33 protein-coding genes are annotated in these 40,443 nt (G+C 73.8%); 15 read left to right on the forward strand and 18 right to left on the reverse strand.

From position 1 onward, the window contains the following. Nucleotides 1-143: 143 nt before the first annotated feature. From AC07FJ_RS32625 to yczE, 4 genes are all read right to left on the reverse strand, one after another. Nucleotides 144-518 carry an RNA polymerase-binding protein RbpA gene (locus tag AC07FJ_RS32625; protein WP_026278069.1) on the reverse strand — a complete coding sequence of 125 codons (375 nt, stop codon included), beginning with the start codon at nt 516-518 and terminating at the stop codon, nt 144-146. Nucleotides 519-772: 254 nt separating this feature from the next. Continuing rightward, nucleotides 773-2,110, reverse strand: coding sequence for an MFS transporter (locus AC07FJ_RS32630; RefSeq protein ID WP_479052803.1), 1,338 nt, complete (start codon nt 2,108-2,110; stop codon nt 773-775). A gap of 43 nt (nt 2,111-2,153) precedes the next feature. Beyond that, nucleotides 2,154-2,912, reverse strand: a complete 759-nt coding sequence (locus AC07FJ_RS32635) for a glycerophosphodiester phosphodiesterase family protein (protein WP_479052804.1) — start codon at nt 2,910-2,912, stop codon at nt 2,154-2,156. Beyond that, entirely contained in the window at nt 2,909-3,580 is a 672-nt protein-coding gene (gene yczE / locus AC07FJ_RS32640; RefSeq protein ID WP_479052805.1) for a membrane protein YczE, read from the reverse strand. Before yczE ends, AC07FJ_RS32635 begins: the two co-directional genes overlap by 4 nt. A 101-nt stretch (nt 3,581-3,681) precedes the next feature. Between yczE and AC07FJ_RS32645 the strand changes: the two genes are divergently transcribed. Further along, the gene (locus AC07FJ_RS32645) at nt 3,682-5,187 is read left to right on the forward strand and encodes an SCO1417 family PLP biosynthesis transcription factor (RefSeq protein WP_479052806.1); all 1,506 of its coding nucleotides are present in this window, start codon (nt 3,682-3,684) and stop codon (nt 5,185-5,187) included. Between the two features lie 93 nt (nt 5,188-5,280). On the opposite strand, the gene AC07FJ_RS32650 is transcribed toward AC07FJ_RS32645, so the two are convergent. After that, nucleotides 5,281-6,894: a hypothetical protein gene (locus AC07FJ_RS32650; RefSeq protein WP_479052807.1), complete on the reverse strand. Its 1,614-nt coding sequence runs from the start codon at nt 6,892-6,894 to the stop codon at nt 5,281-5,283. A gap of 50 nt (nt 6,895-6,944) precedes the next feature. Then, nucleotides 6,945-7,139, reverse strand: coding sequence for a hypothetical protein (locus AC07FJ_RS32655; RefSeq protein ID WP_017949565.1), 195 nt, complete (start codon nt 7,137-7,139; stop codon nt 6,945-6,947). Between the two features lie 316 nt (nt 7,140-7,455). Between AC07FJ_RS32655 and AC07FJ_RS32660 the strand changes: the two genes are divergently transcribed. Both AC07FJ_RS32660 and AC07FJ_RS32665 read left to right on the forward strand, forming a co-directional pair. Next, nucleotides 7,456-7,848 carry an ankyrin repeat domain-containing protein gene (locus AC07FJ_RS32660; RefSeq protein WP_361429733.1) on the forward strand — a complete coding sequence of 131 codons (393 nt, stop codon included), beginning with the start codon at nt 7,456-7,458 and terminating at the stop codon, nt 7,846-7,848. 232 nt (nt 7,849-8,080) lie between these two features. Beyond that, complete coding sequence (locus tag AC07FJ_RS32665) at nt 8,081-9,499, forward strand: HEAT repeat domain-containing protein (protein WP_479052808.1); 1,419 nt, start codon at nt 8,081-8,083, stop codon at nt 9,497-9,499. Between the two features lie 319 nt (nt 9,500-9,818). On the opposite strand, the gene AC07FJ_RS32670 is transcribed toward AC07FJ_RS32665, so the two are convergent. Genes AC07FJ_RS32670 through AC07FJ_RS32685 form a run of 4 tightly spaced genes read right to left on the reverse strand, consistent with a single transcriptional unit; the run spans nt 9,819 to nt 13,439 of the window. Next, on the reverse strand, nt 9,819-10,697 hold the full coding sequence (locus tag AC07FJ_RS32670) for a 5-oxoprolinase subunit C family protein (RefSeq protein WP_479052809.1): 879 nt from the start codon (nt 10,695-10,697) through the stop codon (nt 9,819-9,821). Further along, nucleotides 10,694-11,359 (reverse strand): 5-oxoprolinase subunit PxpB, encoded by a 666-nt coding sequence (gene pxpB / locus AC07FJ_RS32675; RefSeq protein ID WP_479052810.1) that lies wholly within the window; start codon nt 11,357-11,359, stop codon nt 10,694-10,696. Before pxpB ends, AC07FJ_RS32670 begins: the two co-directional genes overlap by 4 nt. Before the next feature lie 11 nt (nt 11,360-11,370). Beyond that, a complete protein-coding gene (locus AC07FJ_RS32680; protein WP_479052811.1) occupies nt 11,371-12,135 on the reverse strand; it encodes a LamB/YcsF family protein in 765 nt (254 codons plus the stop codon). Nucleotides 12,136-12,158: 23 nt separating this feature from the next. After that, nucleotides 12,159-13,439 (reverse strand): MFS transporter, encoded by a 1,281-nt coding sequence (locus tag AC07FJ_RS32685; RefSeq protein ID WP_479052812.1) that lies wholly within the window; start codon nt 13,437-13,439, stop codon nt 12,159-12,161. A gap of 168 nt (nt 13,440-13,607) precedes the next feature. Here AC07FJ_RS32685 and AC07FJ_RS32690 point away from each other — a divergent pair, with 168 nt between their 5' ends. The 4 genes from AC07FJ_RS32690 (at nt 13,608) to AC07FJ_RS32705 (ending at nt 22,125) form a co-directional block, all read left to right on the forward strand. Then, complete coding sequence (locus AC07FJ_RS32690) at nt 13,608-14,327, forward strand: GntR family transcriptional regulator (RefSeq protein WP_479052832.1); 720 nt, start codon at nt 13,608-13,610, stop codon at nt 14,325-14,327. 131 nt (nt 14,328-14,458) lie between these two features. Beyond that, a complete protein-coding gene (locus tag AC07FJ_RS32695; RefSeq protein ID WP_479052813.1) occupies nt 14,459-15,985 on the forward strand; it encodes a hypothetical protein in 1,527 nt (508 codons plus the stop codon). 499 nt (nt 15,986-16,484) lie between these two features. After that, complete coding sequence (locus AC07FJ_RS32700; RefSeq protein ID WP_361429719.1) at nt 16,485-17,387, forward strand: hypothetical protein; 903 nt, start codon at nt 16,485-16,487, stop codon at nt 17,385-17,387. A 28-nt stretch (nt 17,388-17,415) separates the two neighbouring features. Continuing rightward, nucleotides 17,416-22,125, forward strand: coding sequence for a hypothetical protein (locus AC07FJ_RS32705; protein WP_479052814.1), 4,710 nt, complete (start codon nt 17,416-17,418; stop codon nt 22,123-22,125). 261 nt (nt 22,126-22,386) lie between these two features. Here AC07FJ_RS32705 and AC07FJ_RS32710 read toward each other — a convergent pair whose 3' ends face one another. Continuing rightward, nucleotides 22,387-22,863, reverse strand: coding sequence for a hypothetical protein (locus tag AC07FJ_RS32710; protein ID WP_479052815.1), 477 nt, complete (start codon nt 22,861-22,863; stop codon nt 22,387-22,389). A gap of 383 nt (nt 22,864-23,246) precedes the next feature. Between AC07FJ_RS32710 and AC07FJ_RS32715 the strand changes: the two genes are divergently transcribed. Genes AC07FJ_RS32715 through AC07FJ_RS32730 form a run of 4 tightly spaced genes read left to right on the forward strand, consistent with a single transcriptional unit; the run spans nt 23,247 to nt 27,613 of the window. Next, on the forward strand, nt 23,247-26,126 hold the full coding sequence (locus tag AC07FJ_RS32715; protein ID WP_479052816.1) for a sensor histidine kinase: 2,880 nt from the start codon (nt 23,247-23,249) through the stop codon (nt 26,124-26,126). Next, a complete protein-coding gene (locus tag AC07FJ_RS32720) occupies nt 26,123-26,578 on the forward strand; it encodes a roadblock/LC7 domain-containing protein (protein ID WP_361429711.1) in 456 nt (151 codons plus the stop codon). Before AC07FJ_RS32715 ends, AC07FJ_RS32720 begins: the two co-directional genes overlap by 4 nt. Nucleotides 26,579-26,589: 11 nt before the next feature. Next, nucleotides 26,590-27,018, forward strand: coding sequence for a DUF742 domain-containing protein (locus AC07FJ_RS32725; RefSeq protein WP_361429709.1), 429 nt, complete (start codon nt 26,590-26,592; stop codon nt 27,016-27,018). Beyond that, nucleotides 26,999-27,613: a GTP-binding protein gene (locus AC07FJ_RS32730; protein ID WP_479052817.1), complete on the forward strand. Its 615-nt coding sequence runs from the start codon at nt 26,999-27,001 to the stop codon at nt 27,611-27,613. Before AC07FJ_RS32725 ends, AC07FJ_RS32730 begins: the two co-directional genes overlap by 20 nt. Before the next feature lie 47 nt (nt 27,614-27,660). Here AC07FJ_RS32730 and AC07FJ_RS32735 read toward each other — a convergent pair whose 3' ends face one another. Beyond that, nucleotides 27,661-28,464 (reverse strand): M15 family metallopeptidase, encoded by an 804-nt coding sequence (locus tag AC07FJ_RS32735; protein WP_479052818.1) that lies wholly within the window; start codon nt 28,462-28,464, stop codon nt 27,661-27,663. A gap of 167 nt (nt 28,465-28,631) precedes the next feature. Here AC07FJ_RS32735 and AC07FJ_RS32740 point away from each other — a divergent pair, with 167 nt between their 5' ends. Then, nucleotides 28,632-29,150, forward strand: a complete 519-nt coding sequence (locus tag AC07FJ_RS32740; RefSeq protein ID WP_479052819.1) for an NUDIX domain-containing protein — start codon at nt 28,632-28,634, stop codon at nt 29,148-29,150. 24 nt (nt 29,151-29,174) lie between these two features. Here the strand turns inward: AC07FJ_RS32740 and AC07FJ_RS32745 are convergent, their stop codons facing one another. After that, entirely contained in the window at nt 29,175-29,384 is a 210-nt protein-coding gene (locus tag AC07FJ_RS32745) for a hypothetical protein (protein ID WP_479052820.1), read from the reverse strand. 100 nt (nt 29,385-29,484) lie between these two features. Further along, nucleotides 29,485-31,932 (reverse strand): glycoside hydrolase family 31 protein, encoded by a 2,448-nt coding sequence (locus AC07FJ_RS32750; protein ID WP_479052821.1) that lies wholly within the window; start codon nt 31,930-31,932, stop codon nt 29,485-29,487. A 223-nt stretch (nt 31,933-32,155) separates the two neighbouring features. Here AC07FJ_RS32750 and AC07FJ_RS32755 point away from each other — a divergent pair, with 223 nt between their 5' ends. Continuing rightward, nucleotides 32,156-34,150 carry an acetoacetate--CoA ligase gene (locus AC07FJ_RS32755; protein ID WP_479052822.1) on the forward strand — a complete coding sequence of 665 codons (1,995 nt, stop codon included), beginning with the start codon at nt 32,156-32,158 and terminating at the stop codon, nt 34,148-34,150. 1 nt (nt 34,151) lies between these two features. Here the strand turns inward: AC07FJ_RS32755 and AC07FJ_RS32760 are convergent, their stop codons facing one another. Then, entirely contained in the window at nt 34,152-35,474 is a 1,323-nt protein-coding gene (locus tag AC07FJ_RS32760; protein ID WP_479052823.1) for an aminotransferase class I/II-fold pyridoxal phosphate-dependent enzyme, read from the reverse strand. Between the two features lie 47 nt (nt 35,475-35,521). Between AC07FJ_RS32760 and AC07FJ_RS32765 the strand changes: the two genes are divergently transcribed. Further along, nucleotides 35,522-36,826, forward strand: coding sequence for an MFS transporter (locus AC07FJ_RS32765; protein WP_479052824.1), 1,305 nt, complete (start codon nt 35,522-35,524; stop codon nt 36,824-36,826). 13 nt (nt 36,827-36,839) lie between these two features. Next, nucleotides 36,840-37,736, forward strand: coding sequence for a hypothetical protein (locus AC07FJ_RS32770; protein WP_479052825.1), 897 nt, complete (start codon nt 36,840-36,842; stop codon nt 37,734-37,736). Nucleotides 37,737-37,796: 60 nt separating this feature from the next. Here AC07FJ_RS32770 and ptsP read toward each other — a convergent pair whose 3' ends face one another. The 3 genes from ptsP to AC07FJ_RS32785 all read right to left on the reverse strand — a co-directional run. Continuing rightward, on the reverse strand, nt 37,797-39,467 hold the full coding sequence (gene ptsP / locus AC07FJ_RS32775) for a phosphoenolpyruvate--protein phosphotransferase (protein WP_479052826.1): 1,671 nt from the start codon (nt 39,465-39,467) through the stop codon (nt 37,797-37,799). Nucleotides 39,468-39,551: 84 nt separating this feature from the next. After that, on the reverse strand, nt 39,552-40,001 hold the full coding sequence (locus AC07FJ_RS32780) for a PTS sugar transporter subunit IIA (protein ID WP_479052827.1): 450 nt from the start codon (nt 39,999-40,001) through the stop codon (nt 39,552-39,554). 262 nt (nt 40,002-40,263) lie between these two features. Then, the coding region (locus tag AC07FJ_RS32785) for a hypothetical protein (protein WP_479052828.1) at nt 40,264-40,443 on the reverse strand (180 nt) is incomplete at its 5' end.

Consider the following 40,443-nt stretch of genomic DNA (forward strand, 5'->3'; position numbering starts at 1 on the left):
CCTCCCCCCCCCCCCCCCCCCCCCCCCCCCCCCCCCCCCCCCCCCCCCCCCCCCCCCTCCCCCCCCCCCCCCCCCCCCCCCCCCCCCCCCCCCGCGGCTCTTGCTTGCTTCCGTGCCGGCGCGGTGCCGGCCCGGTCACGCGATCAGGCGGACTTCCGGCTGTCGCGCGGGTGCACGGCGATGTTCATGGCGCCGGACCGCAGGACCGCCAGCCTCTCGGCCAGCACTTCCTCCAGCTCCTCGCGAGTGCGCCGCTCCATGAGCATGTCCCAGTGCGTACGCGCCGGCTTGCCCTTCTTCTCCTCGGGGCCGTCCCCGTCCACCAGAAGTGCCTGGCTTCCGCAGACCTTGCACTCCCACTCCGGCGGAATCTCCGCCTCGACCGAGAACGGCATCTCGAAACGATGCCCCTTCTCGCATGCGTACTCCACCGCCTGGCGCGGGGCCAGATCGATGCCGCGGTCGGTCTCGTAGCTGGTCACCACGAGGCGCGTGCCGCGAAGAGCTCGCTCACTCATGAATCGTGCCTCCCGGGCTTGTCGCCCACAGGACAGGTGTCGCTGTCGTCGTCATCCGGTCAACGTCCGGTCGGCGGTAAAGATTCCCGTTGCGGGTCATGCGTCGCCCAACGTGCCGCCCCTTTTTGTACCCACCAGTGCCCGGTTTGTCACATCTGGCAGAAGATGTCACCCAGCGTCTTCACTTCTTCGGCGCGCAGTAACGGTCCGCCTGGCAGGCCAAAGGCGTACACTACCGGACTTCTGTTCTGTGGCTAAATCCGATCCGGTACGGGGTTTCCCACGGCCGCCACCGCACGCCGCACGGGTACCCGCGCGAGCAGGGCGAAACCCAGCCCGAAGAAGACCACGAGCGAGATGATCGCATCCCGATAACTGCCGGTGACCTGGTACGCGAGGCCGAAGACGAGCGGCCCCAGCCAGCTCAGCCCCCGGTCGCTCATCTCGTACGCCGAGAAGTACTCGGCCTCCTTGCCGCGCGGCACCAGGTGCGAGAAGAGCGAGCGCGACAGCGCCTGGCTGCCGCCCAGCACCAGACCGATCGCCGCCGCAAGGGCGTAGAACCAGACAGGCGCGCCGGCCGGCAGGAAGTACGCGGCCGCCAGGATCAGCGTCCACACGGCGAGTGACCCGAGGATCGTCCGCTTGGCCCCGTACACGCGTGCCAGGCGGCCCATGCCGAGGGCGCCGGCCACCGCCAGGACCTGCACCAGCAGCACCGCCGTGATCAGCGTCGTCTGGTCCAGGCCCAGCTCCTCGGAGCCGTAGATGGAGGCCTGTGATATCACCGTCTGCACGCCGTCGTTGTAGACGAGGTATGCCAGCAGGAAGGACAGCGTGAGCGGATGGCGCCGCATGTCGCGCAGGGTCGCCATCAGCTGCCGCCACCCCGACCCGACGGCGCCCTCCCCGCCGGCCGCCGCCACCTGCCGGTCGCGCAGCCGGCGCAGCGGTATCAGCGTGAACGCTCCCCACCACAGACCGGCCGACGCCAGGCAGATGCGTACCGCCTCGGACTCCGACACCCCGAAGGAGTCGTGGCCCGTGTACAGCACGAGATCGATCACGAGGACGAGCGCGCCCGACGTGTACCCGAACGCCCATCCGCGCGAGGAGACCGCGTCCCGCTCCTCCGGCTCCGCGATCTGCGGCAGGTAGGCGTTGTACAGCACCATCGAGACGGCGAGCGAGGCGTTCGCCACGATCAGCAGGAACGCGCCGAGCAGATAGCGCTCCCCGTCCAGGAAGAACAGCCCCGTCGTCGCCGTCGCCCCCAGGTACGCGGACGCCGCCAGCAGCGGCTTCTTGCGGCCCGTCCGGTCGGCCACCGCCCCGGCCAGCGGCATCACCAGCACCGCCAGGACGACCGAGACGGAGACCGCGTACGCGAAGACCGAACCCGCGCGGACCGGGATTCCCAGGGGGTGGACGAAACCGTCCGCGTCCGCGGCCGCCTTGGCGACCGACGTCAGATACGGGCCGACGAACACCGTCAGCACGCTCGTCGAATAGACGGAGCACGCGAAGTCGTAGAAGTACCAACCCCGTTGCTCGCGTATCCGGTCAGCTCGGTCGGCGGTTCCGACGGTCACGGCCGCCCCCCTCGTTCGTCCCCGTGGTGAGACGGCCCGGGCCTCAGACCCACACTCCCCGGTCGGTCAGCACCGTGCGCAGCGTCTCCAGATGATCGGTCATGATGCCATCCACGCCCAGATCGAGCAGGGCGGCCATCCGTTCCGGATCGTTCACCGTCCAGACGTGCACCTGGAGACCCCGTTCGTGCGCCGCCTTGACGAACCGCCGGTCCACCACCCGCACTCCGCCCTGGCTCTCCGGCACCTGCGCCGCCACCGCGCCCCCGCGCAGCGCCGCCGGGATCCCGTACGAGCGCAGCCGCAGCCCCAGCACCCCCCGCACCCCGTACGAGGTCGCCAGGCGTGGTCCCGCGAGGCGCACGGCCCTGGCCACCCGGCCCTCGTCGAAGGAGCCGACGCACACCCGGTCCCAGGCGTCCGTCCTCCGGATCAGCTCCAGCAGGGGCAAGAGGGCGGCCTCCGCCTTGACGTCCACGTTCCAGCGGGCGTCCGGGAACTCCTCCAGCAGCTCCTCGAAGAGCGGCAGCGGTTCCCTGCCCGCCACTCGGGCCCGGCCGACCACGCTCCAGGGCAGTCGGTCTATCCGGCCCCGGGCGTCCGTCACGCGGTCCAGCGTCGCGTCGTGGAAGGCGACGAGCCGGCCGTCGGCGGTGGTGTGCACGTCGGTCTCGAAGTAGCGGTAACCGGCCACGGCGGCTCGCCGGAAGGCGGCCACCGTGTTCTCCAGCCCGTCCGCGGCCCCGCCGCGATGGGCGAACGGTATGGGCGACGGGTGGTCGAGGTAAGGATGGCGAGTCACCGCCGCAGTATGGCCCGCCGCGGTGTCCGCCGGGCGACCACCGTGCTGACGCCCGTGTCCGGGACGGCGAAGACCCGCAGGAACAGCTGGGCGAGCGGCCCGATCGCCAGGGCGTACGCCACCGTGCCCACCCCCACCGAGCCACCCAGCAGGAACCCGGCGAGCACCACCCCGGCCTCGATGGCCGTACGCACCAGCCGGATCGACCGGCCCGTACGGCGGTGCAGCCCCGTCATCAGCCCGTCGCGCGGGCCGGGCCCGAGGCGGGCCGCGATGTAGAGCCCGGTCGCCACACCGTTGAGGACGATGCCGGCCACCATCATCGGGACCTGCGCCACCAGGTCGTGGGCGGCTGGCAGCACCGCCAGCGAGGCGTCGATGGCGACGCCGAAGACCAGGACGTTCGAGACGGTGCCGAGCCCCGGCTTCTGCCGGAGCGGGACCCACAGCAGGAGCACGACGACGCCGACGAGCATCGAGACCACGCCGATCGACAGCCCGGAGCGTTCCGCCAGGCCCTCGTGCAGCACGTTCCAGGGCTCCAGGCCCAGCCCGGCGCGCACGAGCAGGGCGGAGCTCACGCCGTACAGGACCAGACCGACGTACAGCTGGACCAGGCGCCGCGGCAGACGCCGCCCGCGCAGGCCTCCCAGCGAGGTGATGGACAAAGTGTGCCCCCGGAGTGGTGGTGGTGGACTGACTCATGTCACTCTGGGTGCGGGAATTGGACTCCAACCATGGCCAATTCCAGGAAGGTGGACTGAATTCCATGACGGAGTGGACCTCCGCGGTGGGCGCCGCCCAGCTCGCCCGGCAGCTGACCGCCCAGCAGCCCCGCCCCGCCGGCCCCGGCACGCGCAAGCCGCCCGCCTACCGCGCGCTCGCCGACGGCATCCGGCTGCTGGTCCTGGAAGGCCGTGTCCCGGTCGCCGCCCGCCTGCCCGCCGAGCGCGAACTGGCCCTCGCCCTCTCGGTGAGCCGCACCACCGTCGCCGCCGCGTACGAGGCGCTGCGCGCGGAGGGCTTCCTGGAGTCCCGGCGCGGTGCCGGCAGCTGGACCGCCGTACCGGCCGGCAACCCGCTGCCCGCGCGCGGCCTGGAACCACTGCCACCGGAGTCCCTCGGCTCCATGATCGACCTGGGCTGCGCGTCGCTCCCGGCGCCCGAGCCCTGGCTGACCCGCGCCGTGCAGGGGGCGCTGGTGGAGCTGCCGCCGTACGCCCACACGCACGGCGACTACCCTGCCGGGCTGCCCGCGCTCCGGCAGATGCTCGCCGACCGGTACACCGCACGCGGCATCCCGACCATGCCCGAGCAGATCATGGTGACGACGGGCGCGATGGGCGCCATCGACGCGATTTGCCACCTCTTCGCCGGCCGCGGTGAGCGCATCGCCGTCGAGTCACCGTCGTACGCCAACATCCTCCAGCTGATGCGCGAGGCCGGCGTCCGGCTGGTGCCGGTCGCGATGGCGGAGGGCCTGACCGGCTGGGACATGCCCCGCTGGCGCCAGGTCTTCCGCGACGCCGGGCCCCGTCTCGCGTACGTCGTCGCCGACTTCCACAACCCCACCGGCGCCCTCGCCGACGAGGAGCAGCGCCGCCAGCTGGTGGACGCCGCCCGCTCCGCCGGGACGGTGCTCGTGGTCGACGAGACCATGACGGAGCTGTACCTGGAGGAGGGGCTGGAGATGCCCCGCCCGGTCTGTTCCTTCGACCCGGGCGGCAGCACGGTGATCACCGTGGGCTCGGCCAGCAAGGCCTTCTGGGCCGGCATGCGCATCGGCTGGGTCCGCGCGGCTCCGGACGTGATCCGCTCCCTGGTCGCGGCCCGCGCCTACGCGGACCTCGGCACCCCGGTGCTGGAGCAGCTGGCCGTCACCTGGCTGATGAGCACCGGCGGCTGGGAGGAGGCGGTCGCCCTGCGCCGCGCCCAGGCGCGCGAGAACCGCGACGCGCTGGTCGCGGCGGTCCGCAGGGAGCTGCCCGGCTGGGAGTTCGACGTGCCTCTCGGCGGCCTCACCCTCTGGGTCCGCACCGGCGGCCTCTCCGGCTCCCGCCTCGCCGAGGTGGGCGAACGCGTCGGCGTCCGCGTCCCCTCGGGCCCCCGCTTCGGCGTGGACGGCGCCTTCGAGGGGTACGTACGGCTGCCCTTCACGGTCGGCGGCCCGGTCGCCGACGAGGCGGCGGCCCGCCTCGCGGCGGCCGCACGGCTCGTCGAGTCCGGCGCCCCGGGCAGCCCCTCCGCCGAAGCGCCGCGCACCTTCGTGGCCTGACGGCCTGCGGGCCCGGCGGTGGTCCAGCACGAGTCCGGCCCCGGTCGGGGTTCTCGGGTCTGACAGGCCGCGGGGCCTACCCGGCCGGGCCCCTCAGCCCGTCGTGGTCTCCCGAGGCCTGCCCGCGAGGTGCTGCAGCCGCACCGTGTCGGTGATGTGCTGCGGCTCCGGGAGCAGCTCCAGCACCGCCTGCCGGTGCGCCTCGCTCGTCGCGTCGTCGTACGGGTCCGGCGTCGCCGGCACCTGGAGGCGCAGGACCGGTCCCGTACCCAGCCGTGCGTACCCACGCCCCGGCGGCACACTCGGCGGGGGCGTGGTGTGCGGCGCCGCGCCGAGGACGGACTCCACCTGCTCGCGTGAGGCCGGGCCGAGCACGACCCGGGCGCGCGTGTGCGTGCGTACGGCCTCGCTCAGCGCGTCCAGGCCGTCGAACTGCTCCGCCACGGCGACGGTGACCTGCACCGCCCTGCCGTGCCGCAGCGGCACCCCGAGCAGCTCCTGCGGGTCGGTGCGCCCGTCGGCGGCCGCCAGGTGCCCGAGGGCGGCGGGCCGGTCGACCAGGATCCACAGCGGCCGCTTGGTGTCCTCGGGGGCCGGGCGGCCCGCCTGGCGGGCCCGGTTCGCCGCGATCAGCCGCCGCTCGGTCTCGTGCGCCGCCCATTCGAGGCTGGTCAGCGCCCCGGCGAGCCCGCACTCGACGCCCAGCACCCCGGTGCGTCCGGCGAGGCACGCGTACTCCCCGGTGCCGCTGCCGTCGACGATGACCACGTCGCCGTGGTCCAGCGCCTGCAGCGCGAGGCACCGCAGCAGCGACGTGGTGCCGCTGCCGGGGGCGCCGACGGCGAGCAGGTGCGGCTCCGTCGAGCGGGGGCCGGTCCGCCACACCACGGGCGGCGCGTCGTGCCGCTCGTCGCCCGCGCGGACGGGCATGGTCCGCTGTACCGCGTCGTCGTCGGTGAACCCCAGCACCGTCTCGCCGGGCGCGGTCACGAAGGGCTGCGCCGCGATGGTGGTCGGCAGCGCGGGCAGCACCCTCATGAGGAGCTGGTTCTCCTCCTCGTACCACTGGAAGAAGTACTCGCGGCCGCGCCCGGACTTGGCGTGCAGCAGGTGCTCGATCCGGGCCCTCGCGGCGGGGTCCCCGTCGGGGAAGTACGCCGGGTAGGCGATCCGCAGCCGCGTCGGCCGCCCGTCCGCGTCGAAGTCGAAGTCACTGAGGGCCTTGCTCCACTCCCCGCCGTGGGCGAAGAGCGGAGCGGGGTCCTCGGGGACGGAGAAGTGGGGCACCAGGGCCTCGTAGAGCGCCTTCAGCCGCTCCTTCTCCGCCTCGTCGGGCCCGGTCTTCACGACCGGGCGCTCGCGTCCGTGCCACGCCGCCGCGCCCATCACCGACACGAGCGCGAGCAGCGGCCCGTACGGCGCGAGGGCGACGACCAGCACGCAGGCCGCGGCGAGGAACAGCGCGGGACCGCGCCGGTCCTTGGGGGTCGCCGCCCACTTGGCGCGGCCCGCCGCGGCCAGCCTCCGCAGACCACGGGTGATCGTGATCAGCGGATGGAGGACGTCCGTGGCGCTGTCGGCGGCCGTTCGCGCGATCTCTCGGCTCCGCGCGATCCGGTGGCTGCCGCTGCTCAGCACGCGGCTGTTCAGCACGCGGCTGCTCAGGGCGCGGCTGCTCGGAATGCGGGGGAGTGGTCGCCGGGCCACGTCGTACTCCTGAGGGCCTGAAGGGATGGGAGGGGTCGTGGGCGTCGGCGTCAGAACTTGATCCCGCCCAGCAGGCTGGCGAGGCTCGCGCCGCCCGCCGTGATGCTCGGGGCGATGGCGGTACCCGCCAGGTAGAAGCCGAAGAGGGCGCAGACGAGGGCGTGGGAGGCCTTGAGCCCGTCCTTCTTGAAGAAGAGGAAGACGATGATGCCGAGCAGGACCACGCCGGAGATGGACAGGATCATGAGTTTCTCCTGGGTGAGGGGACAGTCACCTTGAGTACTTCCAAGCTCACCGCAAGTATCAATGCGACAAAAGATGCAAATGGGTGAAATGTCGGAGTTTTCGCTGGATCGGCGTACGCCGACCCTTGTCGCCCCGCTCGTGACCGCCTTGAGGTGATCTTTCCCACTGCCTGGCGCAGTCGCCCCGCGGCCCGGGCAGTACCCTGTCGGTTCACTTGCACGGCGACCCGCCGTGCGTACTGGTTCCACCCACGTCCGCGCAGGTCAGCACGGCCGGCGCGGATACGGGTCAACGACGTGAAAGGCGGTCCGTCCGATGAGTGAGACTCCGGACCCCGAGGTGATCGAGCTGGCGTCCAGGATCTTCGACATGGCGCGCCAGGGGGACGCCAAGACACTCGCCGAGTACGTCGACCACGGCGTGTCCCCGAACCTCACCAACGACAAGGGCGACTCCCTGGTGATGCTCGCCGCCTACCACGGCCACGCCGAGGCCGTGGAGGCCCTCCTCAGCCGCGGCGCCGACCCTAACCGCGTCAACGACCGCGGCCAGACGCCCATCGCCGGCGCCGTCTTCAAGGGCGAGGACGACGTGGTGCGCGCCCTCCTCGCGGCGGGCGCGGATCCGGAAGCCGGGACTCCGTCCGCCGTGGACACCGCCCGCATGTTTGGGAAGGCACACCTGCTGGAGCTGTTCGAGTCCCGGTGAACGGGGACTGAACCCCAGGCGAGAAGGGTGCCGTAAATGTGGTCGCGGTGGCGAAATGGCTGGGTCATCATGACGTCGGGCCCACAGGGGGCCACCGACGAGAGGCAGAGGAAGATGGTCGACACCAAGCGGAAGACGACGAGCGGCTCCACATGTTGCTGCGCGGCCTAGGCACCCCACCGTTCACCGGGGACCCCCGGTTGCGTCGACAGCTTGATGTGAGGCATTTTCCATGTTCGATCCGGTCATAGCGCCGAGCGGTACGCTGCTCGGCCTGTTGCAGAGGGGCCGCGGCGACGGCACGCTGCACGCGCTCGCCGCGCCACGCGCGGAGGCCCTCGCCGCCCTCAACCACTGCGTCCTGAACGACCCGCGCCAGGACTGGCAGGTCGAGAACCGCTCCCTCTACTACGCGCGCCTCTACCTGGACCTGCACGGTGGGCTCGACGCCGTCGAGGCCCATCTCTTCGGCCCCGAGGACCACCTCGACACGGACGAGTCCCGCACCGGGCTCGCCCTCGCCGTACTCGGCCACCTCGCCTCGTACGGCCGTGAGGACGCCCTCGTGCTGCTGCGCGGGTACGCCGCGACCGGCGCCAACTGGACCTGGGCCCTCGACGAGCTCGCGCTGCGCGACGACGACTCCGCGCTGCGCGCCCTCGCCGAGCCCGTGCTCGCCCGCTTCCCGGCCACCCCGGAGGGCGACGCCGAGCTCGCCGCCGCCGTACGCGACGCCTTCGAGCCCCGCCCGTGGCGGCTGTGGGCCGAGGACCGGCGGGACGCCGTCGGCGCCCGGGTGCGCGCCGCCCAGGAACGCGGCTCCTTCGACCGCTGGCAGCGCCAGATGCGCCCCACGGGGCCACGCCCCGGCTGGAGCGTCCAGGCGGTCTTCGACTGGGCCCAGGAGGGCCTGGAGCGCGGCTCCGCGCTCCACGTGCCCGCCGCCCGCTGCCTGACGGCCGTCGCGGGGCCCGAGGACCGGGCCCTGATCCTCGAAGCCGCCCGCAGCGGCTCGGACGGCGCCCGCTGCGCCGCCCTGCACTACCTGGCCGAGGCGCGGGACCCCGCCGTCCTGGACCTGATCGAGGCCGCCGCGGGCGACGGCTCCCGAACCGTCGCCGACGCCGCCGTCGCCGCCTTCGAGCGGATGTGCGGAGAGGCGGCCGTCGACCGGGCACGCGGCTGGGTGCACCGGCCCGACGCGCTCGGCAGCTCGGCGGCCGGTGTACTCGCCTCCCGGGGCGGCCCCCAGGACGCCGCCCTGGTGCTCGGCGCCCTGCGCGAGGCCGTACGGACCCACGGCCCGGACGCGCTCGCGCTCTACCCGCTCGTCGACGGGGCCGGCCGGCTCGGCATCGCCTGCGCCGCACCCGTCCTGCGCCACATCTACCGGGAGACCGCGGCCTCCCAGCTGCGCGGCCGCACGGCCCGCGCCCTCGCCGCGACCGACCCCTCCTTCGCCACCGGCTTCGCCGTCGAGTGCCTGTGGGACTGCGAGGAGACCACCAGGGAGATCGCCGCCCTGCACGCCGAGACCGGGGACGTACGCGTCGCCGAACGGCTGCGCCACCTCGCCGCCGACCCGGCGGAGGAGGACGAGGTGCAACTGGCCGTACGCAGCAGGATCGGTCCGGACACACCGACCGGCTGAGGCCACCGCGCCGACCGGCCGCACGGCCCCACCGCGCTTGGCCCCGGCGGCTGCTTCCGGCGGTTGGTTCCGGCGGTTGATCCCGCCATGGGGAGAAGCCCGCGTGGCGCCGTCCTTACCGAGAACGGGGAGATGCCCGGGCGCTGGGAGTTCCGGACCGACCGGGGCGGCACCTTCACCGACATCGTGGCCCGGCGCCCCGACGGGTGCCTGCTCACGCGCGGGCTGCTCTCGCACGGCCCCACATGACCAACTCCCGGCTCACCGACCCCGAGGTCCTGGAGTGGCGCCACCCGGTCTCGACACGCGGGGGCGGCGGCTAGGGGACACCCCCGGACTGAACCACGAACCGCACCGGCGTCCCCGGCACCGCCTGCGCCGCGGCCGCCAGGTCCCGCTCCCGGACCACCGCGACCACCGGATAGCCGCCGGTCGTGGGGTGGTCGGCGAGGAACACCACGGGCCGCCCGTCCGGCGGTACCTGGACCGCGCCCAGGACCATGCCCTCGCTGGGCAGTTCACCGGCGACGGCCCGCTCCAGGGGCGGCCCCTCGGTGCGCAGCCCGATCCGGTTGCTCGCGGGGGACACGCGGTACGTGCGCGTGGCGAGGGTGCGGAGCGCCGCGTCCGTGAACCAGTCGTGGCGCGGGCCCAGGCGCACCCGCAGGACCAGCTCCCGTGGCGGGCCGGGCCAGGGCGCGGTGTCGTACAGGGCCGCGGCCCCGGACGGCGCCCGGCCCAGCGGCAGCACGGCCCCGTCCCGCAGCGGCGCGGGGCCCAGCCCCGAGAGCAGGTCCGTGGAGCGGCTGCCCAGCACCGGCTCGGCGGCCACACCTCCGGCGAACGCCACATAGGAGCGCAGACCGCGCACCGCCGCGCCCACCTCCAGCACGGCGCCCTCGGGCACGCGTACCGCCGCGCCCCAGGCCACCGGCCGCCCGTCCACGGTCACCGGGCACGGAGCGCCGCCCACCGCGACGGTCACCGCGCACCGCGGCCGCACCGCACAGCCGTTGACGGTCGTCTCCAGCACCGCCGCGCCCACCGGATTGCCGACCAGCCGGTTGACGAGCCCGCTCGCATACGGATCGAGGGCACCCGAGCGCGGCACGCCCAGGTGGGCGTGGCCGAACCGTCCCCGGTCCTGCACGGTGGTCAGCGCCCCCGCCCGTACGACCGCGAAGGCACGGTCGGTCATCTGCCCTCCAGACGGTCGCGGGTGCCGGGCTCGGGAACGAACCGCACCCGGGTGCCCGGCGCCAGCAGTGCCGCCGGCTCGCGCGCCGGGTCCCACAGCACCAGGTCCGTCGACCCGATCAGCTGCCACCCGCCGGGCGAGGAGCGCGGGTAGACACCGGTGTACGCGCCCGCCAGCGCCACCGAACCGGGCGGGACGGAGGTGCGGGGGGTGGAGCGGCGCGGCACCTCGTACCGCGTGGGGAGGCCGGTCAGATAGCCGAAGCCCGGTGCGAAGCCGCAGAACGCCACCCGGTACTCCACCCCGGAATGGATCCTCGCCACCTCCCCCGCCTCCACGCCCCACAGCGCCGCCACCACAGCCAGGTCCGGACCGTCGTACCGGACGGGGATCTCCAGAACCGGTTCCACGCGCGCGTGCAGCGGCTCCATCTCCCACCGGGTGACCTGCTCCGCGAGGCGTCCGGGGTCTTCCACCCCGTCGAGCAGCACGGTCCGCGCCGCGGGCACGATCTCCCGTACGGCGGGGAGCGCGCCGGACGCACGGCGGCGCAGCACCTCGGCGTGGAAGGCCTGCGCCTCCTCACCGCTGCCGAGCTCGACCAGCAGGGCCCGTTCACCCACGGCCAGCGCCCTGATCGTCGACCTCGTGCCCGGCCCCATGCCCGGCGTCCTCATACGAACGCCTCCACCCGCACACCCGAGTCCTCCAGGCGGGAACGGACCGCGCGGGCCAGCTCCACCGCGCCCGGCGTGTCCCCGTGCAGGCACAGGGAGCGGGCGCGGACGGCGACCGTCCGGCCGCACCGGGAGGTGACCTCTCCGAGCGTGGCCATGGACACCGACCGCTCCACCACGGCCGCCGGATCGGTGATCACGGCCCCCTCCTCGCGCCGCGGCACGAGCGTCCCCGCGGCGGTGTACGCCCGGTCCGCGAACGCCTCCGCGACGACGGGCAACCCCGCTTTGCCCGCCGTCTCGTGCAGCCGCGAGCCCGGCAGACCGAGCACGGGCAGCCGCTCGCCGGTCAGCAGCACCCCGTCGACCACCGCCTGGGCCTGTTCCTCGTCGTGGACCACGCGGTTGTAGAGCGCGCCGTGCGGTTTGACGTACGACACGCGAGTCCCGGCCGCTCTGGCGAACACCTCCAGGGCGCCGATCTGATAGGCGACTTCGGCGGCCAGCTCGTCGGCGGGCACGTCCATGGAGCGCCGCCCGAAGCCGGCCAGGTCGCGGTAGGAGACCTGGGCACCGATCCGGACCCCCCGCTCGGCCGCCAGCGCGCAGACGCGCCGCATGGTGACCGGGTCGCCGGCGTGGAAGCCGCAGGCGACGTTGGCGCTGGTGACGACGGACAGGAGCTGTTCGTCGTCCGTGAGGCGCCAGCGGCCGAAACCCTCGCCCAGGTCGGCGTTGAGGTCGATCGAGGACCAGGTCATGGTGATGTCTCCTTGGGAGTGCGTCAGGCGAGCTCGCGGCCCCGGGTCTCCGGCAGCCCGAGCAGGGCCAGCACGGCGATGCCGTACCCGATCGCGCCGAAGACCAGCGCCCCGCCCACGCCCCAACTGTCGGCGAGGAAGCCGACCAGCGTCGGGAAGAACGCGCCGACCGCGCGGCCGGTGTTGTACGTGAACCCCTGCCCGGTGCCGCGCACCGCCGTCGGGTACAGCTCCGCCAGGAACGAGCCGAACCCGCTGAAGATGGCCGACATGCAGAAGCCGAGCGGGAAACCGAGCACGAGCAGCAGTCCGTCGGCGCCGGAGGGGATATTGGTGTAGGCGAGGATGGACAGCGCGGACAGGCAGGCGAAGATCACGATGTTGCGCTTCCGGCCGAGCCGGTCGGTGAGGTAACCACCCGTCAGGTAGCCGATGAAGGCACCGGATATCAGGAAGGTCAGATAGCCGCCGGTGCCGATGACCGTCAGACCCCGGTCGTCCTTGAGGTACGTCGGGATCCAGGTGGCGAGGGTGTAGTAGCCGCCCTGGACACCGGTGGACAGCAGCATCGCGAACAGAGTCGTCCGCAGCAGCCCCGGGCGGAAGATCGCGGTGAAGGAACCGCGCTCGCGGCTCGCCGCGCGCACCTGGGCGACGTGGGGCGCGTCCTCGACGTTCCTGCGGACCCAGATGACCAGGAGGGCAGGCAGCGCGCCCGTCCAGAACATCACGCGCCACGCGGTGTCCGCGTCGAGGAAGTGGAAGACCAGCGTGTAGACGACGACCGCGAGCGCCCAGCCGGCCGCCCACGCGCTCTGGATGCCGCCCAGCGTGCGGCCGCGGTGCTTCGCGGAGGCGTATTCGGCGACCAGGATGGCGCCCACCGCCCACTCGCCGCCGAAGCCGAGGCCCTGGAGGGCGCGGAAGACGAGCAGCGTCTCGTAGTTCGGCGCGAAGCCGCACAGGACGGTGAAGAGCGCGTACGTGATGACCGTGATCATCAGCGCCTTCACCCGGCCGATCCGGTCGGCGAGGATCCCGGCGAGCACGCCGCCGACCGCCGAGACGACGAGGGTGACGGTGGTGAGCAGTCCGGTCTGACCGCTGGTGAGGCTGAAGTAGGCCGATATGGCCACCATGCTCAGCGGCAGCGTGAAGAAGTCGTAGGAGTCCAGGGCGTATCCGCCGAACGCGCCACCGAAGGCGCGCCGGCCGCGCGGCCCGAGGGCGCGCAGCCAGGCGAACGCGCCCTTGTCCTCGGGCTGTTCGCCCTGGGTGGCCTGAGGGGTCTGGGTCGTACTCATCGGCACCTCGCGTAAGAGGGGAGGAGCGGAGCCGTGCGGTAGCCCCAAGGTAGGGGATTGTTGAACGATCCGACAAGGGGGTTGTCCCCCGTTCCGACCTGAGGTTTTCCTTCTACGATGAGCGGGCCGAGGCGGCGACGGGTGCGGGACGGCGGGAAGAGGTGCGTGGTGAGTGCGACGGGCTCCGAGGCGGCCGGCGGACTGGCGGACGACCGTGCGCTGCTGGGGCGTACGAGCACGGCCGAGCGGGTCGCCGACATCCTGCGCACCCGCATCGCCGAGGGCTTCTTCAAACCCGGCGCCCGGCTCTCCGAGGACAGCATCGCCGGGGCGCTTGGGGTCTCGCGCAACACCCTGCGCGAGGCCTTCCGGCTCCTCACCCATGAACGCCTGCTCGTCCACGAGCTCAACCGCGGCGTCTTCGTGCGGGTCCTCACGGTCGACGACGTCGTGGACATCTACCGCACGCGGCGGCTCGTCGAATGCGCCGTCGTCCACGGCCTGGGCGAGCCGCCGTTCGAGCTCCACGGTCTGATCCTGGCGGTCACCGGCGGGGAGCGGGACGCCCGCGAAGGCGACTGGGAGGGCGTGTCCACGGCCAACATCCACTTCCACCGCGAGCTCGTCGCCCTCGCGGGCAGCGCGCGCACCGACGAGCTGATGCGCTCGGTCCTCGCCGAACTCCGCCTCGCCTTCCACGGGGTGGACGACCCCCGTGCCCTGCACGAGCCCTATCTCATGCGAAACCGGGAGATTCTGGACGCCTTGCGTGCCGGTGAGCGGGTGAAGGCGGAACGGCTCCTCGCGGACTACCTCGACGACTCCCGCGACCGGCTGGTCGACGTCTACGCACACCTGGTCGAGCCGGACGCCGGCCCCGGCGCCTGACGAACACCGGCCCCGGCGCCTGACGAACACCGGCCCCGGGCTGGCTCCGGTGAGGCGCCCCCGGGCGGCCGGGAGGGGGGCCGTCTGCGCCGTTTCGACCGTTGTCAGTCCGAGGACCTAATCTGTGCAGCGTGACTTCGCCTGTCTCGACGGATCTCGCTCCGCCCCAGCTCAGCGCGGGGCCGCGGCCTGCTCAGGGCCCGGCCGCCGACGAAGGGCTGGCGCGGCGGCTGCGTGCGCTCGCGTGCACCGCGCCGCTGCACGACCTGGACGCCCGCAAGGCGAACCTGGCGGGGGAGTACTCGGTCTACGGCATGGCGGAGATCGCGCTCTCCGCGATCGACCTCGTCACGCTCAACATGGACTTCGACACCGGCGCCGACCACGAGCAAATCGTCGCCCGGCTGCTGCCGAGGGTCGCCGCCCAGGCCCCGCAGCGCCCCGCCGCCGAGCACGAACGGGTCGCCCGCTGGGTCCTCGAGAACCTGATCAACGTCGGCAGCGTCGACCGCGGCTTCCGCGCCGTGTACGGCACCTTCGGGCCCGACGGCGTCTACGTGCGCCGGGACTACGACTTCAAGCTCCTCGAGGAAGTCCCCGGCTACGGCGGCACCGTCTACCTCCGCACCACCGACGAAGCGGTCAACGTCCTCGTCGGAGCGCTCGACACCGATGTCACCAGCGCCCAGATCGCCGCCGAGGTGAAGCTGGAGGTGCTCATCAGCCGCGGCCGCCTCGCCGACGCCCAGCTCGCCGCCGAGCAGGCGCGCTACCGCACCGTGCAGTACGCCGAGACCCTCCGCAAGACCCTGGAGGCCACCCGGCGCAACGTCCGCGCCGTCGACTGGCTCCAGACCGTGCCGGACATGATCGAGGAGGCGCTCGCCCACGTCGCCGACCGGTACCGCCACGAGAACGCCATCCTCACCAACATCCGCAAAGCGCGCGACGAAGCCGAGGACCAGGAGCACAAGCGGCGTGCCGCCGAGCTCGTCGACATCGTCAAGGACTGCATCCGCCGCCACACCCAGCTCCAGTCCCGGCTGCTGGAGGCCGGCCCGCTGTTCCGCGCCGAACAGGACCGGCAGGCCTTCGCCACCCCCACCGCCCGCGCGGGCCTCGACCTGTACGGCCAGCTCGTCGCCCCGCTGCTGCCGCTCCCCCTCGAGCAGTCCCTCCGCGTCACCGACGCCTACTTCGCGCACGGCACCGGCCTGCGCACCCCCGCCTCCGTACGCCTCGGCGACCTGGTCGACCTGCTGCTCACACCGCCGCTGGAGCGCGAGCACCTCGGTGCCGAGATGCCCGAGCCGGACCTGATCGCCACCCCGGACGACAGCCGGTTCAGCGAGGAGCAGCTCGCCGCCGCCATGGAACTGCTCGACCTGGAGCACGACGCCCCGCGCCGGCTCTCCGGCCTCCTCGCCGAAGCGCGCCGCCGCGACCCCGAACTGCCGTACCTCGTCGCCCTCCTGGCGATCCACGCGGCCAGCCCCCCGGTCGGTACGGCCTACCGGCAGGGCGAGGAGCGGCTCCTCTTCGCCGTCGACGACGGAACCGAACTGGACGATCCCGAGTTCGGCGGCGCCGACCTGATCGTCGGGACGGCCCTGCTGGACGCGGCGGGCATGGCCGCGGACCGCACGGACACGGCATGACGCGCCACCCCGCGCCGCAGCGGCGGTGGCCTCACGCCCGGACCGACCGCCCGGCAGCGTCCCGGGCCCTGCGCCCGGCTCTGCCCCATACCGACCGCCCGGCCCTGCGCCGGAGCGCTCGCGCGGCAGCTCCCCGAGCCCTACGCCCGGCCTTGCCCCGGAGCGCGCGCCCGGCACGGTGCTGGACCGCGACGCGCCCGGCAGGGCGTTGGACCGCGACGCGCCCGACCCGGCGTTGGACCGCGACGCGCCCGACCCGGCGTTGGACCGCGACGCGCCCGGCAGCGCACCGGACAGCACGCGTGACCGGGCCCGCGGCCGCACCTCTGCCGGCACCCGGACCGGCGCCCGCCGCCGCTGCCGTAGCCCGCGCCGGGCGGCGGTTCCGTACCGTGGGCCGCCTCCGCGCCGAGCGCCGACCGCGTACCGAGGGCCGTCTCCGTACCGCGCCCCGCCCCCGCACCCCGTACCGACCCGCCCCCAGCAAGGAGCCCCAGCCGTGAGCGACCACCACGCAGAGCACGCCGACGCGTGGAGCGAGCTCGACGCCCCGCAGGCGTCCGAGCCCGCCGCCTCCGGCACCGTCACGCCCGCCGACGCGGCCGACGCCGCCCGGCTCGTCTCCTTCGGGCTCCAGCCCAAGCTGCTCCCCGCCCGCGACGCCGAGTACGCCGACCTGCTGCGCCGCTACCGCGAGGAGCCCGCCTTCGCCCGCCTCGCCGACGCCGTCGCCACCGGCCTGGGGCTCATCGTCCTGGAGGTCTCCCCGCGCGCCGGCATGGCCGTCACCGCCGGCGAGGACTCCGTCTTCGCCGTCCGCATGGGTGACTACGCCCGCCGCGCCTCCACCGACTCCGCCGACCGGTTCCTCCACGGCCTCGCCCACCTCGCCGTCGCCGCCCTGGCCTTCCCCCGCCCCGAGGACCTCGCCGACGACACCTACATCGGCCGCATCACCGTCAACGGCGTGGACGCCTTCGTCCGCCAGGCGTGCCGCCGCCTGGAGGAGCGCGCCGAGCAGCAGGGCGAGAACACCGACCCGGCCACCGACGCCCCCGGACTGGAGGCCGCCTGGCGCATCTACGCCCGGCGCAGCGCCACCGGCGCCACCAAGGACGCCCGCCGCCTCGCCGGCTCCACCACCGGCATCATCGGCAAGGCGGTCGCCTTCCTCACCGAATCCGGCTTCCTCCAGCGCACCGGCGACGAGGGCGGCGGCTCCTACCGCACCACCGCGCGCTACCAGCTCCAGGTCCGGGACATGGCGGGCAACGCCGCCATGGCCGAGCTGCTGGAGCTGGGCGTCGTGCCGGTGAGCGACGGCTCCGCCACCCTCCTGCCGCCGCCCGACGGAGACGACCTCGACCTCGTCGCCGACGCCGGCCTGCCCTTCCACGCGTAACCCAGACCAGAAGCGAAAGTCCGCCGCCATGTACGAGCTGTCCCGGGTCCGCCTCTACTCCATCGGGCCCGCCGGTGCGCGCTACGCCGACACCGTGCTGGACCTGCGCGGAGTCGGCGCGCCCGTGCCCCACCCCGCCCCCGCCCAGGCGGAGTTCTTCGAGGAGGAGCCGGTCGGCCCGCCGCGCCGCCCCGCCCCAGCGGGCGTGCTCTTCCTCGAGAACGGCGGCGGCAAGTCCGTCCTCCTCAAGCTGATCTTCTCCGTGATGCTGCCGGGCCACCGCAACACCCTCGGCGGCGCCAGCTCCGGCGTGCTGCGCAAGTTCCTGCTCGCCGACGACTGCGGCCACGTCGCCCTGGAGTGGCAGCACACCCTCACCGGTGAGCTCGTGGTCGTCGGCAAGGTCAGCGAGTGGCGCGGGCGGCAGGTCTCCAACGACCCGCGCAAGTTCGCCGAGGCCTGGTACTCCTTCCGCCCCGGGCCCGGCCTCAGCCTCGACTCGCTCCCGGTCGCCGAGTCCACCGCCGTCCGCGCGCCCGCCGAAGGCGTCTCCGGCGCCCAGGGCCGCCGCCGCACCATGAAGGGCTTCCGCGACGCCCTCACCGAGGCCGGCAAGGCGTACCCGCACCTGGAGGTCTACTGGGAGGAGATCCACGACCGCTGGAACGAACACCTCGGCGACCTGGGCCTCGACCCCGAACTCTTCCGCTACCAGCGGGAGATGAACGCCGACGAGGGCGAGGCCGCCGGCCTCTTCGCGGTCAAGAAGGACTCCGACTTCACCGACCTGCTGCTGCGCGCGGTCACCGACACCCGCGACACCGACGGCCTCGCCGACCTCGTCAGCGGCTTCGGCAACAAGCTCGGCCGCCGCGCCGAACTCACCGCCGAACGCGACTTCACCGCCGGTTCCGTGGACCTCCTGGGCCGGATCGTCGAAGCCGCGGACACCCGCGCCCGCGCGCGCGACGTCCACGCCGGAGCCGAGCGCCGCACCCGTACGCTCGCCCGCCGCCTCTCCGCCCGCGCCGCCGAGGAGCGCGGGCGCGCCGCCACCCTCGCCGAGCAGGTCACGGCGGCCGCCGACACCGTCACCGAGGCCGAGCAGGTCCGCGCCCGCGCCTCCCTCATCGCCGCCGAACTGGCCTACCGCCACGCCTCCCTGGCGCTCACCGCCGCCGAGAAGGGCGCCGCCGCGCAGCGCCGCGAGCTGATCGACGCCCGCACCCTGCACTCCGCCTGGCAGGCCACCGAGGTGGTCCTGCGCCACCGCGCCGCCGCCGACCGCTCGACGCGTGTGTCCGCCGCCATCCGCGAGGCCGAGCGGGACGCCGCACCCGCGCTCGCCGCCCGCGCGAAGGCCGCCGCCGACCTCGTACGGGCGCTGCACGCCGCCGCCGCGGACGGGGAGCGGCAGGCCGACGAGGAGGAGGAGCGCTCCGCCGCCCTCCAGGAGGCGGCCGAGACCGCCCACCGCGACGCCACCGCCGCCGCCACCGAGGCCCAGCGCGCCCGCAGCGAGGCCGGTCACCTGCGCCAGCGCCTCGCCGAGGTCGAGCAGGAGACCGCCGAAGCCGTACGCGCGGGATGGCTCGACGACACCGCCCCCGACGCCGACCCGGCGCGCGCCGCGCTCGCCGCCAGCGACGCGGAGAAGACCACCGCCGCCGCCTGGGACGAGGCCCGCGAAACCGCCCGCGCCGCGGCCGAACGCGCCCGCGAGGCCGCCGCCGCCGAGTCCCGCGCCGAACTGGCCGCCGCCCGCGCCGCCGACGCCGCCCAGGCCGCCGAGAACGCCTACCAGGCCGAGCGCCGCGCCGCCGACTCCCTCGCCGCCGAGGAACGCCTCGCCGAACTGCTGAGCCTGCCCGGGGCGACCCCGCCCGGCACCTCGGTCGTCCCGGCACCCCGCCGCGGCGACGGCGACCCGTCCGACCCGGACGCGGCATCCGACGGCACCGACCGCACCGACGGCACCGACGGCACCGCGACCGGAACCCGCCCCGCCGCCCAGGGCCCCCTCACCGCCGACGAGCTCGACCGGTACGCCGACGAGCTGCGCGACCTCCTCGACCAGGGCATCGCCACCGCCGAGCGCAAGCTCTTCGAGCTGCGCACCGCCGCCGCCGACGACTCCCGCATCCTCGGCGCCCTCGGCGACGGCGGCCTGCTGCCACCCGGCCCGGACGTCCTCGCCACCGTCGAGTTCCTCGGCGAACAGGGCATCCCCGCGCTCCCCGGCTGGCGCTACCTCGCCCAGGCCGTGGACCCGGCCGACCACGCCGCCGTCCTCGCCGCCCGGCCCGAGCTGGTCGACGGTGTCGTGATCACCGACCCCGTCTCGTACGCCAGGGCACGCGAGGCCCTTGCCGGTGCCGCCCTGCTGCCCCGCTCCGCCGTCGCCGTGGGCACCGCGGCCGCGCTCCTCGCGCCCGTCCCGGCGCCCACGGACACGGACACGGACGTGTTCCTCGTGCCGCCGAACCCGGCCATGCACGACGAGCACGCCGCCGACGAGGAGCGCCAGGCCCTGCGCGCCCGCGCCGCCGCCCGCGACGAGGAGATCCGCGCCCTCGCCGCCCGCCTCACCCGCGACCGCTCGCTCGCCGCCCGCATCGGCTCCTGGCGCGCCGACTGCCCGCCCGGCATGCTCACCGAGCTCGCGGAAGCCGCCGCCACCGCGCGCGTGGCCGCCGAAGCGGCCGAGGCCGCGCTCGCCGAAGCCCGTACCGTACGGGCCGAAGCGGAGGAGGCGGCCGCCGACGCCGCCCGCGTACGCGACGAGCGGCAGGACGCCGCGCAGCGCGCCCGCCGCGTCGCCGACGCCCTCGCGGGCCTGGCCTTCCGGCTGCGCGAACGGGCCGGCTGGCAGGCCCGGCTGCGCGAACTGGCCGACGAGGCCGCCGAGTACGAAGCCCGCGCCCAGACCTGCCTGGAGCGGGCGCGCGCCGCCGACGAGGACCGCCGCGCCGCCCAGCGCGCCGCCGACGACGCCCACCGCACCGCCCGCGCCCTGCGCGCCGAGCGCTCCGAGATCGCCGGCGCCCCGGAGAACCTGCCGGAGGAGGACGGCGACGCCCCGCGCGTACCGTTGGCCGCCCTGCGCGAGGCGTACCGCGCCGCCTCGCAGCTGTACGAGAAGGTCGGCGTCGGCGCCGACCTGCGCGCCGAGCAGGCCCGCGCCGAGAGCGACGAGTCCGCCGCCCTCGCCGAGCTCGACCGCCTCACCAACAAGGTCCGCACCCGCGCCGAACAGCTCCTCCAGAGCCCGGACGGCGCCGACGGCCCCTCCCGCCAGGCCGCCGCCGCCCGCGCCGAGTCCCTGGTCCAGATGCTGGAGACCCGCGCCTCGGAGGCCAGCGAGAAGCTCGGCCGCCTGCGCGGCGAGGCCGAACGCCTCGCGCCCGAGGACGGCGAGTCGCACACCGAACTCCCCGAGGAGCTCATCCCCACCGACGCCGACCACGCCCAGTCCCTCCTGCGCTCCGCCACCGCCGATCTGGCCGCCCGCACGGACGAGCTCGAAGCCGCCCGCGCCTCGCACGCCCGGCTCGTCCAGGCGCACCGCGCCGCCGAGGACGCCGCCGGCGGCTTCGACGAGACGGCGGCGCTCCTGCGCGACCACGCCACCGAGGAGGAGCCGGAGGCCCCCGAGCCGTACCCCGGCAGCCTGGAGGAGGCGCGGCAGTCCGCCGCCGAGGCCCGCCGCTCCCTGCGCGGCTGCTCCCAGGACCTGTCGGCCGCCGAGGCCGCCGTACGCGAGGCCTGTGACGTCCTCATCCGGCACGCCAACTCCACGCGGTACGAACAGGTCCGCACCCCGGCCCGCCAGCAGATCCGCGAACTGCCCGCCTCCGCGCTGCCCGAGCACGCCGCCAAGTGGGCCGAGGCGTTCGCGCCCCGGCTGCGCGTGCTCACCGACGAGCTGGCGCAGCTGGAGCGCAACCGCGACTCCATCGTCGACCGGCTGCGCGGACTGGTGGAGTCCGCGCTCACCACGCTCCGCTCGGCCCAGCGCCTTTCCCGGCTGCCCGAGGGGCTCGGCGAGTGGTCCGGTCAGGAGTTCCTGCGCATCCGGTTCGAGGAGCCCGACCAGGCGACGCTGACCGAGCGGCTCGGCGAGGTCATCGACGAGGCGACCCGCGCCGCCGTCAAGAAGAACTCCGACCTGCGCCGCGACGGCATGTCGCTGCTGCTGCGGGGCGTCCAGGCCGCCCTGCAGCCCAAGGGCGTGGCCGTGGAGATCCTCAAGCCCGACGCGGTGCTGCGCGCCGAGCGCGTACCGGTCGGGCAGATGGGCGACGTCTTCTCCGGCGGGCAGCTGCTCACCGCCGCCATCGCGCTCTACTGCACGATGGCCGCCCTGCGCAGCAACGACCGGGGCCGCGACAAGCACCGCCACGCCGGCACGCTCTTCCTGGACAACCCGATCGGCCGCGCCAACGCCACGTACCTGCTGGAGCTGCAGCGGGCCGTGTCGGACGCGCTCGGGGTCCAGCTGCTGTACACGACGGGCCTGTTCGACACGACCGCGCTCGCGGAGTTCCCGCTGGTCATCCGGTTGCGCAACGACGCGGACCTGCGTGCGGGGCTGAAGTACATCAGCGTCGAGGAGCACCTGCGGCCTGGGCTGCCGCAGCAGAGCCCGGCGGGGGAGACGGCCGTGCACGGCGAGATCACGGCGACGCGCATGTTCAAGCGCACGCAGACGCCCGAGCCGGCGCCCCCCGCGGAGTAGCCGCGGAACCGCCGCCGGTCTCCGGCCCGCCGGGGTGCGGGCCGGTGGGCGGACTGCTGGGGTGCGGGCCGGTGGGCGGACTGCTGGGGTGCGGGCCGGTGGGCGGACTGCTGGGCGTTGCGGCGCAGCAGCCCGGTGATCGTCAGGGGCCCGCCCCGCGCCGCCCCGGGCCGGTGCCCGGCACCTGCGGGCACCGCCGCCCGGCCAGGCACCAGCGCCAGCCAGGCACCAGCGCCCAGCCAGGACCGGCTCCGGTGTACCTCAGGCCCGGGAGAGCGTTCCCGCGCCCTGCCGCCCGCGGCCGGAACCCGAACGGGAACCCGCGCCGGTACCGGCACCCGCGGCGGCCTCCTCGCCGCCTAGCCGTATGCGTGCCGCCTCCCGCGCCGCCCGCGTCTGCACGCGCGCCGCCCGGCGGGCCATACGCCGCTCACGCCGCAGCTGACGCGCCGTGCTACTCGGCACGGAGACGACACCATGGCGCTGGTTCCACACCTGCCGGGTGACCCACACGTCCGCCGCCGCCCACGTCGCCACCACCGTGCTGGCGATGCTGCTCAGCACCATCGGAAACGCCAGCCACGAGCCCGCCAGCGTGCACAGGAACGCCACCGTCGCCTGTATCAGGGTCAGTGAGGCGACGAGCACGGCACGCACCGCCGCCGTACGGACCGGATCGGGCAGCCTGCGCCGCGTCGCCGGTTCCTCCACCCACAGTTCCCGCCGCTCCGTCGTCATCGCAACCGCCACTCCCCACAGCCGACCGTTTTCAGGGTGGCTGCCCGTCATGAGCCGCTTTACGCCGACAGTTCCGCGCCTCCCCTGTTCGTAGACGTACGGCCGGCGGCGAAGATTCCCCGCGGAACGCACAGTTCCAGCCAACCGTTACCGCCGGGCACATGTCGCCCCGCCAGGGACCATCCACCGCAGACGGAAGTGCCAGAGCGGCGAATACCCGGAAAACCCGTGATCGACGCCCCGCCCCACGGCTGAAAATCGCCCGGACGCACCTTCGAGATGCCTGCGATGCAGTAGTAGGCTCGCGCCGTTTGTTGATGTGTTGATGTGTACACCCGCGCCGGACGGCACCCTCACCGGTCGGGTCCGAGCTGGGGGAGGCCATGCGCTTTCGCGGGAAGTCGATCCGCAGGAAGATCGTGGCGTTGCTGCTCGTGCCGCTCGTCTCCCTCACCGGGCTGTGGGGGTTCGCGACACTCCTCACCGGCCGGGAGGCCGACCAACTCCTCGACGTCGGCTACATCGTCGAAAAGGTCGGCTACCCCCTTGAGGACACCGTCCGCGTCATCCAGCGGGAACGCCGCCAGACCCTCGTCTACCTCGCCGATCCACGCGCGTCCGACGCCCTCCCCACCCTGCGCCGCGAACAGGCCGCCACCGACCGGACCATCGCCCGCATCCGGGCCAACGCCGCCGACTCCGGCGTCACCGACGCCATGCAACCCCAGGCGGCCCGTCGGCTGAGCTCGCTCCTCCAAGCCTTCGACGGCCTCTCCGGACTGCGCCGTTCCGTCGAGAACCGTGCCGTCGGCCGCATGCAGGCGCTCGAGTTCTACAACCGCCTCGTCGACCCCTGCTACACCTTCCTCCTCAACCTCCACGCCCTGGAGAACGTCGAGATGGACAAGCAGGGCCGCGCCCTCGTCGGCGTCGTGCGCGCCCGCGAGATGCTCTCCCGCGAGGACGCCCTCGTCTCCTCCGCCCTCATCAACAGGCGTATCACCCCCGAGGAGATCCGCGCCCTCACCGACCTCGTCGCCCAGCGCCGGCTCTTCTACGAGGTCAACCTGGAGCTCCTGCCCGGTTCCGAACGCGAGCTCTTCGAGCAGTACTGGCGCAGCCCCGCGACCGAACCGCTGCGCGACGCCGAAGAGGCGCTCATAGCCGCCGGCGCCACCGAGACGCCCCGCACCGTCCAGGCATCCCACTGGAGGGACGCCGCCACCCCGGTCCTGGACCACCTCGCCTCGGCCAACACCGAGGCGGGCGACCGCTACCAGGACCGCGTGCAGCCGACCGCGTACAACGTCCTGCTCAAGGCGGGGATCGCCGGTGTCCTCGGCTTTCTCGCGCTGCTCGTCTCGATCATCGTCTCCGTCCGCATAGGCCGCGACCTCGTCCGTGACCTCCGGCGGCTGCGCAAGGAGGCCCAGGAGGTCTCCGGCGTACGGCTGCCGAGCGTGATGCGCCGCCTGGCCGCCGGCGAACAGGTCGACGTCGAGACCGAGGTGCCGCAGCTCGAGTACGACAAGGACGAGGTCGGCCAGGTCGGCCAGGCCCTCAACACCCTGCAGCGCGCCGCCGTCGAAGCCGCCGTCAAGCAGGCCGACATGCGCCGCGGCGTCTCCGAGGTCTTCGTCAACCTCGCCCGCCGCAACCAGGTGTTGCTGCACCGCCAGCTCACCCTCCTCGACACCATGGAGCGTCGTACGGAGGATACGGACGAGCTGGCCGACCTGTTCAAACTGGACCACCTGACCACGCGCATGCGCCGTCACGCCGAGGGCCTGGTGATCCTCTCCGGTGCCGCCCCCTCCCGCCAGTGGCGCAAGCCCGTCCAGTTGATGGACGTGGTACGGGCGGCGGTCGCCGAAGTCGAGGACTACGAACGCATCGAGGTGCGCAGGCTGCCGCGCATCGGGGTCAGCGGGCCGGCCGTCGCGGACCTCACCCACCTGGTCGCCGAACTCCTGGAGAACGCCACGGTGTTCTCCCCGCCGCACACCGCCGTCCAGGTGCACGGCGAGCCGGTGGCCAACGGCTTCACCCTCGAGATCCACGACCGCGGGCTCGGCATGGCCCCGGAGGCGCTGCTCGACGCCAACCTGCGTCTCGCCGAGACACCGGAGTTCGAACTCTCCGACACCGACCGGCTCGGCCTCTTCGTGGTGAGCCGGCTCGCCCAGCGCCAGAACGTACGGGTGTCGCTCCAGCCCTCCCCGTACGGCGGCACCACCGCAGTCGTCTTCATCCCGGCCGCGCTGCTCACCGAGGCGCCCGAAACCCAGGGCTCGGGCTTCCGGCTCGACCGCAAGGGCGGCGACCGCAGGGCCGGCGACCGGAGGACCGGCGACCGCAAGGCGCTGGACCGCAAGACGCTGGACCGCGGGGCGGTCGACGGCCGCACCGACGAGGTGCCGCCCCGGCGCGCGGCCCTTTCCCAGGTGCCCTCCGGGCTCGACCCCTCCCTGCTGGACGGCCCCGTCGAGCTGGAGCCTCCGGTCGGCGCCCTGCCCTTCGACGACGCTCTCACCGGCCCTCTCACCGGCCCTCTTACGGGTCCCCTCGGCCGCCTGGGCGACATCGACGACCTCGCCGACCTCACCGACCTCGCGGACATCGACGAGACGGAGAGCGAACGGGGCGGACTCTTCCGCCCCAGGAGCCCGTTGCGTCCGGTCACCGGCCGCTCCTCCGCGGCCTCCGACGAGACACAGCACCACCAGGCGGCCGACCAGGCCCGCGAGCGCCAGGCCGACGGCCCCGTCCCGCTGCCCCGCCGCAAGCCCTCGGTCCCGACCCTGATCGCGCACCGCGGCCGGCGCCTCGACGAACGCGGCCGCGCCCACCCCGCCACCGAGGGCACCGCGGAGCAGAGCCGCGGGGTGCACGGCTCCGACCCGGAGGCCACCCTGCTGCTCGGCGGCCTGCCCCGCCGCGTACGGCAGGCCAGCCTGGCCCCGCAGCTGAGGGACACCCCCGACCGCTCCGCCGACCGAACTACGGACCGGTCCGGCGCAGGGCACTCCGAACGCGACGCCGAGCGCGACCCTGGACGCGACGCCGGGCGCACCGGTGAGCGCGTCGCCGCCCGTCACGACGCCGAGCGTGACGCCGAAGCAGTACGCACCCGCATGGCCGCCATGCAGCGCGGCTGGCAGCGCGGGCGCCGGGAGAACGCCGAGGGCGACGCCCCGCCGGCGCCCCGCGCGCTCCGCGGTGAGACAGCACCACGAACGACACCGGAGGGGGACGGTCCATGACCGCACCGAACGCCGCAGCAACCACGTCGACCGGCTCACCGGGCGCGCCGGGTTCAGCAGGCCAGCTGAACTGGCTCCTCGACGAACTCGTCGACCGCGTCGGCTCCATCCGCAAGGCGCTGGTCCTCTCCAGCGACGGCCTGCCCACCGGCGCCTCCCAGGACCTCAGCCGTGAGGACAGCGAGCACATGGCGGCCGTCGCCTCCGGATTCCACAGCCTCGCCAAGGGCGTGGGCCGCCACTTCGACGCCGGGCGGGTCCGGCAGACCGTCGTCGAGCTCGACGACGCCTTCCTCTTCGTCACGGCGGCGGGCGACGGCAGCTGTCTCGCCGTCCTGGCGGACGCCGACTCCGACGTCGGCCTCGTCGCGTACGAGATGACGCTGATGGTCAAGCGGGTGGGGGCCCACCTGGGGACGGCGCCGCGGACCGGACTGACCGCAGGAGGATAACGGGGGATGCGATGAGTGACGCAGCAGGGCAGCACAGCCGGCACAGAGGCCGGACCCGCCGGGAGCCACACCACTGGTTCGACGACGAAGCGGGCCCCGTGGTCCGTCCGTACGCGATGACCCGCGGCCGTACCAGCAGCGCCACCCGCCACCGCCTCGACCTGATCGCGGTGGTCGTCCCCGAACCCGCGGCCGAGGACCCCGGCCGCGACCAGATGCTCTCCCCGGAGCATGTGGAGATCGTCGAGCGGTGCAGCGACTTCCCCCAGTCCATCGCCGAGCTCGCCGCCGGACTCGACCTCCCCGTCGGGGTGGTCCGCGTCCTGGTGGGCGACCTCGTCGAGGACGAACTCGTCCACGTAACCCGTCCCGTCCCGCCGGCAGAACTGCCGGACGTGAACATTCTGCGTGAGGTGATCAATGGCCTTCGGGCGCTCTAGCTCCCACCGCGCCGATCGGCCGGTGGTCGAGCCGGTGACACTCAAGATCCTCGTCGCGGGCGGGTTCGGAGTGGGCAAGACGACCCTCGTCGGCGCGGTCAGCGAGATCCGGCCGCTGCGCACCGAGGAGACCCTCACGGAGGCGGGCCGGCCCGTCGACGATCTGCACGGCGTCGAGTCGAAGTCCACCACCACCGTCGCCATGGACTTCGGGCGGATCACCCTCCGCGAGGACCTGGTGCTGTACCTGTTCGGTACGCCGGGACAGGACCGCTTCTGGTTCCTGTGGGACGAGCTCGCGCAGGGTGCGCTCGGCGCGGTGGTCCTCGTGGACACCCGCCGTCTGGAGGACTGCTTCGCCGCCATCGACTACTTCGAGCGGCGGGGCATCCCCTTCGCGGTGGCCGTGAACCGCTTCGAGGGCGCGCCCGGGTTCCCCGCCCAGACGGTGCGGGCGGCGCTCGACCTCGACCCCGAGGTGCCGCTGCTGATGTGCGACGCGCGCGAGCGCGCGTCGGTCAAGGAGGTGCTGGTGGCGGTCGTCGAGCACGCGCTGACCCTCGCCGACCGGCAGCGCGAACCGGCGGCTCCCTGAGGACTCCGCGCCCCCGGACGGCGGGGGGCACGTCTTCCCGCGTCGGCTCAGCGCCCGGCCACCGAACGCCGTGCCACAGGGAAGTCGAAGTACGTCTCCGGGAAGGGCTCCGGCTTGTACGTGAAGTGCCACCACTCCTCGGGCAGGTTCACGAAACCCTGGGCGGCGAGCGTGCTCTTCAGCAGCTGCCGGTTCGCGCGCTGCACCCCCTGGACGCGGGGATCGTCCGTGTGGGACAGCGTGTCGAAGCAGTCGAAACCCGTGCCCATGTCGAGGGAGTTGTCGGGGAACCGCTCCTCGCGGGGCGCGGAGCAGGGCACCAGCTTCTCGCCCGGCACGTACGGCCGTGTCGGCGGGGCGGGCAGCTTCACGATCGTGAGGTCGACCGTCGAGCCGCGGCTGTGCCCGGACTTCTCGGCGATGTAACCGTCCGCGAAGAGCCGCGACTTGTCCACGAGCGGATAGAACTCCGCTTTCATCCGCTCGTCCCGGAGGTCCTTGGCCCACCGTACGAAGTGGTCCACCGCGCGCTGCGGCCGGTAGCAGTCGTACACCTTCAGGGAGTACCCCTGCCGCAAGAGCCGCACCTGGGCCCGGTGCAGCGCCTGTGCGGCGGGCCTGGTGAGGATGCACAGCGGCTGCCGGTACCCGTCCACCGGCTCACCGACGAAGTTGTGCGCCGTGGTGTAGCGCATCTCCTGGATGATGGTCGGATCCACGGAGCGCAGCGCCACGAACTCCTGCGGCGCCTTGGGCTCGGGCGTGGCCTGCGCGGCGGGTGCCGCCGCCACGGAGAGGAGCGCGGTGGCGGCCGCCACGAGCGTGCGGAGAGCGGTACCGAGTCGTGTCATGCCCACGGATCTACCAGCTCGGCCCGGACGGGTACAGCCCGCCTCGCCCTGAGCCCGCTTTGCCGCAAGCCCCGGCCCCCAAGCCCAAGCCCCCGGCCCAGCCCCCGAGCCCCCCGCCCCCAAGCCTCAAGGCCCCGGGTCCAAGGCCCCCCGCTACAGTCCGCCCTGTGAAGGACTCCCACTGCGGCGCCTGCGGCGCGCCCTACCCGTCCGCGGCCGACTGGCCCCGCACGTGCGCCTCCTGCGGCGACACCGCCTACCGCAACCCGCTGCCGGTCGCAGTCGCCCTGCTCCCCGTCACCGGCACACGCGGGACCGGCCTCGTCGTCATCACCCGCACCATCGAGCCCCACCGCGGGGGCGTCGCCCTGCCCGGCGGCTTCATCGACCACGCGGAGGACTGGCGGCACGCGGTGGTACGGGAGTTGCGGGAGGAGACCGGCATCCCCGCGGCCGCCGCCGACGTCCGCCTCGCCGACGCCATGAGCTCACCCGCCGGCCACCTGCTGCTCTTCGGCCTCCTCCCGGAGCGCCCCGCCGCCGGGCTGCCGCCCTCCGCCGCCACCGCCGAGACGTCGGGCCACCACGTCCTGTACGCGCCGGCGGAGCTCGCGTTCCCGCTGCACACCGCGGCCGTACGGAACTGGTTCGCCGGCCGCTACGGGACGGGGACACCCTCCGGGTGATCCCGCGCGGGGCCCTGCTGAGACCTACAGGCGATCCAGCGACCGCAGCGCCGCCTCGTCCGCGCTGCGGTCGGCCGTCAGCGCCGGGTCGCTGCCCGTGTTGCCGTACTCCTGCACGGAGTAGTTGCCGTTCTGGGTGTTCACCCCGCGGTCGCCGACCGCCGAGGCGGCCGAGGCGGAAGCGCCGAGCACGGCCGCGGCGACACCGGCGGTCGCCAGCACCTGCTTGATCATGGTCCATCCCTTCGTCGAGCGGTCCGGCACCGAGCGGCCGGGCCCGCCCTGCGTAACGCCGCACCCGGCGCGCGTGTGCGTGTCGTTCACCCGTTTGCCGTCATCCCGCCACCGCGCCCAGCCCCCGCACCCTCACCCGTCGTTCCTCCACCGGCCGCGCGCCGTCGTCCGTCACCCGCTCCACCCGGACCCCGCCGTCCACCAGTCGGCTCGTGTACCGCTCCACCTCCGCCCGTTCCCAGCCGTCACCCGCGTCGCGCACCACCAGCCCACCGCCCGTGCGCCCCGCCGCCGGAGCCCACACCTCCAGCTCCTCCTCGCCGTCCTCGCCCCGTACGGGGATCACCGCCCCGCCCCGCGCGAGCACCGGGATACGCGACAGCGGAGCGTCCAACAGCACCTGACCCGGCCCGTCGTACGCCCGGCCGGTCGCGGTGTCGTACCAGCGCCCGCGCGGAAGCCGTACGGCCCGGCGGTCCACGCCGCGCGCCATCACCGGCGCCACGAGCAGCGCGTCGCCCAGCAGGAAGGCGTCCTCACAGTCGCGCAGCGCACGGTCCTCCGGAGCACCCCACCACAGCGGCCGCGCGTACGGCGCCCCCGTGAGCCGCGCCAGATGGGCCAGCGTCACGAAGTACGGCCGCAGCCGTTCGCGTTCGGCCAGCGCCACGCGCGCGTGCCGCAGCACCCGCGGCCCGAACTCCCACGGCTCGCGCAGCCCCGCGTCGATCGCCGAGTGCGTACGGAACAGCGGCAGCCACGCGCCCAGCTGGAACCAGCGCAGGAAAAGCTCCGGCGAAGGGATCCCGTCGAACCCGCCCACATCGGGCCCCGAGTACGGCACCCCGCACAGGCCCAGTCCCAGCACCAGGGAGAGCGACGCCCGCAGCCCCGGCCACCCGGTCGACACATCGCCCGACCACGTCCCCCCGTACCGCTGCATCCCCGCCCAGCCGGACCGCGAGAAGAGGAACGGCCGCTCGTCGGGCCGCAGCCGCCGCAGCCCTTCGTAGCCCGCCCTGGCCATCGTCAGGCCGTACACGTTGTGCGCCTCGCGGTGGTCGCCGCCCCGCCCTTCCAGGGCGTGCCGCGCCGAACGGGGCAGCGTCCTGTCACCGAACGCCGCGAACGACACCGGTTCGTTCATGTCGTGCCACACCCCGGAGAAGCCCTGCGCGAGCCGCTCCTCGTACAGGCCGCCCCACCACGTCCGTACGGCGGGATCGGTGAAGTCCGGGAACACGCACTCACCCGGCCACACCAGCCCCCGCACCTCACCGCCCCGCCCGTCCCGTACGTACGCCCCCGAGGCCCCGACCGACCGCCCGCTCTCGTACACCGCGTTGCCGCGCTCCGCCCTGACCCCCGGGTCGACGATCGACACCAGCCGTACCCCCGCCTCGCGTGCCTCCCGGGCGAGCCCGGGCAGGTCGGGGAACCGCTCCCGGTCCACCGTGAACACCTGGTGCTCCCGGTAGTGGTCGATGTCCAGGTGCAGCGCCGACAGCGGCAGCTCGTGCTGCCGGTAGCCGGCCACCACGCGCCGCACCTCCCGCTCCGTGCCGAAGCCCCACCGCGCGTGCTGCGGTCCCAGCGCCCAGGACGGCGGCAGCGCGGGCGCGCCGGTCAGGGTGGTCCAGCCGTGCAGCACGCGCGCGGGGGTCCCCACCACGACCCAGCAGCGCAGCGGGCCACCGCTCATCCGCACCTCGCTCGCCCCCGGCCGGTCGTGCCCCGACCCGGCGCCCTCCTCGCCCTCCCGCAGGGTCACCAGCCCGTCCCAGGAGTTGTCGTGGAAGGCCAGATGGGTCCCCGCGTCGGACACCACCAGCTGCACCGGCATGGTGATGTAGAGCGGGTCGTCACCGGGACCGAAGCCACCACCCGGATCGGTGTTCCACAGCCGGTACGTGCCGTCCCGCAGCCGTGGCCCCGACGCCCGCCCGCCGAGCCCGAAGAACCGCGCGTCGGCCGGTACCTCCGAGCGCTGCACCCACCGCACGGGACCCGCCGCGGCACCGCCCGCCGGGCCCCTCCCGCCCACCGCCTCCCCGCCCGTCGTCCCCCCGCCCGCGGGCTCCCGGCCCACCGGCTCCCACCAGCGGGGCGGCAGCTCCCGGCGCAGCATGACGCCCCCCGGCGTGCGGATCTCCACGGCGCCGTCGCGCGACACCGCCACCGTCACCCGCTCCGCCACCACCCGCCAGCCGCCGCCCGTGTCCGGCTCCAGCACGGCCCGCTGGTCCGGCTCCGGAGGGGCACCGGCCAGCGCGTACGACGGGAGCGGCTCGGCCCCGTCCCAGCCCCAGAAGACCGTGCCGCCGGCCGTCACCCACACCCGCAGCACGGACCGGGCGAACGTCACCACGCCGCCGCCCGGCAGCGGCTCCGCCCCCTGGGCGGGCCCCGGTGTCCGCGCCCGTTCGGCTCCGCGAGGCGGCAGCCCCCAGGCGTCCGTACGGCGCTGCCGCCACGCCGAGCGCACGGCCCGCAGGCCCCGTACCGTCGAGAAGACCTTCACCGAACGCACCAGATCACGACCGTCCATGCGGCTCACCCTGCCACCCGTCCACGCGCGGGGGAGGGCCGTTCAACTGCCGTTCACCCGTGGTGGGACCACATATTCAGCCTCGCGACCATGGGCGGGGAACCCTGGTGCGAACAACGATCACATGGCATCGTCCCTGTCAGCCGCGTCACGCGCACACCCCGCACGTGCGCGCGACCCACGCAGACCCGCGTACAGGGACGTACAGCCAGGGAGCAGCCCCATGACCTCAGAGCACGCGCAGCCCGAGCCGCTCTGGCAGCCCGACCAGGACCGTATCGCCACCGCCGCGGTCACCCGCTTCCAGGCCTGGGCGGCCGAGCGGCACGGAGCCCCGGCCGACGGCGGCTACCCCGCGCTGCACCGTTGGTCCATCGAGCACCTCGACACCTTCTGGCAAGCGGTGGCGGAGTGGTTCGACATCCGCTTCTCGACGCCGTACGAGCGGGTCCTGGGCGACCGCTCGATGCCCGGTGCCCAGTGGTTCCCCGGCGCCACCCTCAACTACGCCGAGCACGCCCTGCGCGCCGCCGCCGACCGCCCGGACGCGGCCGCCCTGCTCCACGTCGACGAGGCCCAGGAGGCGACGCCCATCAGCTGGGCGGAGCTGCGCCGGCAGGTGGGCGCCCTCGCCGCCGAGCTGCGCGCCCTCGGCGTACGCCCCGGCGACCGGGTCAGCGGCTACCTGCCCAACATCCCGCAGGCCGTCACCGCCCTCCTCGCCACAGCCGCCGTCGGCGCCGTGTGGACCTCCTGCGCCCCCGACTTCGGCGCGCGCAGCGTGCTGGACCGCTTCCAGCAGGTGGAACCGGTCGTCCTGTTCACCGTCGACGGCTACCGCTACGGCGGCAAGGAGCACGACCGCCGCGACACCGTCGCCGAGCTGCGCCGCGAACTGCCCACCCTGCGCGCCGTCGTCCACATCCCGCTCCTCGGCACGGACGCCCCCGAGGGCGCCCTCGACTGGTCCGCCCTGACGGACGGCGACGCGGAACCCGTCTTCGAGCAGGTGCCCTTCGACCACCCCCTGTGGGTGCTGTACTCCTCCGGCACCACCGGCCTGCCCAAGGCGATCGTCCAGTCCCAGGGCGGCATCCTCCTCGAGCACATCAAGCAGCTCGGCCTGCACTGCGACCTCGGCCCGGAGGACCGCTTCTTCTGGTACACCTCCACCGGCTGGATGATGTGGAACTTCCTCGTCTCCGGCCTGCTCACCGGCACCACGGTCGTCCTGTACGACGGCAGCCCCGGCTACCCGGACACCGGCGCGCAGTGGCGCGTCGCCGAACTGACCGGGACCACCCTCTACGGCACGTCCGCGGCGTACGTCATGGCCTGCCGCAAGGCGGGCGTCCACCCGTCCCGCGACCACGACCTGTCCCGCATCACGTGCGTCGCCACCACCGGCTCCCCACTCCCTCCGGACGGCTTCCGCTGGCTCCACGACGAGGTCCGCGACGACCTGTGGATCGCCTCCGTCAGCGGCGGCACGGACGTGTGCAGCTGCTTCGCCGGCGCCGTGCCCACCCTTCCCGTCCACGTGGGGGAGCTCCAGGCCGCCTGCCTGGGCACCGACCTCCAGGCCTGGGACCCGCAGGGCAAGCCCGTGACCGGCGAGGTGGGCGAGCTGGTCGTCACCCAGCCCATGCCGTCCATGCCCATCCGGTTCTGGAACGACCCGGACGGCAGCCGCTACCGCGACAGCTACTTCGAGATGTACCCCGGCGTCTGGCGCCACGGTGACTGGATCACGATCACGGACCGCGGCTCGGTCGTCATCCACGGCCGTTCCGACTCCACCCTCAACCGCCAGGGCGTCCGTATGGGGAGCGCCGATATCTATGAGGCGGTGGAACGCCTCCCCGAGATCCGCGAATCGCTCGTCATCGGCCTGGAGGAGCCCGACGGCGGCTACTGGATGCCGCTCTTCGTCCACCTCGCCGAAGGGGCCGCCCTCGACGACGAGCTGATCGACCGCATCAAGCGGACCATCCGTACGGAGCTGTCCCCGCGCCACGTGCCCGACGAGATCATCGAGGTCCCCGGCGTCCCGCACACCCTCACCGGCAAGCGCATCGAGGTGCCGGTCAAACGCCTCCTTCAGGGCACCGAGCTCTCCAAGGCCGTCAACCCCGGTTCCGTGGACAACCTCGACCTGCTGCGCTTCTACGAGGGGCTCGCGCGCACCCGCGCCGCCAAGGGCGGGAAGATGAGCTGACTCAACCTCCGTACATGGCCTCGGACTCGCCCAGTACGCCGGCGAAGTCCGAGGCCAGCCGCGCCGCGCCGGGCGGCTCCAGCGTCGCCGTCGTGATCCGTACGGCGGTGGGCGCCGCGATCCGGAAGCGGGCCCCCGCGGCCACCCACCAGCCGTACGACCGCAGCCCGTTGACGACCGCCGACTCGTCGCGCACCGGCACCCACACGTTCAGGCCGCTCGCCCCGTGCGCCGCGATCCCGCGCCGCGCCAGCTCACCGAGCAGCGCCTCCCGCCGCTCGGTGTAGGCCGTCTCGGCCCGCCCCACCAGCCGTGCGGCCTCCTCGTCGGCCATCAGCCGCGCCACCGTCTCCTGCAGCACGTGGCTGACCCACCCCGAGGTCAGCAGCATCCGCCCGTCGTGCCGGGCCAGCGTCGTCGCGTCACACGCGAGCCCCGCCCACCGCAGGTCGATGCCCAGATGCTTGGAGACCGTGCGCACCTGCGCCCAGCGCGTCAGCCCGGCGGCCGCCAGCGTCACGGCCGACGGCGCCCCGGAGATCTCCGCGTTGTGGTCGTCCTCTATGACCAGCACCTCGGGGGAGCCTGCCAGCACCTCCACCAGCGCGTCCCGCCGCTCCCGAGTGAAGTACGCGCCCCTGGGGCTCTGCCCGCGCGGACTGCACACCAGCGCCCGTACGCCCGCGCGAAGGGCCGCCCGCAGCGCCTCGGGCAGCATCCCCGCGTCGTCCACCGCGACCGGAACCATCCGCAGGCCCAGCGCCGGAACCAGGTCCAGCAGGTGATGGAACCCCGGATCCTCCACCGCCACCGAATCGCCCGGCTTCAACTCCGTGGAGAGCAGCCGCGCCACGCAGTCGAGAGCGCCGTGCGCGAAGGTGACGTGCTCCGCCGGAACCCCGTCCCGCGCGAACCACGCGCGCGTGAGCTCCTCCAGCGCCGCCAGCCGCGGTGACGCCCGGTGCGACCCGGGCACCGGCGTCACTGGTGACGGGGGCCGGAGCTCCGGCAGGAACGCCGGGTCCGGATGGCCGCCCGCCAGATCGCGCACCCCCTCCGGCACCCTCGGCGGCCGCCGCGACCCGACCGACGGCGCCTGCGCCACCACGGTCCCGCCCCTGCCCCTGGTCACCACGATCCCGCGCTGCCGCAGCTCCTTGTACGCCGTCGCCACGGTCCCGGGGCTGACTCCCAGGTCGTCCGCGAGCCGCCGCACCGGAGGCAGCGCGGCACCCGGCCCCAGGCCTCCGTCGGCCACGGCCCGCTCGATGGACGCGGCAATCCCCCTGGCCGACGTCCCACTGATCGCATATTGTGCTGCCACGTACTCAACTATGTATCAATACATAATACGGAGTCAAGGGGGAAACGGTGAACCAGCACCGTCACCGCACCGCGCCCACCCCGCGCACGCGGAGCCGCATCCACATCCCGGGGGGCCGTGACGGCCGCCGCATGCTCGTCATCACCCTCATCGACAAAATCGGCACCGGACTCTGGGCCACGGCCGTCGCCCTCTACTTCACCCAGGTCAGCGGCGTGTCCGTCGCTCAAGTCGGCATCCTCATCGGCGTCTCCGGAGCCATAGGCATCGCCGGCGCCCCACTCGCCGGCCGCCTCGCCGACCGCTTCCCCGTCACCCGCGTCCTCATCGGCGCCCAACTCCTCCGCGCCGCCGCGCTCCTGGCCCTCCTCACCACCGACAGCTACGCCCTCCTGCTGCTCTACTCCGCCATCGGCGCCCTCCCCGACCGGGGCTCCAACGTCCTCACCAAGCTCTACGCCGCGCGCGTCGCGGGCCCCGAGCGCACTCGCTACCAGGCCGTCAACCGCACCGCGGCCAACATCGGCTGGGCCCTCGGCGGCCTCGCCGCGGCAGCCGCCCTCACCGTCGGCACCACCACCGCCTACCAGGCCCTGCTCGTCGGCAACGCCCTCTCGTACGTCGTGATCGCCGCGCTCACCCTCCGCTGCGCCGAACCCCCGTCACCCTCGCGCGTCGCCGCCGCCTCCACCACCTCCGCGGCCACGCCCACCCCCACCCCGCCCTCCAACCCCTGGCGCGACCGCACCTTCCTCCTCTACACCGCCACCGAAGCCGCCCTCTACCTCGACGACGCGATCCTCCAGGTCGGCCTGCCCCTGTGGATCATCCACGCCACCGACGCCCCCGTCGGCCTCGCCCCGATGCTGCTGGTCCTCAACTCGGCCCTCGTGATCGTCTTCCAGGTGCCGCTCGCCCGCTTCGGTACCACCCCCGCCGCCGCCCGACGCCTGCTCACCCCGCTCGCCTGCCTCTTCATCGCGGGCTGCCTCGCCCTGGCGGCCTCCGCGACCGGCGGCACCTGGACCGCCATCGCCACCCTCACCGCGGGAGCGATCGCCCTCACCTTCGTGGAGATGCTCCACGCCGTCGTCTCCTGGGAACTCTCCGTCGCCCTCGCCCCCACCGACGCCCAGGGCGCCTACCTCGGCGTCCACGGCCTCGCCGCATCCACCCAGCGCAGCGCGGGACCGCTCCTCGTCACCGCCGTCATCGCCGCGGGCCCCCTCGCCTGGCCCCTCCTCGGCGCCGGCTATGCCGCCCTCTGCCTCGCCCAGCGCCGCCTGGTCCACGACCGAGTCCGCGAAGCCACGTTGTCAGACCCCTCGGTTACGGTGAGTGAGCACCGATGAACCAGGGGGATTCATGGCACACACCCGGAGCACCACCGCGATGCGGCGCGCCCTGCGCCGCGAAGTCCCGAGCACCGTCGGCCTCCTGGCGGACGAAGAGGACTTCACGGCCATGCGCCGCTACCGCACCTTCACCTTCGACGACCACGCGACCTACCTCCACCAGGTCGAAGCCCTCCTGAGAAGCCTCGCCTCCCAGGGCGGCCACACCACGGTCACCCTCTTCGACCCCGAGGACTACGCCGTGTACTGCGCGCAAGCGGGCCTCGACCCCGACAGCCCCGCCAGCCGCAGCCGCTTCACCGCCGAAGTCGCCACCACCGGCGCCGGCCTCGCCTACACCGGACAACCCATCGACCGGCTCGTCCCCGCCCTCATCAACAAAGCCGTACGCCACGCCACCTGGGAGTACGCCACCATGCTCCTCGCCGACGCCGGAGAGTGCGCCCGCTGCGGCCAGGACATCGGCCGCGACGCCTTCGACCGGGCCTCCTACCTCCTGCACCGCCTCCTCCAAGAGGCCGGCCCCGGCACCCACCACGTCGTCTGCAGCATCCCCGCGCGCGACGAGCAACTACTGGCCGTGCTCCACGCCGAGCGCCCGGACACCGGCCCCACCGTGCTCGACTCCGCCGAAGGCGCCGAGTTCACCACCGTCCTCGCGGTCGGCATCGCCCTCCAAAGCGCCGGTGGACTGGTCCTGCGCACCACCACACCGGCCGCCCCCGACCGCGTCCACGGCTGGCGCCTCGACCGCGGCCGCCTCATCCCGCTGAGCGCCGCCGAGGTCTTCAACGCCTACTGCACCGACGCCGACACCGGCGAACCGCTCTCCCCGGAGCCCAACGTCGACTACCTCGCCGGATTCGACATCACCGGAGATGACGACCTGCCGCCCCCGCACCACTGAGCGCGCAAGCGAAAGGGGCTTCCCCGCCACCGCGGGAAAGCCCCTCCAGCCTCCGTGCGCCTACTCGCCGGACAGGACCGCCTGCGCGGCCAGCCGCGCCTCCTCGGCGGTGTCCGCCGCCCGCGCCGCCGCGGCCGCCCGCTCGCACTGCGCCAGCGTGTGCTTCGCCAGCGTCGCGCGTACGTACGGAATCGAAGCGGCGCCCATCGACAGGGAGGTGACCCCGAGACCCGTCAGCACACAGGCCAGCAGCGGATCGGACGCGGCCTCGCCGCACACACCACAGCTCTTGCCCTCGGCCCGGGCGGCCTCCGCCGACAGCGCGACCAAGTCCAGCAGGGCCGGCTGCCACGGGTCCTGCAGCCGCGACACCGCACCCACCTGCCGGTCGGCGGCGAACGTGTACTGCGCCAGGTCGTTCGTGCCCAGCGACAGGAACTCGACCTCCTGCAGGATCGAGCGCGCCCGCAGCGCGGCGGACGGAATCTCCACCATCGCACCGAACTTCGCCCGCAGCCCCGCCTCACGGCACGCGTCCGCGAACGCCTTCGCGTCCGTACGGTCCGCCACCATCGGCGCCATGACCTCCAGGTACACCGGAAGCCCCTCGGCCGCCTTCGACAGCGCCGACAGCTGCGTCCGCAGCACCTCCGGGTGATCCAACAGCGCCCGCAGCCCCCGCACGCCGAGCGCCGGGTTCGGCTCGTCCGCCGGCGTCAGGAAGTCCAGCGGCTTGTCCGCGCCCGCGTCCAGCACCCGCACGACGACCCGGCCCTCGGGAAACGCCTCAAGCACCTTCCGGTACGCCTCGACCTGCTTGTCCTCCGACGGCGCCTGCTTGCTGTCGTCCAGGAACAGGAACTCGGTACGGAACAGACCGACACCCTCGGCACCGGCCTCCACGGCCGCCGCCACATCGGCCGGCCCGCCCACGTTCGCCAGCAACGGCACCTTGTGCCCGTCGGACGTCGCCCCCGGACCGGTCGCCGCCGACAGTGCCGCCTTGCGCTCGGCGGCCGCCCGCTCCAGCTCGGCACGCCGCTCGGCGGTCGGCTCGACGAAGATCTCCCCCGTGCTGCCGTCCACCGCGATCACGGTGCCCTCCGCCAGCTCCCCGGCACCCGGCAGCGCCACCACGGCCGGCACACCGAGAGCCCGCGCCAGGATCGCGCTGTGGCTGGTCGGCCCGCCCTCCTCGGTCACGAACCCCAGGACCAGCGACGGGTCCAGCAGCGCCGTGTCCGCCGGAGCCAGATCCCGCGCGATCAGCACGTACGGCTCGTCACTGTCCGGAACACCCGGCATCGGCACACCCAGCAGCCGCGCCACGATCCGGTTCCGTACGTCGTCGAGGTCCGCGACCCGCCCCGCCAGGTACTCCCCGGCCCCGGCGAGCAGCGCCCGGTACGCGGCGAACGCGTCGTACACCGCCCGCTCGGCCGTGCTGCCCACGGCGATACGACGGTCGACGTCGGCCATCAGCTCCGGGTCCTGGGCCATCATGGCCTGCGCCTCGAGCACGTGCTGGGCCTCACCGCCGGCCAGATTGCCGCGCGCGATCAGATCCGCCGCGACCGCTTCCACGGCCTGGCGAGCACGCCCCTGCTCGCGCTCCGCCTCATCGGCCGGAATCTGCTTGGCCGGCGGCTCCAGGACTGCCGTGCCCATGTGCCGAACCTCGCCGATCGCCACACCGTGGCTGACGCCGACGCCTCGCAGCGTTGTCTCCATTACACCTGTCTCCGATTGAGTGGCGGCCCGCCGCCACCACGTTTGAATGTCCGACCCGTCGCCGTCCCGGGGACAGCGGCACGCTCACTGCCAGGTGAAGAGAGACTCTCCGGCTTCCACGTCGCCCTCCTCACGGAGCCCACCGAGGGAGTCGGCGGTGGCTTCCAGGGCCACGATCGGACAGATCGCGGACTTGCCGGCCTCCTCGACGGCCGCAGGGTTCCACCGCACGACGGCCTGTCCGCGCGTCACGGTGTCGCCCTTGCTCACAAGGAGCTCGAAGCCCTCGCCGTTCATCTGCACGGTGTCGATGCCCAGGTGCGTCAGCACCCCGTGCCCCTCCGCGTCCACGACGACGAACGCGTGCGGGTGGAGGGAGACGACCACGCCGTCGACGGGAGAGAGCGCCTCGGAAGGCTCACGCACGGGATCGATGGCGGTACCGGGCCCGACCATCGCCCCGGAGAAAACGGGGTCCGGCACAGCGGCGAGTCCGATGGCCCGGCCGGCGAGCGGCGACGTCACGATGGTCATGGGGAGCCTCCCAGGGGGCGGAGATTCTGTGTCGCCGTCACTGCCTGTCCCGGACGGCGTACTGTCAGAAGCGTATGTCATGAGATGTCCCGGTTCCGCCCGAGAAGCCCATGTTCATGGCCCTCGGGAGCACCGGAGCGATTTGCCTCAACTACCGGCTGCAGGTAGGGTCATACACCTGCCTGACCCCGACACAACAGTGAGTCGCAGGTCGTCGGCAGCACCTATCAAGCCGAGATCCTAACTGGTCTACACCAGTGGTCTACACCTCTGTGCCGATCGCCTCCGGGTGGTGGTCAGAGAGGCGGAGAAAGCCTGATAGTGTTTGAACCCGCCGGAAAGGGAAGCGCGAAAGCGAAGAACAGCCCGGCAGCCCGCTCCAGCGGGTGGCGGAAACGGAAAACGGATCTGCTAAGCTGGAAACACGAAAGACCGAAGGGAA

It is taken from the genome of Streptomyces sp. NPDC045998 (assembly GCF_056430285.1).

Bases quoted from the DNA above. Each gene is read 5' to 3' on its own strand.
- AC07FJ_RS32625 (WP_026278069.1), bottom strand. From the start codon at position 518: ATGAGTGAGCGAGCTCTTCGCGGCACGCGCCTCGTGGTGACCAGCTAC.
- AC07FJ_RS32645 (WP_479052806.1), top strand. From the start codon at position 3,682: ATGACGGAGTGGACCTCCGCGGTGGGCGCCGCCCAGCTCGCCCGGCAG.
- AC07FJ_RS32655 (WP_017949565.1), bottom strand. From the start codon at position 7,139: ATGATCCTGTCCATCTCCGGCGTGGTCCTGCTCGGCATCATCGTCTTC.
- AC07FJ_RS32660 (WP_361429733.1), top strand. From the start codon at position 7,456: ATGAGTGAGACTCCGGACCCCGAGGTGATCGAGCTGGCGTCCAGGATC.
- AC07FJ_RS32665 (WP_479052808.1), top strand. From the start codon at position 8,081: ATGTTCGATCCGGTCATAGCGCCGAGCGGTACGCTGCTCGGCCTGTTG.
- AC07FJ_RS32670 (WP_479052809.1), bottom strand. From the start codon at position 10,697: ATGACCGACCGTGCCTTCGCGGTCGTACGGGCGGGGGCGCTGACCACC.
- pxpB (WP_479052810.1), bottom strand. From the start codon at position 11,359: ATGGGGCCGGGCACGAGGTCGACGATCAGGGCGCTGGCCGTGGGTGAA.
- AC07FJ_RS32680 (WP_479052811.1), bottom strand. From the start codon at position 12,135: ATGACCTGGTCCTCGATCGACCTCAACGCCGACCTGGGCGAGGGTTTC.
- AC07FJ_RS32685 (WP_479052812.1), bottom strand. From the start codon at position 13,439: ATGAGTACGACCCAGACCCCTCAGGCCACCCAGGGCGAACAGCCCGAG.
- AC07FJ_RS32705 (WP_479052814.1), top strand. From the start codon at position 17,416: ATGTACGAGCTGTCCCGGGTCCGCCTCTACTCCATCGGGCCCGCCGGT.
- AC07FJ_RS32710 (WP_479052815.1), bottom strand. From the start codon at position 22,863: ATGACGACGGAGCGGCGGGAACTGTGGGTGGAGGAACCGGCGACGCGG.
- AC07FJ_RS32715 (WP_479052816.1), top strand. From the start codon at position 23,247: ATGCGCTTTCGCGGGAAGTCGATCCGCAGGAAGATCGTGGCGTTGCTG.
- AC07FJ_RS32720 (WP_361429711.1), top strand. From the start codon at position 26,123: ATGACCGCACCGAACGCCGCAGCAACCACGTCGACCGGCTCACCGGGC.
- AC07FJ_RS32725 (WP_361429709.1), top strand. From the start codon at position 26,590: ATGAGTGACGCAGCAGGGCAGCACAGCCGGCACAGAGGCCGGACCCGC.
- AC07FJ_RS32730 (WP_479052817.1), top strand. From the start codon at position 26,999: ATGGCCTTCGGGCGCTCTAGCTCCCACCGCGCCGATCGGCCGGTGGTC.
- AC07FJ_RS32735 (WP_479052818.1), bottom strand. From the start codon at position 28,464: ATGACACGACTCGGTACCGCTCTCCGCACGCTCGTGGCGGCCGCCACC.
- AC07FJ_RS32745 (WP_479052820.1), bottom strand. From the start codon at position 29,384: ATGATCAAGCAGGTGCTGGCGACCGCCGGTGTCGCCGCGGCCGTGCTC.
- AC07FJ_RS32750 (WP_479052821.1), bottom strand. From the start codon at position 31,932: ATGGACGGTCGTGATCTGGTGCGTTCGGTGAAGGTCTTCTCGACGGTA.
- AC07FJ_RS32755 (WP_479052822.1), top strand. From the start codon at position 32,156: ATGACCTCAGAGCACGCGCAGCCCGAGCCGCTCTGGCAGCCCGACCAG.
- AC07FJ_RS32770 (WP_479052825.1), top strand. From the start codon at position 36,840: ATGGCACACACCCGGAGCACCACCGCGATGCGGCGCGCCCTGCGCCGC.
- ptsP (WP_479052826.1), bottom strand. From the start codon at position 39,467: ATGGAGACAACGCTGCGAGGCGTCGGCGTCAGCCACGGTGTGGCGATC.
- AC07FJ_RS32780 (WP_479052827.1), bottom strand. From the start codon at position 40,001: ATGACCATCGTGACGTCGCCGCTCGCCGGCCGGGCCATCGGACTCGCC.